Here is a 57,671-nt window from a genome sequence, read left to right as displayed (position 1 = left end):
TTTGTTGCATCCAAAGGTAGAAGGCAGATTTTAGATTTCAGCAAATTCAAATTTGGAATATTTGAATGAATTTTGGTTTCTGTTGGAAGTGGATATATATCCTTGAATTTGGTTTTGTTTTGGTATTCGGAGGCTAACGATTCATTATGGGTAAGTGGAATATTTTTAATTTCCTTATTCGATTCATTAAATGAATTTCCATTTTGTTTATTTTGAATCTCTACTATTGATTTTTTCTTGACTTGACTTAATTGCTGTGTTTTGATTTCTACATTGGATGATTCGTTTAAATTATGGGCATCTGTAATTTGGTTATGCTCTTGTGATGGTGTAATGTGGTGAATGGATTTTGCAGGATTAGATTTGGATAGACTTGAGAATAAATGTGGCAATAAGAAAGCACTTCCCAAGGCTCCAAGAAATAGAAAGTACCAAAGGATAAACCTTCTGTTTTTCTTGACCGGCATATGTACATCCAGAGACTTTTGCATGGATAGCCAGCCTTCATCTTCGAGTTGTTTATATTTTGAATGATTTTTCATAATAGTTTTCGATTAAGGTTTGTAACTGCTTTCGGGCAGAAGAAATATGCCATTTTGAGGTGCCTACACTGATGTTGAGTTTTTTAGAAATTTCGAGATGAGAATATCCATTTGCAAAAAGCATGAAGGCATTGGCGGAAGCAGGTGGCAGAGTTTCGATCAATTCCAAAATTTCAGTGTGGAACATTTTTTCCAGTGTGTAGTCATGACTTTGTTGTTCACTGTCTGTGATCGACTCCAGACTATGCAGTTCATCTTTTTTAGTCAGCTCACGCATGCACACATGGTAGATCAGTTTTCTGATCCAGGACTCCAGTGTGCCTTCAAATCTATAAAGCTGAATTTTCTGAAAGACTCTGAGAAAACCAATGTTGAGAATTTCTTTAGCCCGGTCATCATCCTGTGTGTAATACCTGCACATGTTGTACATGCTTGTGAAATAAGTTCTGTACAGGATTTCCTGAGACTTGCGATCATTGTTGATGCATCCTGATACTAAAACTTTTTCATTGGGTTCTGAATTCATTTTGCAGATCGGTCAAATGTTAATTCCCAGCCTAAATATAAGTCTTTTGTAATTCAATTTATATTCATCCTTTTCAGCGCCTATCCATAAATTTCTTTGTGTAAAGAAAGCTTGCTGAGTTTGCATACCAAAGTCAACATGGAAATCTGTATATTTCGATATTTTATACCTCCATCCAAGCGCTGGATGAATCATTAATCCACCATGTCCTGACCAATCACCGCTTTGATTGTTCGGGATGTATGCGAAGCCATAACCTGAACGAAGGTTTACATATAAATGGGGTAATTTAACTGTGGGTGAATATTGAATTTCTATTCCAAGTGGAATGATTTGGTGGGGTGCAATTAAATTATATTTTTCCAGACCCGAAGTAATTCCAACTGACCAGTTTCGGGTCAATACATACCCTGTCGAAAAATGTAAAACAGTCCCAATGAAATTATCATTCACATTTTGATTAAAATTGATTCCAAAATTTAGTTTACAATAATATCCTTTTCTGCTGAATTGCATGACCCCTGGATTGGTTTCCTTGTGGACAATTCTTTTTATTAAATTTCTTGGGATGGGTATTTTTGCGGCATTTGCCAAAATTATCTCTACCGTATCTTTACTCCAGGAGCTGATTTCACCAATTAATATCGAACCATCCACATAATATATTTTGCTGTATGAAGTTAGGGTCTGTGCCTTTGTATTCAAGGTTAACAGCAAATAAAAAGTGAAATAGAGTAACCGGTACATCTTTTTTAGTTTCTTAGTTGAATTAAGGTGACGTCAATTTTGTCAAGATATGATTTTACAATTGCATCTGTATCCGGTGACCATTTATCTATATTCCAGGAGTAGTTTATTCCTTCTTTCACTATTTCCAAATAATATCCACCCTGATCGGCGCAATCAGGACATCCAATGACTGGCTCTTTGATATTAAAAAGACTTGTCGGAAAATCCTTGAATAAATCGCGAGCCAGATTTTCCTTTATTTCTGGGAGTGGATGATGGGAGAAATTTATCTTCTTATTATTAAAATAGTCTTCAACATCCGGTAAAAGTGTATGGTCGGTGAGCTTATAAAAAGTACAGCAATCACCTATACATTCTCCGAAATATCTACCAAAAATGAACAATTGTTCTTCGGGTTCAATTTTACAACATCCTGCCAACCAGATGGAATTGCTTATAAATATCCAGGCAATTAATTTATTTAAACGGAGCATTGCAATTTTATTTTAATGGATAGAAAGAATGGTACTTAGCAAGAGTGGGTTTTCGGGGAAGGAAATATCGTATTGAAAAATTCCCTTACTACTGACCAGAATGAGTGTCTTTTCTTCAGGATTGATGATGAGATCGTAAGGACTGCTGTGATTTATTTGTTTTATTAAAATGATGTCTTGCCATTTTTCAACATTGAATATTTTCAAGGCCTCATCACAGACAAATAAGTATTTTTCGTATACTGATAGGCCAAGAGGTCTTACCAATGGATAGGTCTTCAAAAGTTTAGGCACATAAATATTGCTCACATCAATAATGTCCAATTGATTCGAATAACCTCCGCACTCTGTTCCCCCATGAAGGGTCACATAAGCAAGATTTTCCTGAACGACTACCGGATCGCAGGACCGCCAATGTTCCAGACTTCCTGCTAATTTAGGTGAGGCCGGATTTGTCAATTCAAAAATGAACATTCCATTGGCTGACCCAATAAATAATTTATCTTGGTATGGATAGATGGTTTCAATATTCCAGCCAATTTGATTTTTATTGAGTAGAGTAGGGCAGGGAGCTTGAATATTAAAGCTATACAATTGTGACTGATCAACTGTATAAAGAAAATCGGACCAAATGGTAAATCTGGCCATTGAACCACCAATTCCAATTGCAGCATTTCCTCCGTTGCTTCCGTTTGCGGTTTTGTCTGCACTGAAAAAAACATCACCTTCAAAAAAGTTGATTCTATTGAAGTTAGTTGCATTGCAATCTAGGGTGATTGTTTCCTGCGTTGGCGTATAATCTACCAAAAGTCCTCTTGCAGGATCATTAAATATGGGCGCAAAGACATTTTCCAATCTGCACACCAGGATTGGATTTTGTGGAGATTGAATATTTATTGCAAGTAAATCTATATAGCTGTCTGCATATAGAATATTTTCCCTGACAGCCAGGTCAACATTTCCCGGAATTGAAATAAAATTAATTTTTGCAGGATGGGATGGATTTGAATTATCGAAAATATGTATTCCTACTTTTGGCTCATTTATTAAGAGGATTTGATCATAAACGTATATTTTTCCGGGTGTTTCCAGTTCTCTGCTTGCATTGAGTTCAAGTCCTTCGATAATTTGCTTATGGGTTTTGTATACAGGGTCATATCGGTAGAACGTGCGTGTTTGCTGACAATCGTCGTTAAAACAGGAAGACAGACCCAGGATTAATCCCAGGAAAAGTGCGAAAGGCAGAATTTTGAAGATTTTCATAACTGATGACTGATTTAATTGTTTGAATTTACAGATACACAGAACAGATCCCTGGGTTGGGTCAGCTGGTATTTAAATTGTTGACAGGATAGGCTAAACCTGTGAAATGGTATGATTTAATAGCTTAATTAAAAGCGTTGATTTTTTACCGTTTAATAAAGGACTGAGCTATTTTTGCGGACCAAATACATAAAATATGAATCCATTTGCAAGACACGACAAATTTGAGAATAGACATATTGGCACCATAGGGGCTGATCTGGTGGACATGCTTAAGACTATTGGCGTCCAAAGTCTGGATCAGCTTATTGAGCAAACGGTACCGGATGGTATCCGACTGAAGGATCCAATGAAGATCCCTCAAGCCCTATCAGAGTTTGATTATTTAAGTACGCTCAAGCAAATTGGACAAAAAAATAAGTTAAACCGAAGTTTTATTGGGCAGGGATATTTTGGAACCATCACCCCATCAGTAATTTCTAGAAATGTATTTCAGAATCCGGGTTGGTATACGCAATATACCCCTTATCAGGCTGAAATTGCACAAGGAAGATTGGAGGCTTTACTTAACTACCAAACAATGGTTTCTGACCTTTGCGGATTGCCGATTGCCAGTGCCTCATTACTTGATGAAGGAACCGCTGCCGGAGAAGCAATGTCCATGTTTTATCATGCAAAAGAGAAAAGGAACAAGGAAGAATCTCCCAACGTATTTTTTGTAGATCAGCGCGTTTACGACCAGACCCTGGATGTCTTGCAAGCAAGAGCCTGGCCAAAGAACATTAAGATAGTGGTGGGTAATGTTGAGAAAGAAGAAATTCCTGCCAACTGTTTTGGTGTTTTGATTCAGTATCCGGATAAAACCGGAGCTGTCACTGATTACAGTGGATTTATTGCAAAAGCCAAATCAAAGGGTTGTTTGGTAGCCATGGCTACTGATTTGTTGGCATTGTGTATGTTAAAGTCACCGGGCGAGTTGGGAGCTGATGTGGCACTGGGAAACAGTCAGCGTTTTGGTGTGCCTTTTGGTTTTGGAGGGCCCCATGCAGCTTTTTTCGCCACCACAGAAGAATTCAAGAGAGATATGCCGGGCAGAATTATTGGGGTGTCTATTGATGATCATGGTAATCGTGCCCTCAGAATGGCATTGCAAACCAGAGAGCAACACATTCGCAGAGAGAAAGCGACTTCCAATATTTGTACTGCTCAGGCATTGTTGGCAATCATGGCTTCCATGTATGGAGTTTATCATGGACCCGACGGATTGTATGCCATAGCCCGCAGAACTCATGACATGGCAACCAGCCTGGGAAATTCGCTTACCTCAATGGGCTACAAATTATTAAATGAGTACTTTTTTGACACCCTCGCCATTAAAGCTGATCAATCCAGCACAGCACAGATAAAAGAAATTGCAGAAGCTCACCAGATGAATTTTTGGTACACCTCTGAAGGAGTTCAGATAAGTCTTGATGAAACGGTGACAGAAGAAGAACTCAATTTAATTACTACCATATTTGCGAAGGCCTCGGGAAAGAATCAGGCTGCAATGATCTTGCCTACCTCAGGTTTAAAAATTCCATCTACCATCATCAGGACTTCAGAGTACCTGACGCATCAGATTTTTAGCATCAACCAGACCGAGTCTGCCATGATGAGATACATTAAAAGACTTGAAAATAAAGATCTCTCGCTGGTTCATTCGATGATTTCGCTTGGTTCCTGTACGATGAAGCTGAATGCAGCAACAGAGTTAATACCGGTTTCGTGGCCGGAGTTCAGCGACATTCATCCTTTCGTGCCCGCCAATCAGGCAGAAGGATATCTGACGATGATTCATGAACTGGAAGAATATCTTTGTCAGGTAACCGGATTCACAGCTTGTTCGCTCCAACCAAATTCCGGCGCACAAGGAGAATTTGCAGGACTTTTGACTATTAAAGCCTATCATGAATCCAGAGGTGACCATAAAAGAAATATTGCACTGATACCTTCTTCAGCCCATGGAACAAATCCGGCATCAGCGGTCGTAGCAGGAATGGAAGTGGTGGTGACCGCTTGTGATGAAAATGGAAATATCATTGTGGAGGATATCAAGGCCAAAGCCAGTCAATACAAAGACAATCTGGCCTGTCTCATGGTAACTTACCCATCCACGCATGGAGTTTTTGAGACTTCTATCAGGGAAATATGTGAAATCATTCATCAGCAAGGTGGACTTGTGTACATGGACGGTGCCAACATGAATGCGCAGGTAGGATTAACCAGTCCCAGCGCCATTGGTGCAGATGTTTGCCATTTGAATTTGCATAAGACCTTTGCCATTCCTCATGGTGGAGGTGGTCCGGGAATGGGCCCAATCTGTGTAAACGACAAACTAAAACCTTTCCTGCCAAGCCATAAATATTTTACTGTAAATGGAGATAAACATGCTGTTCCTGCAGTGTCAGCGGCTCCTTATGGGAGCGCCAGCATCCTGTTAATATCTTATGCCTATATCAGAATGTTGGGTCCTGATGGAATGACAAAAGCCACTAAGCATGCCATCTTGAATGCAAATTACATTGCTTCTAGGTTGTCAGGAAGATACAAGGTACTCTACAAAGGTGAAAATGGCAGAGTAGCGCATGAACTCATTGTTGATTTACGTCCTTATAAGGATGTAGGTGTGAGTGCAGAAGACGTAGCAAAGAGGTTTATGGATTATGGATTTCATGCTCCAACTTTATCCTTCCCGGTAGCAGGAACCATTATGATTGAACCAACAGAATCAGAGAATAAAGAAGAGTTGGATAGATTCTGTGAAGCTTTGCTTGCCATACATGATGAAATTGATGAGATTGCAAGGGGAGAATACCCGACTGAAAATAATGTATTGCACAACGCGCCGCATACTGCTGCCATCATTACAGCGGATGAGTGGAACAAGCCTTATTCCAGACAAAAAGCCGCCTATCCATTGCCTTACCTGCATGGAGGGTTGAAATTCTGGCCGACGGTGGGCAGGGTGAACAATGCACATGGAGACAGAAATCTAATTTGTACATGTCCTCCGATAGAGGAGTATATGAGTTAAACTGGATACATTTAATTTAATAAATGGACAATTGAGTATGTTGACTGCCGAATATTGTTGTAGTGTTTTTCTGCAGGTAATAGAAGCATACCATACTTCTAATGATGTAGACGAGGCATTTCCGTTTCAGGATGTCGAGCATGATATTCATCATTTCCTAAAACTTAAATCCTGGATAGACACTGTTCAATGGCATTTGGAAGACATCATTCGAAAACCTGATTTGCCACCGGATGAATTCATTCACACCAAAAGGAGGATAGATTTGTCTAATCAGGAAAGAACTGATTTAGTAGAAAAAATTGATGATTGGTTTTCAAACCAGTTTGCTCACGTGACTTTAGTAGAAAATCCCAGAATTAATACAGAAACTCCTGCATGGGTGATTGATAGATTGTCCATTTTGATGCTGAAAATTTACCATATGCAGGAGCAAACCCTGAGGACGGACGTTGATGAGAAACATACAGCTGTTTGCAAGAATAAATTAGAAATTCTCCTGGAACAAAAGGCCGATTTGTGTTTTAGTTTGAATGCCTTGATTCAGGAAATAGGGGAAGGGAAAACTCGTATGAAAACCTACAGGCAAATGAAAATGTACAACGATCCTGCGACCAATCCGGAGTTATATAACAAGAAGTAATCATCATGAAGGTATTGATGATCAGGTTTTCAGCAATGGGCGATGTAGCCCTTTTGAATCCTGTCATTCGATCTGCCTTACTTCACAATGATGAACTTGAAATACATGTTGTTACTAAAAAAAATAACTCCCCTTTCTTTAATAATTTAGATAAAGTAAAGGTCCTGCCTGTTGATTTTAAGAAAGGATTTATTGGTTTTATTGAGTTGATTCAATTCAGCTTTTCACTTGCTCAAGTTCAGTATGATTTGGTGGTCGATCTTCATGATAATTTAAGAAGTAGAATTATTTTTGGTCTACTTAGATTATGTGGTAAAAAAACCGTCAGGTTCGATAAAGCCCGTAAACAAAAATTGCAATTATTAGGGAACATTGGAACCCACGCAACACCGATAAAGCATACCGTAGAAAGGTATGCCGAAGCAATGCTGGAGGCGGGAATACAGGTGGATAAGACTTTGAAAAAATTAAAAGAATTTCATTTTGTCAGGAATGAAATTACAAAGAAAAAAGTATTAAACTATTTCAATACACATGACGCTAATGATGATGTAAAAGTTGGTTTCGCACCATTTGCGCAACATGCATTAAAAACATTAGGAAACGCTAAATCAGAAGAATTAATTGGTCTCCTCACAGAACATTTTAAGGATAAAGCCAAAGTATTTTTGTTTGGTGCAGGCAAGACGGAGCTGGCGCAAATGCACCAATGGAAATTAAAGTTTGGGGAGCGGCTAATTTTAGTACAGGAACATTTCACACTGGAGGAACAACTGGAATTATTCAATCATTTGGATGTGCTGGTGTGCATGGATTCTGTAAATTTTCATTTGGCAAACCTTTCCAACATAAAGAGCATAATTTCTGTCTGGGGACCGACGCATCCATTTCTTGGATTCGGACCATTGGACGAAACGCGCAACAAGATTCTACAGATTTCTACAACCGAATTAACCTGCCGGCCTTGTTCGGTTTTTGGTCAAAATCCTTGCCACAGAAAGGACCATGCTTGTATGCAAAATGTTTCTGCAGGTTCGGTATTTATTGAAGTATTGAATGTTATTACAGGAACTCAATTATTTAACAAAGCGTCGAGTTGAGGCTATAAATACCCAGAAAACAATATAAAAGTCCTCAAACACCCATTGCAATGGGGACGCAGACACCTCCTTCTAAAAAATTAACCGCAACAATAGAACATTTTACATTGAATTTATTAATTTTCTAGCTTATCTTTCTGTCCAGTTTAACGAGGAAGTCTAATACTCCTGCTTTTTAAATGTAAATTATGAAAGTAAAAGTTTTAACTGTTTTACTACTACTGATATTTCTATGGAATTATAATTATGTTGAAGCACAATCAGGTTTTGCGAAAACCTATGTGATAAAGTTTAATAATAGATCAGATACTAATTATTATCCAAATTTTATTAAAGCAATTGAAATTCATAATAGCTTTATTTATTCATTTTTATATTCCTCAGATACAACAAATAAAAAAGTGTATGGTACAGGATTTGGAATATTTAAATTAGAAGGTGAAATGTTGGAATATAATTCCATCCCCTATAGAGATTCATTTAATTACTTTTTTCCAGAAGAAATGATTACTTATGATTATGAGACTTTTTTTACATCCATTAATATTAAGCCTGGTCTTGATGGTATATTAAAGTATAATCATAAGACAAAAGAAGTGATATCTTATCCTATTGTGAATTCATTATGTGCATCATGTTTTGAACTATTTGGTGGCATGGCTAAAGATCTTTGGGGAAATTTAATTTTATCACATGATGTAACTTCACCCAATGCAATAGATTCTTTCTATACTAAAGTCCAAATTACAAAGATGGATACCTCAGGAAGGATTATATGGACTAAAATATATGGGGGTCCATCTACGGAGTATAAAAGAAATTCTTGTAAATCCGTTTTTATAGACAAAGATGGGGATTATTGTGTAGGAATTTCTTGGGATAATAAAGTCGGATTCTATCAGACCCTGTTCTATAAATTGGATAGCTCTGGTAATATAGTCAATCAGTATGTATCAAAAGTTCCACTTACAACCGCTGATGTCCATGATATTTCCCAATCAAGTGATGGATCTTTTTATCTCGCTACAAATTATAATAAGAATGAAGGGAGAAATGAATGGTATAGTACAGAAGCAACAGCGGTTACTTTATTAAATAGAGATTTATCTTTTAAAAAATCTTTTGCTGCTGGGGAAAAAGGGTTCACGCATTTAAATTTCGAAAAAATATTGCCTACCCATAATCCCGATGAAATAATCTTAATGTATAATGGTTTTAGTAATTTTAATTACTTAAAATACGATAGTGTCAAATCAAAAGTAGATACAATTTATTCATCAGTTCAAAAAGTAACTTTGCATAAAGTAAATTATAAAGGAGACAGTATATGGACACGAAGGTATTCAGTAAGAGAAGGATCAATTTATCATTGGACAGACGCAGAACAAAGTAATGCTTATGATTTTAAGGCTATTCCTGATGGATCCGGATATATCATTGGTGGATATTCTTATCGTAATAACGCTTATGAAAAGCTAGCAGAACCATATTATGTTCCACTACTCATCCGAGTAGATAATGATGGATGTATTATTCCTGGTTGTAACTTAACAAAAACCAAAGATAATAAATTGGAATCAGAAACTAGTTTCCGAGTATGGCCAAATCCATTTAAGGATCGATTGGTTATTCAACATGACGTGACTGAGGTATTAAGTTATAAGCTTTATAATATTGAAGGCAAGTTAATGGATGAATTCAATTTATCAGAATTTGGTGAGAATTTAATTTTAAAAACATCCTCTTTACCGCCTGGAATTTACAACTTAATAGGTATGAATGTTAAAGGTAATTTTCATCATGAAAAAATATTGAAGGAATAAATTTAATATCAAATAACACCTCTGGCTTAGTGTTAATGAATCTTTTAAAAGAAAAACTGGAATTATCAAAGTATTGACTAAAGTATAAATAAGCTCTCAACTTCATCACTTACGACTGTGAATACACTTGCTGAATTCATTACATATCCTTTTTATTAAAAATTCTAATTGAAAAGTAAAGTGGTACCAGTGTCCAGCACAGCATGGTAATCAAGGTATATAGGGTCCTCTGATAACCTATGAAGTAGATCGCCCATTAACTGTTAAAGATGCGGATAATACGGTCATTACCATGTCTTATGATATATCAGATGGATCGCTTCATACAGTTACAACTATACCACAAAATGCGAGTACTAATATTGTTAAAGAAAGTTATACTGACTTAGACAAACAAGTCGTTAAGCAAAAAGATAATGGTAAGACTACAACTTTCGACTTTGATGCTGCAGGTCAACTCCTCAGTGTATTAGATGAAGATGGTAATACCACATCCAGTGAGTATGATCTAGCAGGTAGAAGAACACAATGGATCCATCCTGACGCTGGAACCAATACTTATACATATGATAATCTTGGTCAATTAATGACTATGGTGACTCCGAATCTTGCCATTAATAGTGATGAAATTATCTATAAATCAGATGCTTTAGGTAGGATTAAATCGGTCACATATCCTGATTATGCAAATTCTACTCCAAATATCAATAATGTCAAATATGAATATTATCCTGCTACAACTGGAGGCATTGATAATAATAGAGGCAGATTGATGTTGGTCCAAGATGCAACAGGATTAAGAAAATATGAATATGGATCTCAAGGAGAAATAGTTAAAGACATCAGAACAATAATAGCTCCGGGCCAGGATAATAAAACCTACGTTCACCGATTCCATTATGATACTTGGAATCGTATTGATACCCTCATTTATCCTAATAAAGACACCTTACTTTACAAGTATGATTTAGGTGGTAATTTGAACTTTATGAAAGCTGGAGTACAGGTTTATATAGATAGTATTGGTTACGATGAATTCGAACAAAAAGTATTTTGTAAATATGGCAATAGCACATCACAAACCTATGCCTATACTACAACATTGCGAAGACTATTTAATTTGGTTTCCAAGGATCACTCTGGTAACAATATGTACAACTTGAGTTATACATTTGATAAGATTGGAAATGTAGATTCTATTCACAATTCAGCAGGTATCATCAATGAAATGGGTGGAAGTTATTATCACAAATACACGTATGATAACTTTAACCGCATCTCCACAGCACACGGTAGTTGGACCGGTGATACAAGCAATACATTAGGTAACAAGGCATCAAACTATACGCTTGAGATGGCCTATGAGAATATGCATAGAATTACAACTAAACAACAGGATCATACGCGTGATGCATCTAATGTAGGCGAAAACACCTACGATAATTTATTCAAATACGAAGATGTGAATCATCCGAATGCAGTAACTTCCATAGAAAACCAAACGAATAGCGAAGTCGAAGAATTTAATTATGATAACAATGGAAATGTATTGCTACATGAATTCGATAATGGAGATACTAAGAATATGTTATGGGATGAAGCAAATATGCTCAAAGCAATAAAAATATCTAACGCCGCAAGCTTCCAACACTACATCTACGATGCTAATGGTGAAAGAACATTAAAAGGCTTAGGTAATTATGCTGTAGTGAATCTAAATGGACAAAGCCAGACCAATGCTACTTTAGGTAATTATTCAGAATATGTCAGTGGCTACATGGTTATGGGACCACATTACATGGTCACGAATCATTATTATTCAGGTACTGAAAGAATAGCTTGTAAATTAGTTGGATCAGTAGATAGCAGTGTTGACAACAGTCTAGAGTTATCAGGATCAGAAAAAGCAGGACTTCCTGATAGACAAGCAGAAGATCTGGAATTAATCAGAACTGAATTTGGATTCGACACCTTAATTATTGAAGATACTGATCCAGAAGAAGACGACTGCGAAGGAAATAATGATTGTCCTAATGTACTTTATTTCTTCCACCCAGATCACATTGGATCCAGCACATTTTTAACTGATGAAGCTGGAAATCCTTATCAATTTATCCTATATTTGCCTTTCGGTGAAAGTATGGCTGAACAGAAAGCTGGAGGCTATTCTACGAAGTATAGGTTCACGGGTAAGGAAGTTGATGAAGAAACTGGGTTGTATTATTTTGGGGCAAGATATTATGATCCTAGAATTTCTTTGTGGTATGGGGTCGATCCACTTGCAGAAGATGCTCCTGACTGGAACTCGTATCGGTATGGATTTAATAATCCAATTCGAATGATAGATCCAGATGGTTTATTCGAAACAGAGGCTGAAGCGAAAGCTTATGCTAAAGAGCATAAAATCAAAACGGGCTTTTTTAGAAATAACAAAATTGTGTCTAATAAAGATGGCAGTTTTTCTATTGATAACAAGAAAGCAGGTACATCAACTTTTCAAGATAGAACATTAGCAAATGAAGCACATCCTGATGGTGTGTATGAAGCTCCCATGGTCGCTGCGAATGATGTAATGTCTATGAATACAAAAGGAGGAGGATTTAGTTTTGATCCTCTTACTCAAATTGAAACATTACGCGATGGTTCTGAAAGAAAAAATGAAGTGCAAGGAGGTGAAGGAGCTCCTGTTGGACCTGGTGGAGCATTAAAAGGTTACAACTATATTAAAACTATTGGTAAGAAATATAATGTTTTTGAAAAAGTTGTAAAAGCTAAAGACCTATCTGGACAAGCAAGAGCAGTGTTTACTCAGATTAAGAACATGTCAGGGAAAACAATTAGATATTTTAAAGATGCCTTTAAAATTGATGGAAGGCATTATGAACGAGCGAATAAATATCCTTATAAAAGTAGGTCTAGAAAACTTGATTGATATGACTAAAAAACAATTACTAAAATTTATTGAATCAAGAGTTCTGTCAAGTCATTTTAAAAATGTATTGATTGCGGAGGTTAACGAATATATTCTAAGTGTAACTTCCAAACATAGCTCAATTAATATAAATGGAGACGGTGAAATAAATTCTTTATTTACTAAAGATAATTTAGTGTCGCTATTTAGAAATTACTTAGATTCAATAATATTTGAATGGGAGTTGGAATACATTTTGAATTTTATTCAATTTAATTTTGAATTTGAGAATGAAGAGGTAGAAGAGATTATTTTTAGTTTCTCAGATCCCTATTTAAATTTTGAAATAAATGAAAATAATATAAGCAATGCTATAAAGTCAATGGAAGTACAATTTAGTAAACCAAAATTTGTAGGTAAAACTAAAGGTAGTATTCTACGATCAAAATATAGACATATATAGTTCTTTAGTTTGGACATTACCAAAACATCATGATAAGTTTATATTTTTGTAAAATGAACTCCTACGTGTCGTAATTTTTAACCGTGTGTCAGATAATATCTTTCTCCTGCTAGCCTAAGCTAAGAAGTGAAATTTATTAAAAAACTTGAAAGACTTAAGTTCTTTAACCCCCATTTGATTGTGGATTACGGGCAAGCCCGTAAGTGGCATGTAATAAACAACAATAATGTACCAATTTCTTCCATCCAGATCACATTGGATCCAGCACATTTTTAACAGATGAGGCTGGAAATCCTTATCAATTCTTGCTATATTTGCCTTTCGGTGAAAGTATGGCCGAACAGAAAGCTGGGGGCTATTCCTCAAAGTATAGGTTCACAGGTAAGGAAGTAGATGTGGAAACCGGACTCTATTATTTTGGGGCGAGGTATTATGATCCTAGGATATCGATGTGGTATGGGGTAGATCCACTGGCAGAGAAATATTTTGAATATGGAGCATACGTTTATACTGCGAATAATCCAATAAAATATATAGATCCAGATGGTAGAGGTTGGTATGAAGATGAATGTGGAACACCTACATTCAATAAGGATTTAAATAGTAAAGAGGATTTTATAAAATCTGGACTCAAAGGAAGTTTTATAGGTAATTCTGCATTAAGCATGGACGACAATGGGAATCAAACCAGCTTTAATAAAGATGGGACAAAAACTACTTCAGTTCAATTAGATGAAGTTTCGGTTTCTGCAGAAAAACCTAAGTACGGATATTATGGTGGAATATGGGGTCAGTTAAATGCAGATAAAAGTGCAGGTGCAGCATTTGCAGATGCAGGTTCCGAGTTTATGTCTGAGGCATTTTCCAATATGGCAACTTTGGGTGCTGGTGGGCTTGGTGTTAAAAGCGCAGAAGCATTTACTATTCTTGGTTCTAAAAGTAGTTCATATTCTGTAGTTAAGAACGCACTCTTAAAAGTATTTGCAAAATTAGGAATTGATGGTCCATTGCCTAAAATGAAGGATGGTAGATGGGGAAGTCCACAAAGAGGCGATCAAAATAAAGGTTACCGTTTAGATGATCGAGGTACTCCAAGTAGTAAGAATCCTAACGAGCAGGGTCCACATATAAATTACTGGGACTATACTTCTGGAAAAAGAAAAACTGGTAAAGGTATAAAAGATGCAGTTCCGCTTAAGTAGAATAAATTTTTATCAATGAAATACAATAAGTTTGAAGAATTCGATTGGCACGACTGCCCATTGTATTCAATAAGGTTTGACGACAATTTAGAACTTAACATTGATTATATCTTAAAATGGGCAATTCAAAGTAACTCTACATATAAATATTTAATAGCTCCAGCAAATTTGATATTTTATGATGTGCTGAACATGGAAATTTCCATAAAATCATCTTTTTTAAATGGTTTTGAAATTGATAGGATAGTAAATGAAGGAAATTGCTGGGTCATTGAATTACAAGAAGGATATTTAAAGTTTAACTCAAGTGGCTTTAATCAAGTATTGATTAAAGATCCAATATGGAAAGAGAATCAATACTTAAGCGAAGAAGAAAGAATTGTTATTAAATAAAAGTTTTTAATCATTGAAACAAGCTTTTCTTGCTCTTTACAATTCATTAGAATTAAGCATATCAAGAAATTAAACGATGAAAATGAATTTTAGTTAAGCGTATGTCATTTTATTCTTAATAGCAATAATATTGGCTTTTAGTTCATTTTGAAAATGATTAATATCGGAAGGATCATACCGTTGAGTTCGGATATGTTGCTTATCAAAGAAGGAATCGCTAGGGGCAGTTTTATTCTGGAGCATTAAGATTTCTTTTTTTTAGGGCAGAGGCGTATCCAAGTTCAAAGAATACATTTGGATTCCTGCCAGTTAGGTCAGCTATAATAAGATCTGCTTTTTCTATTTGGTTGAATATTCTATCGATTACCTTTCCTTCATACAACTGTTCATCAACCCTTTCACAATAACAATCAACTTCTGGTTTTAAACAGACTTCTTTGATTCCAAATTTATATGTATCATCAAAATCACTATGGAAGGGCATAATGACAAATACAAAAGGTTTAGCCATTATTTAACTTACTTTAAAATTGCCCGCAATTTATTTTTTGCCAGAAAAGCATCAAGCAAATTAAAGACAGTCTCTTTGTCTTTATCCGGAAGCTGATTGATGTCATTGAATCGTTGGAGCATAGCCGGATCTTTTAACAGATTAGTATCATTGCTTTCTCCAAGAAGGAATCCAACAGAGGTATCTAACTCGTCTGCAAGGTTCTTAACAACATCAATAGAAGGCTTTACTTCATCGCGCTCATACTTACCGATGATGGAATGATTCGTGTTGAGAAGCTTAGCCAAGTCATTTTGAGAAAGATCTTTAGCTTCTCTACACTCCCTTAATTTTTTTCCAAAACTGCTCATTATTAGTCATTTATAGCTCAAAACGGCCATTTTATTAGTAATAATACAAAGATACTGTTCAAATGTGAATAAAAAAAGTCATAAATAGTTTTGTGAATCAAGTCAGATCTTATACATTTGGGTCAGAAATGACCAAGAAAGAAAATTAAAATATTTTTTCCAATGGAGATCCAAGACATAAAGACCCAGATTTCGATAGGTCTAATCCTAGACCATTACGGTATGGAGGCAGATAAGAACCAAATGTAAAATCCGGTCAAGCTGACCCACCTTTCCGGCTCAAGTTGACCCACCTCCAGAAGGTCTAAAGAAATGATGTCATAAAGGTATAAAAAAATGGAATTAAGATTTTTTACGCAATGAATCTCCTTTGAGTTCAATTCTGTGATGTTTGGCAGTAAGCCGGTCTAAAATTGCATCTGCCATGGTAGGGTCGTTTAAATAATCATACCAATTTTTGATAGGTAGTTGCGAGGCAATAATCGTAGAACTCTTACCATAGCGATCTTCCAGTATTTGAAGCAATGCCAGCCTCAAATTATTGTCAAAAGGCACTAGGCCAAAATCATCCAAAATGATTAATTCTATTTTTTGAAGGTAGTTAAGGAGTTTGTTGAATGTTCCGTCAAGCTTGCTTATGCTGATGCGTTCATAAAATCGATTCATATTAAAGTAACTTACTTTATATCCCATGCTGCAAGCCTGGTGACCTATGGCACAGGCCAGATAGCTCTTTCCTGCCCCAGTAGCTCCTGAGATGAGAATGTTTTCTGATTTTTTGATAAAGGAACAATCTGAGAGTTTGGAGATGGTTTCTTTTGTCAGGTTCCTTTGTGTTGAACAGATGATTTGTTCCAGAGTTGACTCATATCGAAGTTTACTGATTCTTACTAAAAACTTCATTTTAGCATCCTTGCGATGGTAGACTTCAGATTCTGTCAATTGTGCCATCATCAGATGTGCCTCAGGCTGTTGATGGGCCGGAAGATCTGTGATAGATTTGTAAGTTGTTGCCATGCCGGATAGTTTTAAAGCTTTGAGCTGGTTTAATGTTTGTTCTGTATTCATGATTTAAATATTTTTAAGCGTAAGTGGACGAACCTCGTAAATTTTCATGGTCTGATATTATTGTGATATTTGTGTATTCCTGATTTGTATCCTGTTTGTCCATATTGTTTTTTAGCACTCGTTCCAATATTCCATAATTTATTTTAGCTGCATTTTTTATTAGAGCGCACGCATTTTCTAATCTTTCGGGAGTATAGGCATTTGCAAGTCTTAACACTCCAATACAACTTCTGTAGCTTTGTTCAATAAAAGTTCTGCTTTTTAAAATATGCTCTACTATATCGGATGTATAAGGACCTATTTGTTTAGCTTGCTTGATAAAATATTCTGAATCCCATCCTTTGTATTGTTCCATATACTGATGGTTGGCCGGCATGTGGTCTTTAAGAGTTGTATACCCATTTTGTTTAAAACTTCTCTTATGAATAGCCACACGTTGTAATTCATCATATATTTCCACTATAGAAGTAGTGAATAGAATTTTTAATCTCTTGCCGATCAAGGTATAGGGGACACTATATTGATGGAAGTCCTGTCCCAGTATAACATGATAATTTCGTTGTACTTTGCCAAAAGTAATTTGCTGATAAACATAAGGTTCTCCAGGTAATTCTTGCAACAATACCTTTTCTTGAGATTCAAACATTTCAAGTCTTGAATATTCTTTGCCTTGAAAACGCTGTGTATTGTGTCTGATTAATTGTTCCCGCACATGGCACTGTAATTCTTCTTTGCTTTTAAATATTTGATCTCTTAAAGGAGCATATATTCTCTGGTAAGCCAACTTAACAGCATTTTCTACACTTGCTTTGTCTCTTGGCTTACGAACTCTACTCGCAACCATATTGGTGTTATAATGAATCGCTAATAGCTCCATGGCTTGTGTAAACTCTGGGTCGTAACGATTTGCCTTAACCACAGCTGATTTTAAGTTATCGCACTTGATACTCAATGGAACACCACCAAAATAAGTCAAGGCATTACATATTCCACGGGTAAATTCTGGTTGCTTTTGAGATCTCAAGACCTCAACATAAGTCATTCCACTAAAAGGAAGTACACAAACTAAAACCTGACAGTATTTGATTTCTCCGGTTTCCGGATCAACATAACTAAGCAAATCTCCAGCGAAGTCAACCATCATTTGCTCACCAGGAGCATGGTGAATTTTGTATATCGCCATATTTCTTTTCTGATGTTGGAGAAGGTGCCAGCAAAATTGACTGTGGCTCAACCCATCAGGATGGTCAACACGATACTCATGCCACAAGAGAGTTTTGGTCACTCCTGTTCGCCTAAGTTCTTCAATATAGTAATCCATCTTATTCAAAACCAATTGTATTCGGCCTACCGGAAGCTGTGCGTTTTGAGACTGCGGGTTATAGATTAATTCAATAAAATCCTCATCAGACAGCTCTAATGCAGCTTTATGATCAATTCCTATGGATTCGATTAATCTCAAGTATTCCCGGATTGTATTTCGAGACATACCCGTTTGATTGGCGATCTTGCGGATGCTAAAGCCCGCATTCTTTAATTGGAAGATTGTTCTGATTTGATGCATTTGCTTTGGTTTTGCTGACATGATATTTGGCTTTAATAAACCAAATACCACATTATATACATCAATTCCTATAAGACCTTAGGGTGGGTCACTTTGCTCCGGATTTAGTGGGTCACTTTGCTCCGGATTTAGTGGGTCACTTTACTCCGGATTTGGTGGGTCACCTTGCTCCGGATTTAGTGGGTCACTTTGCTCCGGATTATACACCAAAGAATGAGATGTCCATTCCATGATGACAAGACACCGAGCATGCAGATCTATACGAAGACGAATACAGCGTATTGTTTTAGTAGTAATTGTAGGACGCATGGGAAGAGTCTGGATGTGATAGACTTTATTATGTATAAGGAATCTATCACCAAACACGAAGCAATAGAAAAGGCCAAAACAATGATTAATGGTCAATTGATAATGGTTGATGAACAAGTAAAGCCGAGTGAAGAATTTATCCGGACTGATGTGCTAACAAAGATATTTATCTACTTCAAAAATGGATTAAACAGCAGCGTCCCTGCACTGGAATACCTAAAAAGCAGAAACTTGGATCCGAATCAAATCGAAGTAGGCTATAATGCAGGACAGTTCCATTATACGAATCGAGATAACAAAGAATTGATTAAGAGTTTAGTCAAGGTTGGATTATTGACTGAAGATGCATCGAGAGGCAACTATCAGATATTTGCAAAGAATTGCATTGTGTTTGCACTGAAGAATTCACAAAATCAGGTTGCAGGATTATACTTCCGCAGTACAATAAACGATAAGGAAAGTAAACACTATTATTTAAAGATAGAAGCGGATTATATCCGCACTACCCTCATCAAAATACAAAGGGACTGATTATTACAGAAGCGATCATTGATGCTGCCACTCTGTTACAAAATGCTGCAATCACACAACAGTATAGTATTGTGGCTGCATATGGGACGAATGGATTGACGGAAGAACATCAGGAAGCGATTAGAAATCTTAAAGAACTGGAGGAAGTAATTTTCTTTTTTGATGGAGACGAAAGCGGAAAGGTGGCAGTAAATAAATATGCGATTGTAATTAAAGAAATGCTTGCTAATATTAAGATCAGTATAGTAAATACTCCAGACGGCGAAGATGTAAATAGCTTATTAGTTAGTCATTCCAAATTAGAGGTATTGCAACATTTAATAGAGCAACGAAAACCAATCAATTGCGAAGGTAAAGTTCAAGAGCTTTTATTTTCAACTGAAGAAATTTCAATTGAAAAAAATCTGATGACTTGCGACTGACGACTGATGACTATGCCAAAAGTGAAAATCTAAATACCGAGAACCCAAACAATATAAGCTATGAATCAGTAGGAATGCGATATGAGATCAAAGGCAGTATCAAACCACTACTCGATAGCCTAAAAATAAGCTTACAAATTATAAATATTAAAGAAGGAATCGACTACAGATCAAAGTTAGATCTATATGAATACAAACAAATCCAAACCACGGCAGAAGCTGCTGCGGAGGTATTGCATGTGACAAAAGAGAAGATTCAAAGAGACCTTATGATACTCACTAAATTACTAGAACATTATAGAAATACAACGACACCAAAGAATGGTACAGAAAGAATAAAAACACAGGTCAATGAGATTAATACTAAAGCCTGTATCGAATTCCTAAAGCAAACAAATTGTTTAACAAACATCAACAAACTTATAGGTCAATGCGGTGTAATTGGTGAAGAGAACACCCGAATATTATTGTTTGTAATTGCTACGAGTTATAAGATGAAAGAGACGTTGCATGCTTTAATTCAAGGAAGCTCCGGAAGCGGCAAAACCAGACTATTAAAAATCATAGGAAATCTTATTCCACAAGAAGATGTGAAGCGATTCACACGAGTGACAGAAAGCAGCTTTTATAATTATGGAGAATATGATTTGGTGAATAGATTCTTATGCTTCGAAGATATCGACGGATTGAAAGAAGAAGCGTTACTAGCATTAAGAGAACTGATGAGCAATGATATATTAATCAGCAGTACGAGTCAGAAATTTGATGATGGAAATATCCGCAGTACAGAACGAACGGTAAGAGGACCTATAGCGAGTATAGCCTGCACGACACGAGGTGATTATTACGAAGATAATATTAGCAGGAGCTTTGTAATCGCCGTTGACGAGAGCCGAGAACAAACACAGAGAATCATCAACTATCAAAACCAAAAATATGCCGGACAAATCAACGAGCGCGAAGAAGAAAAAACAAATTTATTCTTACAAAACTGCATACGATTATTAAAGCCCTACAAAATTATCAATCCCTACGCAAACAAAATCCATCTTCCAGATGATGCCCATAAGATCAGACGACTCAATGAAATGTATCAGAGTATTGTCAAGCAAATAACGATCATCAATCAATATCAACGCAAACAAGACAACCAAGGAAGATTGATCACAGAGAAAGAAGATTTGCAAATAGCCTGTGAAATATTATTCGAAAGTATAATTCTTAAAGTAGATGAACTGGATGGAAGCTTGAGACAGTTTTTTGAAAAGCTCAAATCTTTTGTAAAGGAGAAAAACAAGGGCTCTGTCAATGGAGAAATAAGTTATGAGTTTAACAGATTCGAAATCATGAATGCCACAGGTATCAAGAAGACACAGCAACATTTTTATATCAATAAATTGGTGCAACTGGAATATTTGAAACAAAGAGGCTTTGCCAATCGAGGATTTACGTATCAGATAGCGTACTGGGACAATATGCAAGGCATAAGGACGAGGATCAAAGACAGTCTTAATACACAATTACAAAATCTTTAAATATAGAGAACACCCTCTGGTGTTCGGTATCGACCGAACGCCAGACCGAACACCAGGGTATCGATAAACAGGGCGTTTTATGTCAAAAAGGGCTGGTGTTCGGTGTTCGCAAAAAGGAACAAGGGGGTATAAAAAAATATGAATTGGCTTAAGGTAAAATATTATCAAGAACAGATAGAAAAATACAAAAATCATCTGAATACTCTGGGATATAATGCACATGGTGTAAGAATCAAATGCAATCAATTGGCAGAATTCTTCGAACAACAACAGATACGAGGGATAGAACAAGTTGAAGAAATCACAGAGGAAAACATAAGGACATATTACAACTACATATGTAATAGGCCCAATAAGCGAAATGGATCTATACTTAATCCAAAAACCATTCATGAATACATGAGTGTTGTAGAATCCTATTTTAATATGCGGCTTCAATATGGAGAGATAGAAATAAATCCAGTAAGCACCATTAAAATACCCTATCCCAAACATAAGACAGATCGAGCGATATTGAGTCAGTCGGAAATTATAGAATTATATACCCATACCGAAAGTTTATTAGAGCGGGCGATATTAAGTTTAGCTTATGGGTGTGGACTAAGAGTATCCGAAATGGTACAATGTAATATGGATGACATCAAGATCAAAGAGGGTGTTCTAATAGTACCTAGAGGTAAGAATAATAAACGCAGAGTAATGCCATTATCGCCAGGAGTTATCAAGGATCTCGATGATTATTTAAATGAAGTTAGAATCTATGAGAACACGAAAGAGAGTCAAAGTTTTATACTCAATCAGAGAGGTAGAAGAATGCAAAAAGACACCTATAATAGGATTCTAAAAATGATCATCCACAGAACAGCAAATGAGCGAATTAAAAACAAAACAATCAGCATACACAATCTTAGGCACAGCATAGCAAGTCATTTATTAGAAGGAGGAATGCCATTACAACAAGTGAGACAGTTTTTAGGACATGATCAGATGGAGACTACAGAAATATATACGCATATCCAACAAAGGCAAATCAAAAAATGATCGACGATATATGATAAAAATACTAGAATATTTAAATGAACATTACAGCGCATCATCAACAAAAGGCTATGAGAATATGATTAATAAATATAGGGCGTATATGCAAAGTAAAGCTCAAAGAGCGAACTATCATGACATAATGGGATATGTGAGTTATCTAAGAAAGAGTAATCTTCATCCAAAGAGTTTGCGAAATCACCTTTTTGCTATAAAAATATACTATCGGTACTTAGTAGAAATGGAAGTCAGAAAAGATCATCCATGTGAGAAGTTATATCTACGAGATCAAATCAACCGAAGCATAGAGATAGAGAATTTATACACTACAGAACAATTAGAAAACTTATTAAAAGAACATCGATCCAATGATAAAAAGAATCAAACCAGAGATGAGATCATCATTGGATTATTAATCTATCAGGCATTAACGGTGAGGGAACTGGTGAATCTAAAAATCACCGATATAAATCTCATAGAAGCCAATGTACATATAGGCGGAAGCAAAAAGAATAATGCAAGGACATTGGCTTTAAAAGCAAATCAAATATTGTTGATCAGTGATTATATCAGAGAACATCAGGAACAAATATATTTATTCGAAAATAAAAAAGGACAAGCATCATCACCAGGACAAATCAATCGCATCATCAATTACAAAAAAAATAAAAGAGAAAAACTACTTCCCATAAAAATACGTCAAAGCGTTATCGCCAATTATCTGAAACAGAATAATGATATCCGAGTAGTTCAGGTATTTGCAGGACATAAGCGAAGTGGCAGTACGGAAGAATATAAGCAAAGTGGATTAGAGGAATTGAAAGTTAGTATTAGCAAAATACATCCCCTTCAATAGGCGGGAAGGTGTTACAATAGGCAAAAATATAATATCAAACCATTATCTTTGTAAATTGAAAATAATATGACAAAAAAACCAAGCATTCCAGATAGAATAGTTGAAAGTAAGATCTTACTGATAAGAGGGAAAAAAGTAATGATCGATAAAGACATTGCAGAATTATATGGAGTAACAACAAAGAGGTTGAATGAACAAGTAAAGAGAAATCATACACGCTTCCCTGAAGATTTTATGTTTCAATTAACAGGTATTGAGAAATCAGAGGTAGTCGCAAATTGCGACCACCTCAATAATTTAAAATATTCTCCAAATTTACCTTATGCATTTACAGAATACGGTGTTGTAATGCTTGCAAGTGTCCTCAACAGTGAACGAGCTATTGAAGTAAACATACAAATCGTAAGAGTTTTTACAAGATTAAGAGAAATGGTTCTGACTCACAAGGATATCCTATTAAAATTAGAGCAATTAGAAAAGCAAGTTGTAAATAACAGTGGTGATATTCAAATTATATTTACTGCATTAAATGAGCTACTAGAACAACCGAATCCACCAAGAAAACAAATCGGCTTTAAACCAGATGACGTATAAAAAACATCTCGTCTTCGCAAAGAAGCAGAACTGTCTGCAAAAAGAAGAACCACGATTAAAAAGCAGGTTAAGCGGCGTGGCGGTGGGACAGTCTTCGGCATATATCGCGCCATACTCTCCTTGCGTCGAGTAACAGACACTCCTGATTACAGGAGCGTCTTTGTCACGCTATATGCAGTCAGACTGAGCACCGCCACACGGCTGCTTTCCTGTCTCTTGTACACTATTCAATTCTTCATAGAGTACAAGATCCATCGCAGCCTGAATCGTTTCGGGCGGCCTGCTGGCCGCTGGGCTCGTATCGTCAATATAATAAGATTTTATAGTTTTAAAGGCATTGTATTGACGATCCGCACGGAAGCCGCCTGTAGTCTCAGCACTGTCCATCGCACAAGATCCATGCAATGCTGAGGCTACATTCTTAAGCTTCCTGTTCGCCCTGCGGCACCGCCAGTCCAGCCGCCGTACCCATAATAAAATGCAGTACATAAATATCAAAGAGTAGTTAAAACCTCAAATAGCTTAATGATCTCTTGAGCAAAGCTAGCTGCCAACCCACAGCTTTGTAAAGGTCAAGCCCTTCGGGTTTTGGAAGAAAATTTTTGCTCACACACAAAATCAACACACTAAAATTTTTCTTCCGAAAACCTTGACAAAGCAAGACCTCGCGCCGCTTTAGATTGCTTAAGAGATCATTAAGCTTGAAATGTATCCTTCTCAAAAAAAACGTAGAACCACAATAAAAAGAGCTAAACTTTTTTTTCAATTGAAAAGGCCGTCAGGAATTGAAAAATCAAAAGTAATTGCGAAATCCCTACTGATTCTTTACTATATACTTTGGTAATCGGGGAAGGAATCGAACCCGGAAAGTATCTCAACTAATCAACTTCAATTAATAGTTCAATTGAAAGAAAAAAGGTCATATATTTGTAGAAGGGATGTAAAGACATCCTAGAGGTTAGAAAAAAAGTGTACAGATGTGGTATGGGGTCGATCCAATGACAGAGAAACATCCTGACTATAATCCTTTTGCCTATACAGCTAATAACCCTATAAGATTTATTGATCCTGATGGAAGAGATTGGTATGAAGATGAGAATTGTAATAGGAGGTTCGATGAGAAGCTGACAAAGGATAACCAAAAAGACTTTTTGAAAGATGGTCAACGATATCTTGGTGCAACTCATTCTGAAAAAACAAGTGATGGTAGAGGGACGAATAATTATAGGAAAGATGGTAGTGTATTGTTTGGTTCGCAACAAGATGCAGTTCGCCACATGACTTCAATTACTGAAAACACAGGTAAGGAACAATTTGGATTTATTTCAAGCGACAAAGTATTAGTAACTCCTGACAAGGTTAACGATGGAGGTGATTCACGACCATGGAAGGCAGGTTATAAAATTGGTGATGGTGAATTCAAAGATCCAATAACTAGACTAGACCAAAAATTTGATGCTACTGTACACACCCACCCAAGAGATAACTACTATCCTAACTCTGGTAATGCTCCATCTGGGGATGATATGAAAACTCTCAGGGATCATTATCCTAGTAAACTAGGCTTTACAATTGGACTCGGTAATCGAAAAATTTATAAATATTATATAGATGGAAATGGAAATGATAGAGCACAAAACACTGGAATAACAATTGATAATTTCAAAAAATTTCCTAAAAGATGAAAATTGAAACAATATTATTTATAACTTTTGGATTATGGATTTTATTTGGGTGTAATTCTAACAAGCTAGACGATTCAAATTCTGAATATTATGAGATAAATACTGAATTAAAGAAAGAAATTGTATTATACATTAAAAGAAGCAATTTGGATTGTCATTGTAGTGTAATGGTTGATTATTATAATACCTATAATGGATTTGCAATATTCAATTTTAACAATACAAGAAACAAAAGATTAATTTTTTCGAAAATAGTACCTAAGACAAAAATAGGGTGTAATACTATATATTTTTTTACTGGAGTGGAGAAATACTTTATTACATCTGCCAAAGATGAAAAAGCTTGGCCGAAAAATGCTGGGATTTGCAATAATGATGACTTAATGATAATTGATTCTTTGGGTAATTTTATTTCCTATAGAAATGATTTTATTTTTCCCAGATGTGATACCCCAGTTGTTCGATTCGTAACTAACAAGCAGTAAATAACACAAAAGATTTTGGAAATTTAAGTAAGTAATAAATCAATACTCAAATCATCAAAAGCCTTTTGGAGGTTAATTAAGGAGTGATGATTGACATCATCATTCCTCTCTTGGTCAGAATCGTGAATGTGTTTAGATAGTACTAGAGCATCAAGTTTAATAGATTTTCCATTATATCTTAATCTCCAAAAGGACAAATATGCTTCCACTTCGACAGCATCAACTCCTTCATCATTATTTGCTTTGCGTATGTAAATACTGAATGGCCGATTATTGGAAATTTCATTAGGTTGAAGTTCTTCAATGAAACCATTTCTTAAGAGGACATCATGATAAGAAACTGCGATTGGATGATCCATAAATTATTTACTTTAGAATAGCCCTTAATTTATTATTAGCGAGGAAAGCGTCTAACAGGGTAAAGACGGTTTCCTTGTCTTTGTCTGGAAGCTGATTAATCTCATTGAATCGTTGGAGCATGGCAGGATCTTTAAGGAGATTGGTGTCATTACTTTCTCCAAGTAAGAATCCTACAGAAGTATCGAGTTCATCAACGAGGTTCTTGACGACATCAATAGAAGGTTTGACTTCATCACGCTCATACTTGCCAATGATAGAATGATTGGTGTTTAGAAGCTTGGCCAGATCATTTTGTGATAGTCCCTTAGCTTCTCTACATTCCCTTAATTTTTTTCCAAAACTGCTCATAATTAGTCATTTATGACGTAAAAACACCAATATTATGGTGATGTTACAAAGATACTGTTCAAATGTGAATAAAAAAAGTCATAAATAGTTTTGTGAATCAAGTCAGATCTTATACATTTGGGTCAGAAATGACCAAGAAAGAAAATTAAAATATTTTTTCCAATGGAGATCCAAGACATAAAGACCCAGATTTCGATAGGTCTAATCCTAGACCATTACGGTATGGAGGCAGATAAGAACCAAAGAATGAGATGTCCATTCCATGATGACAAGACACCGAGCATGCAGATCTATACGAAGACGAATACAGCGTATTGTTTTAGTAGTAATTGTAGGACGCATGGGAAGAGTCTGGATGTGATAGACTTTATTATGTATAAGGAATCTATCACCAAACACGAAGCAATAGAAAAGGCCAAAACAATGATTAATGGTCAATTGATAATGGTTGATGAACAAGTAAAGCCGAGTGAAGAATTTATCCGGACTGATGTGCTAACAAAGATATTTATCTACTTCAAAAATGGATTAAACAGCAGCGTCCCTGCACTGGAATACCTAAAAAGCAGAAACTTGGATCCGAATCAAATCGAAGTAGGCTATAATGCAGGACAGTTCCATTATACGAATCGAGATAACAAAGAATTGATTAAGAGTTTAGTCAAGGTTGGATTATTGACTGAAGATGCATCGAGAGGCAACTATCAGATATTTGCAAAGAATTGCATTGTGTTTGCACTGAAGAATTCACAAAATCAGGTTGCAGGATTATACTTCCGCAGTACAATAAACGATAAGGAAAGTAAACACTATTATTTAAAAGATAGAAGCGGATTATATCCGCACTACCCTCATCAAAATACAAAGGGACTGATTATTACAGAAGCGATCATTGATGCTGCCACTCTGTTACAAAATGCTGCAATCACACAACAGTATAGTATTGTGGCTGCATATGGGACGAATGGATTGACGGAAGAACATCAGGAAGCGATTAGAAATCTTAAAGAACTGGAGGAAGTAATTTTCTTTTTTTGATGGAGACGAAAGCGGAAAGGTGGCAGTAAATAAATATGCGATTGTAATTAAAGAAATGCTTGCTAATATTAAGATCAGTATAGTAAATACTCCAGACGGCGAAGATGTAAATAGCTTATTAGTTAGTCATTCCAAATTAGAGGTATTGCAACATTTAATAGAGCAACGAAAACCAATCAATTGCGAAGGTAAAGTTCAAGAGCTTTTATTTTCAACTGAAGAAATTTCAATTGAAAAAAATCTGATGACTTGCGACTGACGACTGATGACTATGCCAAAAGTGAAAATCTAAATACCGAGAACCCAAACAATATAAGCTATGAATCAGTAGGAATGCGATATGAGATCAAAGGCAGTATCAAACCACTACTCGATAGCCTAAAAATAAGCTTACAAATTATAAATATTAAAGAAGGAATCGACTACAGATCAAAGTTAGATCTATATGAATACAAACAAATCCAAACCACGGCAGAAGCTGCTGCGGAGGTATTGCATGTGACAAAAGAGAAGATTCAAAGAGACCTTATGATACTCACTAAATTACTAGAACATTATAGAAATACAACGACACCAAAGAATGGTACAGAAAGAATAAAAACACAGGTCAATGAGATTAATACTAAAGCCTGTATCGAATTCCTAAAGCAAACAAATTGTTTAACAAACATCAACAAACTTATAGGTCAATGCGGTGTAATTGGTGAAGAGAACACCCGAATATTATTGTTTGTAATTGCTACGAGTTATAAGATGAAAGAGACGTTGCATGCTTTAATTCAAGGAAGCTCCGGAAGCGGCAAAACCAGACTATTAAAAATCATAGGAAATCTTATTCCACAAGAAGATGTGAAGCGATTCACACGAGTGACAGAAAGCAGCTTTTATAATTATGGAGAATATGATTTGGTGAATAGATTCTTATGCTTCGAAGATATCGACGGATTGAAAGAAGAAGCGTTACTAGCATTAAGAGAACTGATGAGCAATGATATATTAATCAGCAGTACGAGTCAGAAATTTGATGATGGAAATATCCGCAGTACAGAACGAACGGTAAGAGGACCTATAGCGAGTATAGCCTGCACGACACGAGGTGATTATTACGAAGATAATATTAGCAGGAGCTTTGTAATCGCCGTTGACGAGAGCCGAGAACAAACACAGAGAATCATCAACTATCAAAACCAAAAATATGCCGGACAAATCAACGAGCGCGAAGAAGAAAAAACAAATTTATTCTTACAAAACTGCATACGATTATTAAAGCCCTACAAAATTATCAATCCCTACGCAAACAAAATCCATCTTCCAGATGATGCCCATAAGATCAGACGACTCAATGAAATGTATCAGAGTATTGTCAAGCAAATAACGATCATCAATCAATATCAACGCAAACAAGACAACCAAGGAAGATTGATCACAGAGAAAGAAGATTTGCAAATAGCCTGTGAAATATTATTCGAAAGTATAATTCTTAAAGTAGATGAACTGGATGGAAGCTTGAGACAGTTTTTTGAAAAGCTCAAATCTTTTGTAAAGGAGAAAAACAAGGGCTCTGTCAATGGAGAAATAAGTTATGAGTTTAACAGATTCGAAATCATGAATGCCACAGGTATCAAGAAGACACAGCAACATTTTTATATCAATAAATTGGTGCAACTGGAATATTTGAAACAAAGAGGCTTTGCCAATCGAGGATTTACGTATCAGATAGCGTACTGGGACAATATGCAAGGCATAAGGACGAGGATCAAAGACAGTCTTAATACACAATTACAAAATCTTTAAATATAGAGAACACCCTCTGGTGTTCGGTATCGACCGAACGCCAGACCGAACACCAGGGTATCGATAAACAGGGCGTTTTATGTCAAAAAAGGGCTGGTGTTCGGTGTTCGCAAAAAAGGAACAAGGGGGTATAAAAAAATATGAATTGGCTTAAGGTAAAATATTATCAAGAACAGATAGAAAAATACAAAAATCATCTGAATACTCTGGGATATAATGCACATGGTGTAAGAATCAAATGCAATCAATTGGCAGAATTCTTCGAACAACAACAGATACGAGGGATAGAACAAGTTGAAGAAATCACAGAGGAAAACATAAGGACATATTACAACTACATATGTAATAGGCCCAATAAGCGAAATGGATCTATACTTAATCCAAAAACCATTCATGAATACATGAGTGTTGTAGAATCCTATTTTAATATGCGGCTTCAATATGGAGAGATAGAAATAAATCCAGTAAGCACCATTAAAATACCCTATCCCAAACATAAGACAGATCGAGCGATATTGAGTCAGTCGGAAATTATAGAATTATATACCCATACCGAAAGTTTATTAGAGCGGGCGATATTAAGTTTAGCTTATGGGTGTGGACTAAGAGTATCCGAAATGGTACAATGTAATATGGATGACATCAAGATCAAAGAGGGTGTTCTAATAGTACCTAGAGGTAAGAATAATAAACGCAGAGTAATGCCATTATCGCCAGGAGTTATCAAGGATCTCGATGATTATTTAAATGAAGTTAGAATCTATGAGAACACGAAAGAGAGTCAAAGTTTTATACTCAATCAGAGAGGTAGAAGAATGCAAAAAGACACCTATAATAGGATTCTAAAAATGATCATCCACAGAACAGCAAATGAGCGAATTAAAAACAAAACAATCAGCATACACAATCTTAGGCACAGCATAGCAAGTCATTTATTAGAAGGAGGAATGCCATTACAACAAGTGAGACAGTTTTTAGGACATGATCAGATGGAGACTACAGAAATATATACGCATATCCAACAAAGGCAAATCAAAAAAATGATCGACGATATATGATAAAAATACTAGAATATTTAAATGAACATTACAGCGCATCATCAACAAAAGGCTATGAGAATATGATTAATAAATATAGGGCGTATATGCAAAGTAAAGCTCAAAGAGCGAACTATCATGACATAATGGGATATGTGAGTTATCTAAGAAAGAGTAATCTTCATCCAAAGAGTTTGCGAAATCACCTTTTTGCTATAAAAATATACTATCGGTACTTAGTAGAAATGGAAGTCAGAAAAGATCATCCATGTGAGAAGTTATATCTACGAGATCAAATCAACCGAAGCATAGAGATAGAGAATTTATACACTACAGAACAATTAGAAAACTTATTAAAAGAACATCGATCCAATGATAAAAAGAATCAAACCAGAGATGAGATCATCATTGGATTATTAATCTATCAGGCATTAACGGTGAGGGAACTGGTGAATCTAAAAATCACCGATATAAATCTCATAGAAGCCAATGTACATATAGGCGGAAGCAAAAAGAATAATGCAAGGACATTGGCTTTAAAAGCAAATCAAATATTGTTGATCAGTGATTATATCAGAGAACATCAGGAACAAATATATTTATTCGAAAATAAAAAAGGACAAGCATCATCACCAGGACAAATCAATCGCATCATCAATTACAAAAAAAATGTACGGAAGAATATAAGCAAAGTGGATTAGAGGAATTGAAAGTTAGTATTAGCAAAATACATCCCCTTCAATAGGCGGGAAGGTGTTACAATAGGCAAAAATATAATATCAAACCATTATCTTTGTAAATTGAAAATAATATGACAAAAAACCAAGCATTCCAGATAGAATAGTTGAAAGTAAGATCTTACTGATAAGAGGGAAAAAAGTAATGATCGATAAAGACATTGCAGAATTATATGGAGTAACAACAAAGAGGTTGAATGAACAAGTAAAGAGAAATCATACACGCTTCCCTGAAGATTTTATGTTTCAATTAACAGGTATTGAGAAATCAGAGGTAGTCGCAAATTGCGACCACCTCAATAATTTAAAATATTCTCCAAATTTACCTTATGCATTTACAGAATACGGTGTTGTAATGCTTGCAAGTGTCCTCAACAGTGAACGAGCTATTGAAGTAAACATACAAATCGTAAGAGTTTTTACAAGATTAAGAGAAATGGTTCTGACTCACAAGGATATCCTATTAAAATTAGAGCAATTAGAAAAGCAAGTTGTAAATAACAGTGGTGATATTCAAATTATATTTACTGCATTAAATGAGCTACTAGAACAACCGAATCCACCAAGAAAACAAATCGGCTTTAAACCAGATGACGTATAAAAAACATCTCGTCTTCGCAAAGAAGCAGAACTGTCTGCAAAAAGAAGAACCACGATTAAAAAGCAGGTTAAGCGGCGTGGCGGTGGGACAGTCTTCGGCATATATCGCGCCATACTCTCCTTGCGTCGAGTAACAGACACTCCTGATTACAGGAGCGTCTTTGTCACGCTATATGCAGTCAGACTGAGCACCGCCACACGGCTGCTTTCCTGTCTCTTGTACACTATTCAATTCTTCATAGAGTACAAGATCCATCGCAGCCTGAATCGTTTCGGGCGGCCTGCTGGCCGCTGGGCTCGTATCGTCAATATAATAAGATTTTATAGTTTTAAAGGCATTGTATTGACGATCCGCACGGAAAGCCGCCTGTAGTCTCAGCACTGTCCATCGCACAAGATCCATGCAATGCTGAGGCTACATTCTTAAGCTTCCTGTTCGCCCTGCGGCACCGCCAGTCCAGCCGCCGTACCCATAATAAAATGCAGTACATAAATATCAAAGAGTAGTTAAAACCTCAAATAGCTTAATGATCTCTTGAGCAAAGCTAGCTGCCAACCCACAGCTTTGTAAAGGTCAAGCCCTTCGGGTTTTGGAAGAAAATTTTTGCTCACACACAAAATCAACACACTAAAATTTTTCTTCCGAAAACCTTGACAAAGCAAGACCTCGCGCCGCTTTAGATTGCTTAAGAGATCATTAAGCTTGAAATGTATCCTTCTCAAAAAAAACGTAGAACCACAATAAAAAGAGCTAAACTTTTTTTTTCAATTGAAAAGGCCGTCAGGAATTGAAAAATCAAAAGTAATTGCGAAATCCCTACTGATTCTTTACTATATACTTTGGTAATCGGGGAAGGAATCGAACCCGGAAAGTATCTCAACTAATCAACTTCAATTAATAGTTCAATTGAAAGAAAAAAGGTCATATATTTGTAGAAGGGATGTAAAGACATCCTAGAGGTTAGAAAAAAAGTGTACAGATGTGGTATGGTGTCGATCCATTGGCAAGCGATTTTCCTGATTGGAATCCTTATAACTATACATTAAATAATCCAGTTAGATTAATAGATCCTGATGGAAGAGGTCCAACAGACTTTATTTATTTATGGATGAAAAATGCACCATTTGGATATCCAATAAGTGGGCATTCAGCCGTATTAATTGGTAATGATAAGACTGGTTATAAATTTTATAATATGACTGGTAATTCATTGCCAAATGGAAATGCAGAAATTGTGAAGCAAGATTTTGTTAGCGTACAGAAATTTAATGATGATATAAATAATGGAAATGGACAATCCTACGAATTAGGATTCAGAATTAAAACTTCTGAGCAACAGGATCAAGCTATGATTCAAGAAGCTGAAAAAGGCGGTAATCAACCCTATGATTTATCGAATGGTAATAATTGTGCAGATTATGTCCGCTGTATAGGTGATGCAGGAAATATCAATAATGGATCAGACAAAAAGACTTTTGGTATTACTTGGCCAAATAAAGAATTCAAAGAGTTGATTGAAAAGAATCCGAATGGTTCAGCTTTATTGTTTGGGCCCCAATCGAATGACATTCTTAAAGATTTGAATTTGAATATAGATGCTGCAAAGTTAAAAACGGAATATATTCCTGCCTCAACTTATAAATATACTGTTACGGATGATCCGATTAGATAGAATTTTGGTATTAGTCTTTTTATTAGGCTTTGAATGTAACCCTTTGAAGATTGATAAGATTTATTCTAGTTCAATAGATGAATCTAAAAGAAGTGGACTTTTTAAGTATTCATATTTGGATACATCTAATCTAATAAATAATGCTTGGATTGAACAGAGAGCTAAATTCCATGCAGGATTGAATTCTAAGGTTGAAATCTTAGATGGATATGGTTTACACTTAACTTTTGGAATAAAGTTAAATTATACTGATAGATTGAAGGTTTTTGATGATAAGAGAAATGAAGAATTAATTAGCTATCAAACAATTGTAGGTCAAGAAGAAAATAGGATTTATAAATTAGAGTATTTGCCTAAAGAATTAATTTTATTGCCAATACTGAATGGGGATACTCTAAGAAAAGTTCATTTGACGAAACTTACTAAATGATTTTGTATTTCAGCTTAAGTGTAGGCTCTCTCGAATTAATTTATACTGTCATTATTTACTATACGCCATACTTATTTTGTAATCGCGGATATAAGCATCTAATACATTAAAGAGCTCCTTTAACATTAGATGAATATTTAGTTAAGAATCTTTCGGTTGTAAAATCCAGCAATGTTGTCTTTCAAAATGGTTACACATTCTAGAGGAGTAAAGAAATAGTTTGTTGTCTGGAAATAACGCTTGGGCTTCTTCCCTTAATATGTCATCTATTAGCGTATCAGTTGATTTATTGCTATGAGATAATTGCAAGTCAAGTCTTAAAGCTGAGCGATCCGCAATATCAACTACACCCTTTAATATAAACGCTGAATGATTTTTTATATCAAAACCTGGATCTTTCATCGCAACTTTTAGTTCTGGGAATAGATTGTCTTCTAAATCTTTTGGAATGCATTCTGTGAATTGATCTAGCCTAGACACATGAATTGAATATTCTCCTTGAATTCCCTTCCATTTAATAGTTTTAGTCATAAAATATGAAGTTTAAATTATTCCGAATAAGCCTGTTTGGTTTTAGTATCCTGGAGGAAAGCATCAAGGAGGGCGAAGACAGTGTTTCTGTCGTCCTTGGTTAGCTTCTTTATATCTGTGATGCGTTTTAGTATATTCTTCTCTAATAATTGGTCAGTGTTACCTACCAGGTTGTATGTCGTCAAAGTAATTTGAACTTATCGCGAAATTGTGTTTCAATTTAATTCAAAGCTAATTCTTTTTGTTTATAGTTATTAATTTTAGTAGGAAATAATTTTATATATTCAATTTTTCTATCTTTAATACATTGTAATTTAATTCTTTCTCTTTCTTTTAAAATGAGGTCACCAAGGTCAAAATACACATCTGCAGGAGTTAAATTATTTAATGATTCATGGTATCTTTTATTGTTATAAGTTTCTACAAATTATTCTAAAGCTCTTTCCAATTCCTCAGGGAAGTCATAATTATCAAGGTTTACGACGTTTTTCATTGTCCAATGATTTCGTTCAATTTTTCCATGAGTTTGAGGATGAAATGGCCGTCCATGGATTTGGTCCATGTCATAAATATTTTTCAAATAATCTTTTAAATCTGAAGCTATGTAACAGGATCCATTATCTAAAAATAATTTAGGTCTTTGTTTAGTGACAATTTTAGCTTTGATGATTGCCCTATCAACGGTCCTTTTTACATCCTCCACTTTCATACCTTTACACAGTTCCCAATGGACAATATATCTGCTGTAATCATCTAAAACAGTACTTAAGTAATACCACACCCCAGCCTAAGATTTTAAAGTATGTAAAGTCTGTTTTCCAAATCTGATTTACGAATGCTGTCTTTTTATTAAATTCATCTGCTGCTGCTATAAAAAAATGTGCAGGAGCTGGGATCAATCCTCTTTCTTTTAAAATTCTATAAACGCTTGATTCTGAGATAAATATTTGTTGTTCATCCGTAAGTTTATGAGCAAGTTCCCTGGATGATAAATGAGGAAACTCCAATGCAAGTATGACGACAAGATTTTTTTTGCTCATGAGGTATGCTGTTCCATTGCCTTCTGCTAGTACGTTTACTTGGAGCTAAACCATCCGCCCCATGATCAGAATATGCTTTATACCAGTTATAAAAAGTACTTTTATTAAGCCCAATCTCTCGTAGAGTTTTGTTGACACCAAATTGTGAGCCAACTACAATATTGATTAACTCTTGTTTTTCAGAATCCGTAAATCTCTTATACTTATTGAATTTTACAGTTAATCCAGCACGGACAAGCTTTTTTTTACAATATCATATCGAAGCACCATATCAAAAACCATCTCTTTTAAACCCAAAATTTCCTTCTAAGCTCTAATACTTCATCAATTGTGGCTTCCCTAGTCGTATCACCAGATAATCGCTTCTTTCCTGCTTCCAAGAACTCTTTATTCCATTTGTAAAATTGCGGTTCATGTATTGAATACTATCGACATAACTCTGCTACTGATATCTAGGCTCTCAATGCTTTCATCACAATACCAATCTTTTGTTCAGAGCTTTATATCCTTCTAGTTCGTCTGAGAATCTCCTTAATGAATTTTTCTGAGGTTTGTTTCTTCTTTGTTTTCATAATTTGTAAATTTAATTGATATTGGAAATACTAACTAGTTTTTAGTTATATTCGGTCCACTTTATGCTGACGATTACCATTTCCGAGTATGGCCAAATCCATTTAAGGATCGATTGGTTATTCAACATGAAGTGACTGAAGTAGTAAGTTATAAGCTTTATAATATTGAAGGCAAGTTAATGGATGAATTCAATTTATCAGAATTTGGTGAGAATTTAATTTTAAAAACTTCATCTTTACCACCTGGAATTTACAACTTAATAGGTATGAATGTTAAAGGTAATATTCATAATGAAAAAATATTAAAGGAATAAATTTGATATCAAAAACCACCTCTGGCTTAGTGTTAATGAATCTTTTAAAAGAAAAACTGGAATTATCAAAGTATTGATTAAACTAAAAATAAGCTCTCAACTTCATCACTTACGACTGTGAATACACTTGCTGAATTCATTACATATCCTTTTTATTAAAAATTCTAATTGAAAAGTAAAGTGGTACCAGTATCCAGCACAGCATGGTAATCAAGGTATATAAGGTGCCCTGATAACTGCCAAAAAAATCTTTGTATAAGGCCCCGGTATAACCAAGGAGTGCACTGACATCCATTTTTAGCATAATTGAGATTCTCGATAAATCAATGGGATTGAGGGCTGATAGAAGCAAAGTCAGTTTCTCCAGAGGATAATCACTAAAACTAAAAATAATACTCAATATTAACCCGTCATAGATCAGGGATAAATAGAACCAAACCATAAGAACCACTCCAATTCCCTTTGATTTTTCTCTGGTCCATACTGAAATAAGTAATGCAATGGAAACGCAGCTTACAGATAAGGCTGAAGTTATAAAGATAATATATCCGCCAAGCCAATCAGTTGAATACAGCAGCATGGGCAATCCCATTCCAAATAGGATGCTTAGGCATAAGGCAGTTGCAATACCAATAAATTCTGCAATGATTAATCTGCTTCGACTTAGCGGTTGGGCTAAGAGTAATTCTATATATTCATAGGAGTTGTAATAGTGTGTAGTTGTAAAGATCATGCTTATCAATGGAATCACGATAATGATAATGTTCATGAGACTTAATGTGGCCTTACTGCTGTTTTCTTCAAGACTGAACAGCGACCAGGAAACGAGGAATAGAAACAAAGTGAGACCAATTACTACTTTATTTTTGATAATGTCTAATAGAATATTTTTGCTCAGCTTAAGCATGGGTATTTTCAGATTTTATTTTATTGCAATGAACTTTGAGAAATGTACAAATTCTCTAACAGCATTTTGGCAATGGCCCTGCTCAATTTATTTTCACCGGTATTGGTACGAATTTTTTCCACTGCCAATTGAAATTTTATTTTTCCTTCCTGCAGATAAAGGACATCCGTGGTGAGATCTTCCAGATCACTTAAAATATGAGAGGTGAGTAAAATAAATTTTCCATTTCTGTGCTCTAATGAAATTTTATCTTTTAGAATTTCGGAAGAAATTGGGTCAAGTCCGGCAGTAGGTTCATCCAGAATATAAATAGATGGACTAAAAAGAAAAGCAAGAGCGGCACTTACTTTTTGTCTGGTTCCTCCCGAGAGACTTCTCATGGTTTTATGGGCTATACGATCGATGTGGTATGCTTCATAAAGTTCGTAATCGAGTTTATTATGGTATTCCTCCCGTAATTCTATCAATAGCCTAAAAAGTTCATTTACTTTAAGATGATCCGGAAATCGCCCGATCTGCGGCATGTAGCCAATAGCGGATCTATAATCATAGTTGTCCAGAATGGATTTTCCATTCAGTAAAATATTTCCAGTTTCAGGATGGACCAGTCCAAGAATGCATTTTATCAAAGTTGTTTTACCCGAACCATTTGGGCCAATCAGTGAAACCACCTGCCCTGCATTCCATTCACAGTTAATGTCTTCAAGGGCCTTAAATCTTTGGTAACTTTTATGTAATTTTTGGATGCTTATCATAGGATCACGGGATTCATGGATGGTTTGTTGTCAACAAGGTCTGCCGGAGTTAAAACAGGAATGACTTTTTCAGCCCGGTCAAGAATTGAAATTAAAAAGCTTCTTAAGAGGATTAGTGTACTTGGATTTTGCTCCACCAGTACTGAATATAAATTGAGTGGGTGATAGGGTATATCACCTATCCCGTCTTTGGCAAGGTCGTAGCCTTCATATTTATCCCAATAATTTTGAGTGAAGGAATTGAGGACCATGGTGCCATTGCTGGCTACATCAAAGGTATTTTTGAAGAAGTTGTTTTCATTGATTTCATTTTCATTGCAGCTGGCCTGAATTTTTAAAGCCCAGCCATTGCTAAAAAATTTATTTTTTGATACGATAATTCTGCTGGTTCCTTCCATGTATATCCCTACGGTATTGTCAGTAAATGTATTGTATTCTATTTTACTATCTGATATTTCTTTCAGTAAAATCCCAAAGGCGGAACTACCCCAGTTTTTTTCAAAATTGTTGTGATACATGAGCACATGATGTGAATACATCACTGCAACTCCTGCACCATTTTTGTAGAAGTTGTTATGGATATACATGTCCTGATGTGAAAACATGAAATGAAGCGCGTATCTTATGTTTTCGAAACTATGGTTCCGTTCAATCAGAGATGCGGTTACAAATTCAAAATATATTCCATCCCGGTGACCACTCACTTCATTATCTGAGATATGCATATCGGTTGATTTCCAGACATGAATTCCGTTTCCGGTATTTTGTTCATTGGTTGGATTTCCTTTGATCACATTTTTAATGATCATACCATGATCTGAATTGGAAAAATGAATTCCAAAAAATGAGTTTATAATTTTATTGTTTAATAAATAAATATAAGAACAATCAATGCATTTGATGGAGGCAAAATCGCCCATGCTGGAGGATCCACTGTTTTGAAAGACGAATCCAGCGACCGTCACATCCACGGCACTGATCGTGAGAATTTCCACCTGATTCCCACCATCAAGTATCGGTTGATGAAGTCCAATGAGTGCAATACTTTTGTCGATTACCAGATTACCTTCCTGATAAAAACCTTTATCGACAAAAAGAGTATCTCCACAAGGTGTTTTTTGAATGCCTTCTCGAATACTTTTTATTGCGTGTTGTTCACCAACCCAAACAGCGTTTGCCCGTAATGAATTTACGACAAACGCTGTGAGTACTAAAATCAGAAATATGTGGTGCTTTTTACTTTGCAATCGACTGATATATATCGGCCCACTTGAGAATTTTAACATCTTGACTCTTGGATAAACTATCAGGAATAAATTTTGAATCCACAGCCGCTAAATTAAAATTCATAGGGCTTTGGAACTTCTCACCGTGAAGATAAAAAGCTTCTTCTGCATTCAAGAATTCATTTTCGGTGTCGAATTTGATGACTAATTTATCATGAATGTCCTCATTTTTTACAGTAGCTGATTTTAACATAAGTATCATACAACCAACATCATCGAATTTGTATACCTTTCCTTTTTTGGTAACCAATTCAGCAGCGTATCCCGGTTGAATGATTCCCATTTTACAAGTATAACAGATGTCAGTGCCATATTTTATAGGCTCAGAGCTCACGGAACATGAAGTAATAATAAATAATAAAGGAATAAAAAGTACAGCAGATTTCGGATTCAATCGGTGATACCTGAACGTATCGTAAATCCAAATTACTACCATGATGCTGACCGCTATGATTATCAACCAAGCACCAATGTCAGGCAATGAATAGGCATCAAAATTAAGCAAGCGCTTATGGCCTAAAATTGGTGGTTGGTAAGACAGTCCAGGCACTTTAATAGCAGCTGCCGGATCCAGGTTATGACCGTATTCGTAACCCCACCTGTAAAAATCATACAGTGTAAAAATTCCACCAAATACGGTGAGTACAAGATACCAGAAAAGTATTTCCCTTTTACCATAAAGTGCCACCATCAAACCCAGCAAAATATAAAATACGATGATGTATGCGATAAACTGAAACTCAGGAAACATGTCAACGCCTATGTGGCGCATACCAATGTAGTGATTCAGTCCATTGATAATATCGATTTGGCCTTTGATATCGTTGTGCCATATTTTCATGGTAAGCCCTTCCGGATATTGTGGTGCAAATAAATCGATACGCCACAAAGGCACAAACAAGCACCCAATTAGCGAGATAGAAGCTATGGCAATTATGATTCTTGATGGATTGTTCAGTTTATGCATGACATTTATTTAGATTCAGAGCTGTGTTGTTGATGGGATGTTGCGCTCGAAATGGGTTTTACTTTGCTGGTGGCAGCAAGACTGCATCAATAATATGAATAATTCCATTACTGGCAGGTACACTTGCTATTACATTAGCGGTACCATTTACCATCATCTTGTCACCTTTGAAGCTTACAGTGATGTTATCGCCATTGGCCATTCCGATAGTTTGACCATCCTGAAGCATCTCAGCTTTGTATCCACCTACTGCGACATGGTATTCTAAAATATTTTGTAAGGCCATTTTTTGATCTGGTTTCATGAGACCTTCCACAGTGCCTGCAGGTAATTTTGCAAATGCATCATTTGTAGGTGCAAACACAGTAAACGGACCGGCATTTGAAATATCATCCACATACTCTGCTTGCTTCAAAGCAGCAACGAGTGTAGTGTGATCTGGTGAACCTACTGCAACTTTTACAATGTCTTTCTGTGATACATCATCCTGAACTGCTTCCTGACCACCGGACGGTACAGCGGCCGCCTCTACAGACCTGGTTGTCTCGGTTTTTGGGTTTGTATTACAAGAGATAAAAATGGAAGTGGTTAATATTGCGAGCAGACAAAAATATTTTTTCATTGGAGTAATTTTTAATGTTTGAAGAGTAATTTGAATTTCCGAAATGGTGGGTCGGGATCTCACCATTTCGGATTTTCATTTTTTAATTTATTGAACTTTTTCTTCTCTTTTAACACCCGTGCTAAAAGAAATTGGAACATTTGATCCGGCAGGACTCACTCTGATGTATCCTTGCATTTCCTGATGCAGTGCAGAACAAAAGTCAGTACAGTACATTGGAAATATTCCTATTCTTTCAGGTTTCCAAAGCAGCGTCTGAGTTTCTCCCGGCATGATCAGTAATTCTGCATTGTTTGCTCCTTTTACGGCAAATCCATGCGGAACATCCCAATCCTGCTCCAAGTTGGTAACATGAAAGTAAACGGCATCACCCAGTTTAACACCTTCAATATTGTCGGGCGTGAAGTGTGATCGAATGGAAGTCATGTACACATGGACTTCATTTCCTTTGCGTTCAACTTTTGCATTTTTTTCACCCAAGGCTGCATATGGATTTTTATTGTCTTCCAACTTATAAATTTTGGTACTGTTCTTCTTCAACAGTTCAGCCGGGATGGCTTCCGCATAGTGGGGCTCACCAATGGTTGGAAAGTCTAGTAACAGTTTCATTTTGTCACCATCAATGGAAAATAATTGTGCGCTTTGTGTAAGTTCCGGTCCTGTAGGTAAGTATCGGTCCTTTGTAATTTTATTATAAGCGATCACATATTTACCCCAAGGTTTTTTTGTAGGACCACCAGGTACGCATAAGTGACCAACTGAATAGTAGGTTGCCACTCTATCCAACACCTGCAAATCACTTAAGCGCCATTTTACAATTTCTGAAGAAACGAAGAAGGAAGTATATGCATTTCCTTTATCATCAAATTCGGTATGCAATGGACCTAGTCCGGGCTTTTTTACTTCACCATGCAACACTGCATCATAATTTAATACAGGTATTCCTTCATAATCACCATCATATTTTTTTTGAGCAATCGCATCCTGAATTTTGGTAAATGAAAATACAGGAATGATGGCAGCGAGCTTGCCACTTCCGACAATATATTCACCTGTAGGGTCAGTATCGCAACCATGAGGAGATTTCGGACATGGCATCAAATACACCATATCAGGAAGATCTTTCGGATCTAAGACAATCACCTCATTTTCGATGGTACTGGTCGCCATATGCTTGGATTCATCATAAATATTATGAGCGTATTTGACTGACCTCTTTTGTCCCTTTCCGGCTTTCACGTATTCTTCTGCTTTCTTCCAGTTAACTGCCATTACAAAATCTTTATCTTTCAGGGAAGCATTTACCTCCAGTAAAGTATTGGCTCTTTCAGAGTTGTAACAAGAGAAAAAGAACCAACCATGAGATTTTCCTTTACCAGCTCTTGCTAGGTCAAAATTCACCCCCGGCAATAAGATCTGAAAAGCAATTTTCATATTTCCGGATTCCTTATCAGCAGAAATGAAACTAACGGTTCCACGGAAATTTTCTTTATATGTGTTAATGGGCACATCCAGTTTGTCTCCCATTGGTACACTAAAACGGGTACCTGCTACCACATACTCCGTGTTTTCGGTAATAAAAGGAGAAGAGTGGTTACCACCGCTGTTTGGAATCTCGATAATTTCGGCTGTTCGGAATGTTTTGAGATCTATACGGGCAATTCTGGGGGTATTGTTCCCATTACCAAAAGCCCATTTCCCATCATGGATTCCATCGGTGGTAGAAAGCGCAATATGGTGCAAATCATCCCAGGGCACAAAACCATGTGAAGTATTGAGCATGGCTTTGGATTCTTCGCTGTATCCGTACCCTTTTTCAGGATCCACCGAAAAAACCGGAATTACCCTAAAGAGACGTCCGGAAGGAAGTCCATATACGGACATTTGACCACTGAAACCACCGGAGACAATGTTGTAAAATTCGTCATATTGTCCGGGCGGTACATAAGCTTTAACCGCAGCATCTCCCTGGACTGCTGTTTGCATTCCTTTAGGTTTGCAAGCTGTTTGAATCATCACGACTCCCAGAGCCAAAAAGAGTGCAGTTTTAAAAATTTGTTTTCGCATGTCGATAAATTTTTGAAGTATAATTGATTGAAAATTATTGAAGGCCTTTTTCCTTTTAATGCGTTGTAGAAATTGAATTATTTATTTTTCGCCATCATTGCTTCTCATAAATGAGAGAAGATTTAAAGCATCCGGCTGGCTTACATTCTGATTTGGCATTCTCACCAGACATTGTTCCAAAAGCTTCTGTGCTTCGGGATCTTTTTCCAACATCATGTCCACATTTGTGATCATATTAATGATCCAGGCCGGCTTTCTTTTCTTTGTCACACCCTGCCATCCCGGGCCCACCAATTTTTCATCTGTAAGCTTATGACAGGCACTGCATTTTAAATCATAGATATTTTTACCATTGGTAACTTCCGCTTGATCTAAAGGGGTCTTCATAGGGATGTCCTCATCTTTGATTTCTGTGCCATGAGTTTCAGGTTGATTTTTGGTAAGCTTCTCCACGTCAATGGGCTTAACATCTTTCTTCACACCTCCACTGCACGAAGAATAAACAGAAGTAATTAAAAAGGCCAAGGCCAAAACTTTAAAAATGTTTGTTAATTTCATAATTTGATTTTTGTTGCTAAGATAAAAAATAAAAGATATCTATGTCTTTTATTGCAAAAGTATTGAGGGCATTGTTGTAGCCCAATGACAAATACCAGCGTTCAAAATGATAATTATCATGGGTGTTCCTTTTAAGTTGAATAAATTTGCCCGATTTTCTAAAAATCGTTTAATGTCTTTGTGGAATTAGGATAGAGGTCATTTTAAGTCAACTACTTTTAATTCTTTTAAACTAAGACCATAAGACGTTGTTCGATTGTTGTTCATCTTTTAAATACAGCTTTTGATATTTACAAGAACTTTCAGTTACAGCATCAAGGTTTTGATTTTTCTGGCCTTACATTTTGAGGAAGGTAGAAATTTCAGGGTGAAGGACATTTCGGAAGGATTGGATGTTCCGGATTCATTTTTAGCTAAAATATTGCAGAAGCTGGCAAAGAACAAATTGATTCAATCACACAAAGGTCCAAACGGGGGTTTTGCATTCAATCCTTCAACCTTAAAAACGCCATTGGTTGAAATTATCGAATTAACCGATTCTAAGGATTACTTAAACACTTGTGTGTTAAATTTTCATGCCTGCAATGCACGCAATCCATGCCCCATGCATCACATGGTAGGCAGTATAAATGCGGAAATCAGAAAATTATTAGAAAAAACGTGTTTTGAAGAATTGCTGTTGAATGACAGAAATCTGTTACTCAATCAAATAAAGGATAAAAATTATAAACCTTCTGTTTTGATCAGTTAACTGAAACCTGAGGATAAATTTCTTCTACTACCTGAAGAATGGTTCTAAATGCTACAAAGCTTCCAGCGTATTTTTCTATGTGTTTTTTTTGTAATTCAGGAGCACACAGCATCATGTACTTGTTTAAATGTTCCATTGATGGGCAATCATATTGCAGTGCATAGGTATGTCCATCTTCTTCATTCAAGTCAAGCTTAGACAATCGGCACTTAACGAAAAAACCGGTATTGAGGACTTCAGGAATATGATGATGTTTCATCCAGTGAAGCCATTCGTCTGTTTTGTCCTTATCTATTTTTACGGTCACATTATAAATAATCATATATTTTTTATTTGTTTAATTGATAGGAATCTGTAAAAATACATGGAATTGCCTTTTGACTGTTAACTGAATGAACTTGCTAATTTGTTTATACCTTTGCACTCCTAATTCAAACTTACATGGGCGCCACCAGAATCAATTCTGCGCTAATTTCGGTATACAACAAAGACGGCCTGGAGCCATTGGTCAGATTAATCCATGATCTGGGAATTGTCATTTATTCTACAGGAGGAACCCAGGAATACATTGAGGCATTGGGGATACCGGTTGTAAGTGTAGAAACCATTACCGGATATCCTTCCATTCTTGGAGGAAGAGTCAAAACCCTTCATCCAAAGGTTTTTGGCGGTATTTTGGCCATTAGAAATGAAGATCATTTAAGCCAGTTGGCACATTTTCAGATTCCGGTTATTGATCTGGTAGTAGTGGATTTATATCCATTTGAAGAGACGGTTAGGAATACTACTGATGAACAGGAGATTATTGAAAAAATTGATATTGGAGGTATTTCATTGATACGTGCTGCAGCCAAGAATTACAAAGATGTGGTCATTATAGCTTCAAAAGAACAATACCAACATCTACAAGACATTCTAATGAGTAATGCACTTAGCCGAATAGAAGAAAGAAAACTTTTGGCTACAAAGGCTTTTGGAGTTACCAGTCATTATGATACCCAAATAAGAAATTATTTTGAAGGGACGGATCAAAGCCGCAGTTTACGCTATGGCGAAAACCCCCATCAAAAAGCTTGGTTTTCGGGAGATCTGAATCTGGAATTTTTGCAGGGGAAGGAATTGTCTTACAACAATATTCTGGATGTGGATGCAGCAATGTTGCTGATGGAAGATTTTAAGGATGAAAATCCTTGTTTTGCAGTATTAAAACACAATAACGTTTGTGGTATTTCAGTTCGCAACACACTACTGGATGCCTGGAAAGATGCCTTAGCAGGAGATCCAGTCTCTGCATTCGGGGGCGTACTGATCTGCAACAAAACATTGGATCTGGATACGGCTAAAGAAATAGATTTGTTATTCTATGAAGTGCTCATTGCACCCGATTACGAAAAGCCTGCATTGGATTTATTAAAAGGACGAAAAAATAGAATTTTACTCAGTATAAAGAGCTGGCCGAATCAAAAAATTCTCACCAAGTCAGCACTTGGAGGAAAACTTTATCAGGAAAGAGATACACGCTCATTGGTTGTTTCTGATTTGAGACCTGTGACCAAAATAATTCCTACTTCAACGCAAATGGATGATTTAATTTTTGCAGCCCGATGTACAAAGCATTTAAAATCAAATGCGATAAGCCTGGTGAAATCTGCTCAATTAATCGGAATGGGATGTGGTCAGACCTCAAGAGTGGATGCTACCGTTCAAGCGATCGAGAAAGCTAAAAGGATGGGTTTTGAAACAGAAGGGGCAGTTATGGCGTCAGAAGCTTTTTTCCCATTCCCTGATTGTGTGGAACTTGCGGCCGCTGCCGGGATAAAAGCAATAGTCCAACCCGGTGGTTCTGTAAACGATCAAAAAAGTATTGATCGTGCGGATGAATTAGGAGTATCGATGGTTCTCAGTGGAATCAGACAATTTAAGCATTAAATAATTGAGCTTGACCCTCGCTATAGACATCGGTAACACCAGAGTGAAGTGTGGCCTATTTCTCGGTAAAAACCTGGAAGAATTTCGAGTTTTTGAGAGGGGAGAGGAGGGGCTTTTTTTTAATTGGATAACTGAAATCAAATACGAAAAATCAATCCTGGCCACCGTTAGGAAAAACACGGACCCATTCCTTTTAAAAATTCAATCTTTAATGCAACCTGTCCGGTTCGATGGATTGAGTAAGTTACCCATTCATTTGTCATACCAAACACCTGAGACTTTAGGGCAGGATCGCATTGCAGCACTTTGCGGTGCTTATTTTTTACATCCTGAGAACAATATACTTTTGGTGAACGCTGGAAGTTGCGTTACAATTGATCTGTTGGAAGCCAATGGAACTTTTCTTGGAGGTAATATTGCTCCGGGGATGAAGATGAGGTGGAAGGCAATGCATGAATTTACCGGAAGGCTGCCTTTGGTGGAATTTGCAGAAGTGGGAGATCAAGTTTTAGGCAATGATACCACCTCAGCCCTTAGACTTGGTGTCATAAAGGGAATATTGCATGAAATACGGGGATATTTTACTGAGCTTCATTCAAAATACAGTTTTCTAAAATGCGTTATGACAGGTGGCGACGCACCACAGTTGATTCGTCATTCCAAAATGGAAATTATAGAAGAGCCCTACCTTGTTTTGCACGGTCTCAATCAAATTTTAATTGCAAATGAAAAAACTACTTAGTTTATTAATAAACCTCCTTTTCCTTGCAGGAGTTTTTGGTCAGAATATTGAATTTTCGCCATTGTCCCGTTATGGTTTCGGTGAATTGAATAAAAACCGGGCACCTTTGTCCCTACATTGTGGGGGTGCGGGAGTTGCCTACTACAATACAGAGGAGTTTAATCCAAATAACCCTGCATCACTTGGATTCCTCAAACTTACCGATGCCGAAATAGGATTTCATGCCAAGTATAAAGAGATTACTGACAAGGCGGATAATTTGGCGGATGATTGGTCCGGAAACATCAGTTATATCCATATTGGAGTTCCATTAAGAAATACCATCAATGAGGTTTTAGAGCGTAAGCAGTATAAACATAATTATGGAGTTAGTTTAGACCTCAGTCCATTTTCAACTACCGGTTATCATTACGTGGTTCAGGACAGCGCAAATGACATAGGATCCACCACCAGAATCCTGGATAGTTATGGAGGACTCAGCCGATTTTCTGTTGGATTCGGGTATCGTTATAAAAATTGGGGCTTTGGTTTAGCGGCCGGTTATATTTTTGGAAATGTGAAATATTATCAATCCCTCACCTTTAATGATTTTACCGGAGTAGCCAATAATTTTTTGGACGATCAGTTTCATGCCTCCGGATTCACCACAGACCTGGGTGTTATTTACACCAAAAATCTCAATCAGAAACAGATTGATAAGGACAAATCTATAAAAGCCAGGAGTTTGAATTTTGGGCTGCATCTGACTTCTCCATCTCAATTAAACATGTCCAAAACTTCCTTGTACATTACTCGTTTGAACACTTCAAATTCAATTGTTGACACGCTATTGTATGAAAAGGATAAATCAAGCAATGCTGATTTACCATTAAAATTAGAAGTGGGTGTTTATTACAATCACAAACAGAAATATGGATGGTTGTGTGACCTGAGTTATGAAAATTGGACTTCTTCTAAATTATTTGAAGGTGCAAAAGGAACACTGACCAATTTAGTAGGAATCTCTGCCGGAGGTTGGTGGAGACCCGGAACCACAGGATACGGTAATATTTTAAAAAGGAGCCAATACCGTTACGGTGCCTATCACGAGTCGGGGTATATTTCCATAAATGGAGAAGGGTTGAGCAGGACGGCATTTACACTGGGTCTTGCAATGCCATTTAGTTTTCAAAGACAGACTGCTGTAATTAATTTGGGGGTAGAAGCTGGATTTGTCCAGGCAAAAGATTTATTTTCTGAGCAGTATATTAAATTTAATATAGGTTTCAGATTAAATGACAATGAATGGTTTTTGAAACGCAGATATAATTAGTCATTTCGATTGAAGAAATTTTTCGGATCAGCAATATTGTAGTGACTTGTTTGTCATTGTGTAAAGAAAAATATTTTCGAAAGGATTTGATTCAAATCAGATGGAAGAAAAAATATTTTTCTCATAATAAATTTAGATTACTGCATCAGATTGACCAAGCTTGTGATTTTGATCAGCAGTGGAGATAAATGGAATGGTGTTCTTAATTATTTTTTATTTGGCCATTTCCTTAATTGTTTTTCAAAGATAAAATCCTGCAAGCTTTCTTGCAGGATCAAAAAAGGTAAATCTGATTCTAATATTTTAATTGGGTGGTAAACGCACCAACACTCGTGCAGAACAAAGAACCTAGCTAATGTCTGATCAAAATGAAAAGGATTGAGGACTTTTCAAAAAGGAAAAATTCCCAAACCCTCATAACAAAGACGAACAGCATAAAAATACTTTCCTGAAGGAATCTTGCATTATCCTTCCAGTTTAAATTTAATTGGAAGTGTAAAACTAACCGATAAAACTTTTCCATTGTGTTTACCTGGTTTCCAGTTAGGCATTGATCTTACCACCCTTGCAGCTTCTTCATCACACCCTCCTCCTATACCGCGCGCGATGGTAACTTTTGTGATGTTGCCACTCTTGGTCACCACAAACTGAACTACCACAGTACCCTGGATGTCGTTTTCGCGGGCTATTGCAGGATAATTTAGATTGGATTGAATGTACTTCATCATGGCTGCAGCACCATCCGGAAATTCAGGCATTTGTTCTACAAATTTGGCAGGCTCCTCTTCTTTCTTTTCTTCTTCCATCACCGGAGGAGGAGGTGCTTCTACAAGTGAAGCGTCCACACCACCTTCTTCTCCTTTACGATTTTCTGTGGAGATGTCTTTGTCTTTAATTTCTTCTATCGTTGGTGGCGGCGGTTCTTCTTCTTTGACTTCTTCATCTTTCATAACTTTTGGAGGAATGAATTTGATTTGGTCCTTAATAGGCGGAGGATCTATTTTAGGCGGTGGTGGTGGTGGCGGGTTTTTGGGATCAATAGGAGGTGGGTCGGAAAGGAAAATTTCCTTAGAGGATAAGTCTTTCTTTTCGGTAGGCATCAATTCCCTCAATGCCTTCAAGATCATAGGTGTAGAGACCAGCAAAATAGCCAGAACAGATCCAATGAGGATGGCCCTGTTCATATTTTTATCATAAAGCCTTCTCAAAAAGTACGCACCGTAAGTCTTGTTGCGGTTCTCAAAGACGATGTCGTCCATGTCGTATTTAATAACTTGATTGCTTACCATGATTTTTGTTTTTTATGTCCTTATTATGGATAACGTTCATTTAATAAAATCATTCACTTGATTGACCAAATTTAATGTGATCTGTTAATCAAAAGGATCATTTGGGAGGAGAATGGCACCTACTTTGACTTCATTCATAGTCTTTGCATTCAAGATTACACCATGTTCATGATTTATAAATGAGGAGGTGGTTTAATCATCACAAATGATTCATCTTTCTTACCCCATTGAGTCTCTAACTTGTTTAGGTGGCGCTGGATTATTTTTCTCAATCCGGTGAAACAAACAGTAATCTACACTGTCGAGTGTCTGTTGGGTGTTGAATCAATTCAAAAGGGAGAGTTGTACCATTAGACTTTGTAATAGTCGACAATCATCAAGCTCATGGTATAGAAAAAAATATTTTTCTGATTAAATTTAGAGTACTGAATCAGATTCAACTAAATTTTTAATTTGGACTAATATTGGATTCCATCCTTCTCCATTGTTGTAAGACTCTTGATATCTTTTTTCTCCCTCGGCAACTTTGGAATAGTCTCCCTGAGTTACCGTTAAAGTAGTATGATGGTCTTCTTGAATCAAACTGTAAGTCACGGTTAAATAATTTTCAGGAAGGTCCGGTATTTCGTTATTGTTTGGATCAATAACTGTATAGGCCAAAAATTTTCCCGGATCAATGGCAATGATATTTCCTTTTACAAATACGATTGATTGTCCATTGTATTCCCCTTTCCACAGCAGCGAACTGCCCACTTTCCAATCCGACACTGTCTCACATCCGAACATATATTTTTTAGTTTTATCGGGATTCACTAAAGCATCCCACACTTTGGAAGGAGTGGCAATGATTTGAATGGTGTTCTTAATAATTTTTTCCTCAGCCATATCAGTGTCTATTTTTTATCCCATTTTATGCATTAGGGTTTCGTTATGAAAGGCAAAAGACCAATAAAGAAAAGCGCTCCCGCAAGATTTTTTGACTAGCCATAGTGGAATCCTATGGTGCTGGAGAAAAATCGAGGAAGTGCTTGTATTTGAAGGTATTTTGACTTGGAATAGAAATCCTAATGCATATAATGGGTTTATGAAAAAAAATCCTGCAAGTTTTCTTGCAGGATTAAAAAGTTAAATCCGATTTTATATTTTAATTGCGCGGTATACACGCCAACATCCGTACAATACAAACAGACCTGCTAATAGCTGATCCCAAGGAAAAAGATCCAGGACTTTTCGATAAAAAAGGAAAATTCCCAAACCTACATACGATATGCCTAAGAGCAATAGAAATCCTTTCCTTAAGGAATCCGGCATTACCCTTCCAGTTTAAATTTAATTGGAAGCGTAAAATTTACCGGCACCGCTCTACCATTGTGTTTGCCGGGTTTCCAGTTAGGCATTGATCTTACTACCCTTGCAGCTTCTTCATCACAACCTCCACCAATACCGCGTGCGATGGTGACTTTTGTGATGTCACCACTCTTGGTCACCACAAACTGAACTACCACCGTACCCTGAATGTCGTTTTCACGGGCTATTGCAGGATATTTTAGGTTGGATTGAATGTACTTCATCATGGCCGCAGCACCGTCCGGAAATTCTGGCATTTGTTCTACAAATTTGAAAGGCTCTTCTTCTTTCTTTTCCTCTTCCATCACTGGAGGAGGAGGAGCTTCAACAAGTGATGCGTCCACACCGCCTTCTTCCCCTTTACGATTTTCAGTAGAGATGTCTTTGTCTTTAATTTCTTCAATCGTTGGTGGTGGTGGTTCTTCTTCCTTGACTTCTTCATCTTTCATAACTTTTGGAGGAATGAATTTGATTTGGTCTTTAATAGGCGGAGGATCCACTTTTGGAGGAGGAGGAGGAGGAGGCTTGTTGGGGTCAATTGGAGGTGGCTCGGCAAGAGTTATCTCCCTCATGGATAAGTCTTCCTTTTCGGTAGGCATCATTTCCCTCACTGCCTTCAGGATCATTGGCATCGAAATCAGCAAGAGTGCCAGAATGCTTCCAATGATGATGGCCCTGGTCATATTTTTATCATAAAGCCTTCTCAAAAAGTACGCACCGTAAGTCTTGTTACGGTTCTCAAAGACGATGTCGTCCATGGCGTATTTGAGAATTTGATTGTCTGCCATGTTTATTGTTTTTTAGTCACTTATTAGAATAACAATCATTTATTAAAATTATTTCCTTGATTGACCAACTTTTAGAGCAACCAGTGAATCAATAGGATCATTTGGTTGAAGTATGGCGTATCTGGTAACGCCATTTATGGTCATCTCATCCAATACATCCACTGTATTTTTCACCTTACTCTTAGGAAGTGGTTTAATCATCACAAACAAGTCGTCTTTTTTACCCCATTGTGCCTGAACTTCGCTTTGTCGGCGTTGGATTACTTTTCTCAACCCGGTAGAACTGTAGTCAACACTATCAAGTGTTAACTGGGTATTGGCATCAATTTCATCGGGAGAGATGTACCAATAAACCTTGTCGTTGTCGCCGAGCATTAGGCTCACCGTTTTTGACATTTTTATAGGTGGTTCATCTTTTTTATCAATCTTATCTTCTTTGGCTGGTTTATTTACCTCCATAGTTTTTGGCTTATTGAAGGTGGTAGCCAACATAAAGAATGTGATGAGCAAGAATCCAAGATCCACCATCGCAGTGAGGTCCACTCTGGTGGACATTTTTTTAGACCTTACTTTTTTGTGACCTTTCTTACCCCCGCCCTGGGGGATATTCATTTCAGCCATTTTTATTTAGTATTTATGCTCTTACAAAAATTATTCTTTTCCTGCACGCGCTGAGGTAACGATGTTGAACTTGTTCACCTTACGGTTTTGAAGTGCTTCTATCAGTTTATCAAACGACTTGTACTCTGTAGCTTTATCTGCCTTGATGGCAATTCTGAGATTGTTGTTTTCCTGTCTGGAAAACAAAATCAAGTCTTCTATCTGTGCACCACCTGTTGTGTCAATTTTTAATCCAGGTTGAATGGTGTTGGCTCTTTCATTAGGTTCTTTATCCAAAAACCCAGGTAGCAATCTGATGTCCATTCCCCATAATTCGAGAGTCCGGAAAGCATCTTTTTGCTTAGGGGTAAATTCAATCTGGTAGGCAGCAGCCAAGCGATCCAACAATTTCAATCTGGTATTTTGATCATCCAGACCGAAGAAAATTCTACCATCAGTAGCGATGTTAAACATCATGATGTCCTTGTCAGGAATTGGCACCTGAGCAGTGGATGGCGGAATTTCTATTTGTACCACTTCCTGCGCTCTGAATTTAGTTGTCAGGATAAAAAAAGTAAGTAGTAGGAAGGCCACATCGCACATGGCAGTCATGTCAATGGTGGTGCTTTTCCGAGGAATTTTAACTTTAGGCATGGTTATGCTTCAGTTTAGATTAAGAGTTTTTGGAAGCAAAGTTTTGAGCAATGCTGAAACCTGCTTCATCAATACCATAAGTAAGTCCGTCTATTCTGGTGGTGAAGTAATTGTAAGAAATTACAGCGATTGCAGAAGATGAAATACCCAGTGCAGTATTAATCAAGGCTTCAGAAATACCTGTAGAAAGAGCTACCGCATCAGGAGCACCTGCTGTCGCAATTGCAGAGAAGGCTCTGATCATTCCAAATACTGTTCCAAGTAGACCCAAAAGGGTTGCAACAGAAGAGATGGTTGCCAAAATTACCAGGTTCTTTTCCAGCATGGGTAATTCAAGAGAAGTGGCTTCTTCAATTTCTTTTTGGATGGCCAAAACTTTTTGCTCCTTGTCCAGACCTTGGTTGGATGACATTTCTTTGTACTTGTGAAGAGCTTCGCGAATAACATTTGCAACAGAACCTTTTTGTTTGTCACATTCAGCTATGGCAGCGTCCACCTGATTTCCATCTAACAATGATTTAATCTTTCTGACAAAACTTGGTATAGAACCTTTTCCGCTCGCAACGCTCAATGTATACATCCGTTCGATGATCACACAAACAACGATGATGAAAACGGCCATAAGTATGGGTACCAGAATTCCTCCCTTGTACATCATTCCCAAATAATCACCCGGATGAGGATGTTTGGTCGGGTCTCCTCCTTCAAAATGGCTTGGGTCGCCAAGAATAAATTTAAATATAAAAATACCCAAAACAAGTGCTATCGGAATAATAGCTGCGGCAAACATGCCACTGAACTTACCTGGGGTTGCAGTACTGGTTTTTTGATTGCTCATAATCTGAAAATTAACCGTTTAATGAAATTTTTGATTTAAGAATGATTTTAAATAATAAAAGCCAACAGGATACAAAAAGGACACAGGCCTACAAATCTACCTTGTTGGCGTTTCGAGGCGTAATAATAAAACGTTTTGTTAAGAAAAAGGTGGATTCAATGTGAATAAAATTTTAATAATTTACTGTATTGAAAAATTTAATTTTTTAATTATTGTTAATCATACCTATATATATGTGACGGATTAATAATTTGTTGGAAAGCCAAAAAATGACCTTAAACAGTATTCTGTCCTGCCCTGATCAAGTTTAATTTCTATTAAAAAGACATTCCACTCATTCAAAGATTTGATAGGGCTGATTTAAATAGATTCCCGGTAAGTTATCCGGCCAATTAAAAAAAATTTAAAATAAATATTCGTTTTTTCTATAATATATAATAAATATGTATATTTGCCCTGAATTAATGCCACCCAAGGGCAATAGCAGTTCTTTAGATCATAGCGAGTATTAGCGTTTAATTGGTTTAAACAAACGCTTTTGCTATGTATTCTATAAAACAGATTCACACACTTCTACTCCAGTTTACTATCTGGGTTTCTTTCTTTTCACCTGTTTTTGCAGGAATAGTTTTTGACGGTAGTCCCGGAACTTCGGCTCCGCCAAATACTCTTGGAGGAATACCAGTTTACTCATTCAATCCTGATTCAAGGCCATTAGGTGCTGCTGAAACCTCAGTTTTGCCAGGATTTGATTGCAAGAGTCCACTGCTTTTTTCTTCATCGTTGTTTCATGTTAGGGTCAGCCAAGGCTGGGCTACATGGAGTCATGGATATTTAGGCGATGTGTACTATACAAATGCCAATACAGTAACGCTTACCTTGCCACCTGATACAAGAGCCTTCTATCTTTATATAGAAGGGAATGATTTTGGTGCAGCCACCATTACCGCAACAGCAAACGATGGGACCTCTTCAGGACCTATAGCAGTTGTAGGGAATGCAGGTGCGACTTATTATGGCTTTTATACAACCGGGGCACAATGTCTTTTAACAACCATTACGGTAAATGCCTCACCTGTAGCTGGAGGATTTGCAATTGGAGAATTTGGTATCAGTTTGAATCCAAACAATGATGTTCTTTCCTGTAAGAACGTAAATGTATCCCTGGATCAGAATTGTGAAGTGACCATTACACCAGAAATGTTGTTGACTGGTGGAACATGTCCTGATTTTAAAATTATTGAATTAAGTCATTACAATCACCCAATTCCAAATCCGGTGGATTCGCATTATTTGGGTAAGACCATCATTGGTAAGGTGACCGATACATTAAACGGCAATTCTTGCTGGTCCTATATAACGATAGAAGATAAACTGGCCCCTGAGATTATCTGCAGGGATCAGGACATGAGTTGTATTCAATTCAATTTGAATGCAGCCAATCCTGCAGTGATCGAAGATTGCAGCAGATACACGGTGACCTTACTGGATGAGTTGACGACGAAACTGGATTGCAATCCGGAATACATAAAAGAAGTAAGAAGGACCTGGATATCTACGGATACCTATGGAAATATCAGCGACACCTGTGTACAGGTGATCAGAGTAGAAAGACCGGACATCGATCTTATAGATTTTCCGGATCAGATAGTAGATCTGGAGTGCAGCAGAATCTCGAGATTTGACGCAAACGGGAATCCTCATCCGAGCATTACAGGGATACCTACCTTGGAAGGTTATAGGATATGGCCGAATATAGACTTCATCTGCAACATGTATGTAGATTATGAAGACCAGGATCTTGGCGACATCGGATGTGTGCATAAGATCATGCGTACCTGGCGAGCCAGAGAATGGTGGTGCAATCAGGAGTTCATGGTTCTGGGCATACAATTTATCCAGATCAGAGACACTGAAGGTCCGATCATTACGCATCGCCCATACGATTTTGATGCGACCACAGGACACAGAGATTGTGAAGCAGATGTATTGTTGCCTGCGATAGATGCTTATGACAGATGTCATGATAAATTGCGAGTTGACATCAGTTATCCTGGAGGATCGTTGATAGGAAAAAATGGCGGAAAAGTAATCCTTCCAGTAGGACGAGATACGGTGATATACAGAATCTATGACGGTTGCTATAATGTAACGACCGATACATTGATAGTGACAGTAAAAGACGATACAGAACCTGTGGCGATATGCGACAGGAGAACAGTGGTGGCGTTGAATGATGCAGGAATCAATTGGGTGCCTGCAGAAGTATTTGACGATGGAAGTTTTGATGAGTGTCACTTACATCATTTTGAAGTGAGGAGAATGGATGCAGATGCATGTGGAATAGTAGGGGAAGACGATTGGGGTCCGGAAGTTGGCTTTTGTTGTGAAGATGTGGGAAGAACAATCATGGTAGCCTTCAAAGCAATAGACGCAAGCGGAAACGAAAGTGTGTGCATGGTGAGCGTGGAGGTACAGGATAAAGATGTTCCATTGATCAGTTGTCCACCGGATATCTTGGTGGATTGCAGATTTGACATAGACCTGAATAATTTGGGGACCTCATTTGGCAAAGTAGTGGACAATGAAGCGGATCGTGAGAAAATAGTAATAGATCCGATTTACTGGCATATTATAAACGGACATCCTCAGGATGGAATCGCTTATGACAATTGTAGCCCAAGAGTGAGTGAGCGGATAGATACGAGTGGAATGAATCAGTGTGGAATGGGTCTGATCATCAGAGAATTTACGGTAACGGACGGACAGGGCAACAGTGCAAGCTGTGTGCAGAGCATAGAAATACAGAATCATCATCCGATGACCTATCTGTCGATTACCTGGCCTGCGGATCTGGATACAAATGGAATTTGCAATCCGGATTTGTTGATCCCTGAACGATTGAGTGCACCGTATAATTTTCCAACGTATGTAGATGATGAATGCAGCCTGATAGGTTTAAGCTATCATGATCATGTATTTTCACAGACAGTACCGGGGGATCCATGCTTTAAAATTTTCAGGGTATGGAAACTGATTGACTGGTGTCAGCGTGATGAGTTCAACAACATTGTAATATTCAGCGATACACAGATCATCAAGGTGAGCAATCTGGTAGATCCGATCATTACCAAATTGTGTCGTGATACGACGATCTGCAGTTACGATGTACAATGCAGACCGATCCCGATCAGCCTGAGCATAGAAGCGATCGATGATTGTACGGATGTATCGGAATTGTTGTTCCGCTACAAAGTAGATTTAAACAGTGATGGAACGATCGATATAGAAAGAGCTACGATAGGAGACAATACAGCAAGCGGTACATGGCCATTAGGCAGACACATCATTAAATGGGAAGTGGAAGACCGATGTGGCAACACCGCAAAATGTCAGTCCGTAGTGAACTTGTTGAATTGCAAATCACCGACGGCATATTGTCACCGTGATTTATCCATTGGATTGACAGGGATGGATACGGATGGAAACGGTACTCCGGATACGAAGATGGCGGTGGTATGGGCCAGCGACCTGAATGTAAACTCAGGCCACAGCTGCGGTTATCCGGTGACCTTTAGTTTCAGTGCGGATACGAATGATAAATCCAGAACGTATACCTGCGACAGCATAGGACCGAGAAATGTGGAACTGTGGGTAACGGATATCAATGGA

Annotated in this window: 58 protein-coding genes and 4 pseudogenes (2 of these 62 only partly in view); 31 read left to right on the top strand and 31 right to left on the bottom strand. The window is 36.8% G+C overall.

What is annotated here, in order from left to right:
* The 5 genes in view from IPJ53_16315 to IPJ53_16295 are tightly spaced (at most 47 nt apart) and all read right to left on the bottom strand, a layout consistent with a single transcriptional unit that may run on beyond the window.
* Window positions 1-542, bottom strand: the beginning of a protein-coding gene (locus IPJ53_16315; protein MBK7800665.1) for a hypothetical protein. The gene continues 745 nt to the left of window position 1, outside the view; only the first 542 of its 1,287 coding nucleotides appear in the window; it begins with the start codon at window positions 540-542; its stop codon lies off the left edge, out of view.
* Window positions 520-1,068 carry a sigma-70 family RNA polymerase sigma factor gene (locus IPJ53_16310; protein ID MBK7800664.1) on the bottom strand — a complete coding sequence of 183 codons (549 nt, stop codon included), beginning with the start codon at window positions 1,066-1,068 and terminating at the stop codon, window positions 520-522. Before IPJ53_16310 ends, IPJ53_16315 begins: the two co-directional genes overlap by 23 nt.
* Before the next feature lie 12 nt (window positions 1,069-1,080).
* Window positions 1,081-1,773 (bottom strand): hypothetical protein, encoded by a 693-nt coding sequence (locus IPJ53_16305; protein ID MBK7800663.1) that lies wholly within the window; start codon window positions 1,771-1,773, stop codon window positions 1,081-1,083.
* Window positions 1,774-1,820: 47 nt separating this feature from the next.
* Window positions 1,821-2,291: a hypothetical protein gene (locus IPJ53_16300; protein MBK7800662.1), complete on the bottom strand. Its 471-nt coding sequence runs from the start codon at window positions 2,289-2,291 to the stop codon at window positions 1,821-1,823.
* Window positions 2,292-2,303: 12 nt separating this feature from the next.
* Window positions 2,304-3,554 (bottom strand): hypothetical protein, encoded by a 1,251-nt coding sequence (locus tag IPJ53_16295; GenBank protein MBK7800661.1) that lies wholly within the window; start codon window positions 3,552-3,554, stop codon window positions 2,304-2,306.
* A gap of 196 nt (window positions 3,555-3,750) precedes the next feature.
* On the opposite strand from IPJ53_16295, the gene gcvP reads away from it, so the two are divergent.
* The 8 genes from gcvP to IPJ53_16255 all read left to right on the top strand — a co-directional run bounded on the left by gcvP (window position 3,751) and on the right by IPJ53_16255 (window position 15,165).
* Window positions 3,751-6,630 (top strand): aminomethyl-transferring glycine dehydrogenase, encoded by a 2,880-nt coding sequence (gene gcvP / locus IPJ53_16290; protein MBK7800660.1) that lies wholly within the window; start codon window positions 3,751-3,753, stop codon window positions 6,628-6,630.
* Between the two features lie 37 nt (window positions 6,631-6,667).
* Window positions 6,668-7,273, top strand: coding sequence for a DUF4254 domain-containing protein (locus IPJ53_16285; protein ID MBK7800659.1), 606 nt, complete (start codon window positions 6,668-6,670; stop codon window positions 7,271-7,273).
* Window positions 7,274-7,278: 5 nt separating this feature from the next.
* The gene (locus tag IPJ53_16280) at window positions 7,279-8,373 is read left to right on the top strand and encodes a glycosyltransferase family 9 protein (protein MBK7800658.1); all 1,095 of its coding nucleotides are present in this window, start codon (window positions 7,279-7,281) and stop codon (window positions 8,371-8,373) included.
* 188 nt (window positions 8,374-8,561) lie between these two features.
* A complete protein-coding gene (locus tag IPJ53_16275) occupies window positions 8,562-10,196 on the top strand; it encodes a T9SS type A sorting domain-containing protein (GenBank protein ID MBK7800657.1) in 1,635 nt (544 codons plus the stop codon).
* 292 nt (window positions 10,197-10,488) lie between these two features.
* On the top strand, window positions 10,489-13,128 hold the full coding sequence (locus tag IPJ53_16270) for a hypothetical protein (GenBank protein ID MBK7800656.1): 2,640 nt from the start codon (window positions 10,489-10,491) through the stop codon (window positions 13,126-13,128).
* Window position 13,129: 1 nt separating this feature from the next.
* Window positions 13,130-13,570: a hypothetical protein gene (locus tag IPJ53_16265; protein MBK7800655.1), complete on the top strand. Its 441-nt coding sequence runs from the start codon at window positions 13,130-13,132 to the stop codon at window positions 13,568-13,570.
* Window positions 13,571-13,902: 332 nt separating this feature from the next.
* Window positions 13,903-14,772 carry an RHS repeat-associated core domain-containing protein gene (locus IPJ53_16260; protein MBK7800654.1) on the top strand — a complete coding sequence of 290 codons (870 nt, stop codon included), beginning with the start codon at window positions 13,903-13,905 and terminating at the stop codon, window positions 14,770-14,772.
* 15 nt (window positions 14,773-14,787) lie between these two features.
* Window positions 14,788-15,165 (top strand): hypothetical protein, encoded by a 378-nt coding sequence (locus IPJ53_16255; protein MBK7800653.1) that lies wholly within the window; start codon window positions 14,788-14,790, stop codon window positions 15,163-15,165.
* A gap of 229 nt (window positions 15,166-15,394) precedes the next feature.
* On the opposite strand, the gene IPJ53_16250 is transcribed toward IPJ53_16255, so the two are convergent.
* The 4 genes from IPJ53_16250 to IPJ53_16235 all read right to left on the bottom strand — a co-directional run bounded on the left by IPJ53_16250 (window position 15,395) and on the right by IPJ53_16235 (window position 18,679).
* Window positions 15,395-15,676: a hypothetical protein gene (locus IPJ53_16250; protein ID MBK7800652.1), complete on the bottom strand. Its 282-nt coding sequence runs from the start codon at window positions 15,674-15,676 to the stop codon at window positions 15,395-15,397.
* 8 nt (window positions 15,677-15,684) lie between these two features.
* On the bottom strand, window positions 15,685-16,026 hold the full coding sequence (locus IPJ53_16245) for a helix-turn-helix transcriptional regulator (protein ID MBK7800651.1): 342 nt from the start codon (window positions 16,024-16,026) through the stop codon (window positions 15,685-15,687).
* A gap of 342 nt (window positions 16,027-16,368) precedes the next feature.
* Window positions 16,369-17,094 carry an ATP-binding protein gene (locus tag IPJ53_16240; protein MBK7800650.1) on the bottom strand — a complete coding sequence of 242 codons (726 nt, stop codon included), beginning with the start codon at window positions 17,092-17,094 and terminating at the stop codon, window positions 16,369-16,371.
* A 13-nt stretch (window positions 17,095-17,107) separates the two neighbouring features.
* The gene (locus IPJ53_16235) at window positions 17,108-18,679 is read right to left on the bottom strand and encodes an IS21 family transposase (GenBank protein MBK7800649.1); all 1,572 of its coding nucleotides are present in this window, start codon (window positions 18,677-18,679) and stop codon (window positions 17,108-17,110) included.
* A 62-nt stretch (window positions 18,680-18,741) separates the two neighbouring features.
* Here IPJ53_16235 and IPJ53_16230 point away from each other — a divergent pair, with 62 nt between their 5' ends.
* The 7 genes and pseudogenes from IPJ53_16230 (at window position 18,742) to IPJ53_16200 (ending at window position 23,943) form a co-directional block, all read left to right on the top strand.
* Window positions 18,742-18,891: a hypothetical protein gene (locus tag IPJ53_16230; protein ID MBK7800648.1), complete on the top strand. Its 150-nt coding sequence runs from the start codon at window positions 18,742-18,744 to the stop codon at window positions 18,889-18,891.
* Window positions 18,872-19,060, top strand: a pseudogene (locus IPJ53_16225) (hypothetical protein). The gene IPJ53_16230 and the pseudogene IPJ53_16225 overlap by 20 nt, the downstream one beginning before the upstream one ends.
* Window positions 19,061-19,129: 69 nt before the next feature.
* Window positions 19,130-19,920, top strand: a pseudogene (locus IPJ53_16220) (toprim domain-containing protein).
* Window positions 19,911-21,455, top strand: a complete 1,545-nt coding sequence (locus IPJ53_16215) for a hypothetical protein (GenBank protein ID MBK7800647.1) — start codon at window positions 19,911-19,913, stop codon at window positions 21,453-21,455. The pseudogene IPJ53_16220 and the gene IPJ53_16215 overlap by 10 nt, the downstream one beginning before the upstream one ends.
* Before the next feature lie 138 nt (window positions 21,456-21,593).
* Window positions 21,594-22,496: a tyrosine-type recombinase/integrase gene (locus IPJ53_16210; protein ID MBK7800646.1), complete on the top strand. Its 903-nt coding sequence runs from the start codon at window positions 21,594-21,596 to the stop codon at window positions 22,494-22,496.
* A 10-nt stretch (window positions 22,497-22,506) separates the two neighbouring features.
* Entirely contained in the window at window positions 22,507-23,349 is an 843-nt protein-coding gene (locus tag IPJ53_16205; protein ID MBK7800645.1) for a tyrosine-type recombinase/integrase, read from the top strand.
* Window positions 23,350-23,415: 66 nt separating this feature from the next.
* Window positions 23,416-23,943 (top strand): ORF6N domain-containing protein, encoded by a 528-nt coding sequence (locus tag IPJ53_16200; protein ID MBK7800644.1) that lies wholly within the window; start codon window positions 23,416-23,418, stop codon window positions 23,941-23,943.
* Window positions 23,944-24,111: 168 nt separating this feature from the next.
* Here the strand turns inward: IPJ53_16200 and IPJ53_16195 are convergent, their stop codons facing one another.
* Window positions 24,112-24,330 (bottom strand): hypothetical protein, encoded by a 219-nt coding sequence (locus IPJ53_16195; protein ID MBK7800643.1) that lies wholly within the window; start codon window positions 24,328-24,330, stop codon window positions 24,112-24,114.
* Between the two features lie 590 nt (window positions 24,331-24,920).
* Between IPJ53_16195 and IPJ53_16190 the strand changes: the two genes are divergently transcribed.
* Both IPJ53_16190 and IPJ53_16185 read left to right on the top strand, forming a co-directional pair.
* Window positions 24,921-25,628: a hypothetical protein gene (locus tag IPJ53_16190; protein ID MBK7800642.1), complete on the top strand. Its 708-nt coding sequence runs from the start codon at window positions 24,921-24,923 to the stop codon at window positions 25,626-25,628.
* On the top strand, window positions 25,625-26,113 hold the full coding sequence (locus tag IPJ53_16185; GenBank protein MBK7800641.1) for a hypothetical protein: 489 nt from the start codon (window positions 25,625-25,627) through the stop codon (window positions 26,111-26,113). The genes IPJ53_16190 and IPJ53_16185 overlap by 4 nt, the downstream gene beginning before the upstream one ends.
* A 23-nt stretch (window positions 26,114-26,136) precedes the next feature.
* On the opposite strand, the gene IPJ53_16180 is transcribed toward IPJ53_16185, so the two are convergent.
* Entirely contained in the window at window positions 26,137-26,472 is a 336-nt protein-coding gene (locus tag IPJ53_16180) for a hypothetical protein (protein ID MBK7800640.1), read from the bottom strand.
* 7 nt (window positions 26,473-26,479) lie between these two features.
* On the bottom strand, window positions 26,480-26,821 hold the full coding sequence (locus IPJ53_16175; protein ID MBK7800639.1) for a helix-turn-helix transcriptional regulator: 342 nt from the start codon (window positions 26,819-26,821) through the stop codon (window positions 26,480-26,482).
* Window positions 26,822-26,983: 162 nt separating this feature from the next.
* Between IPJ53_16175 and IPJ53_16170 the strand changes: the two are divergent.
* The 6 genes and pseudogenes from IPJ53_16170 to IPJ53_16145 all read left to right on the top strand — a co-directional run bounded on the left by IPJ53_16170 (window position 26,984) and on the right by IPJ53_16145 (window position 32,028).
* Window positions 26,984-27,256, top strand: a pseudogene (locus tag IPJ53_16170) (DNA primase).
* 69 nt (window positions 27,257-27,325) lie between these two features.
* A pseudogene (locus tag IPJ53_16165) lies at window positions 27,326-28,118 on the top strand (toprim domain-containing protein).
* Window positions 28,109-29,653: a hypothetical protein gene (locus tag IPJ53_16160; protein MBK7800638.1), complete on the top strand. Its 1,545-nt coding sequence runs from the start codon at window positions 28,109-28,111 to the stop codon at window positions 29,651-29,653. Before IPJ53_16165 ends, IPJ53_16160 begins: the two are co-directional and overlap by 10 nt.
* Window positions 29,654-29,793: 140 nt before the next feature.
* The gene (locus tag IPJ53_16155) at window positions 29,794-30,711 is read left to right on the top strand and encodes a tyrosine-type recombinase/integrase (GenBank protein MBK7800637.1); all 918 of its coding nucleotides are present in this window, start codon (window positions 29,794-29,796) and stop codon (window positions 30,709-30,711) included.
* Window positions 30,708-31,391, top strand: a complete 684-nt coding sequence (locus tag IPJ53_16150; GenBank protein MBK7800636.1) for a tyrosine-type recombinase/integrase — start codon at window positions 30,708-30,710, stop codon at window positions 31,389-31,391. Before IPJ53_16155 ends, IPJ53_16150 begins: the two co-directional genes overlap by 4 nt.
* Window positions 31,392-31,518: 127 nt before the next feature.
* A complete protein-coding gene (locus tag IPJ53_16145; protein ID MBK7800635.1) occupies window positions 31,519-32,028 on the top strand; it encodes an ORF6N domain-containing protein in 510 nt (169 codons plus the stop codon).
* A gap of 168 nt (window positions 32,029-32,196) precedes the next feature.
* Here the strand turns inward: IPJ53_16145 and IPJ53_16140 are convergent, their stop codons facing one another.
* Entirely contained in the window at window positions 32,197-32,430 is a 234-nt protein-coding gene (locus IPJ53_16140) for a hypothetical protein (GenBank protein MBK7800634.1), read from the bottom strand.
* Between the two features lie 577 nt (window positions 32,431-33,007).
* Between IPJ53_16140 and IPJ53_16135 the strand changes: the two genes are divergently transcribed.
* Together IPJ53_16135 and IPJ53_16130 are read left to right on the top strand one after the other, a co-directional pair.
* Window positions 33,008-33,700 carry a hypothetical protein gene (locus IPJ53_16135; GenBank protein ID MBK7800633.1) on the top strand — a complete coding sequence of 231 codons (693 nt, stop codon included), beginning with the start codon at window positions 33,008-33,010 and terminating at the stop codon, window positions 33,698-33,700.
* On the top strand, window positions 33,684-34,130 hold the full coding sequence (locus tag IPJ53_16130) for a hypothetical protein (protein MBK7800632.1): 447 nt from the start codon (window positions 33,684-33,686) through the stop codon (window positions 34,128-34,130). The genes IPJ53_16135 and IPJ53_16130 overlap by 17 nt, the downstream gene beginning before the upstream one ends.
* A 141-nt stretch (window positions 34,131-34,271) precedes the next feature.
* On the opposite strand, the gene IPJ53_16125 is transcribed toward IPJ53_16130, so the two are convergent.
* The 4 genes from IPJ53_16125 to IPJ53_16110 all read right to left on the bottom strand — a co-directional run bounded on the left by IPJ53_16125 (window position 34,272) and on the right by IPJ53_16110 (window position 35,867).
* On the bottom strand, window positions 34,272-34,661 hold the full coding sequence (locus tag IPJ53_16125) for a hypothetical protein (protein ID MBK7800631.1): 390 nt from the start codon (window positions 34,659-34,661) through the stop codon (window positions 34,272-34,274).
* A gap of 427 nt (window positions 34,662-35,088) precedes the next feature.
* Window positions 35,089-35,442, bottom strand: a complete 354-nt coding sequence (locus IPJ53_16120) for a transposase family protein (GenBank protein ID MBK7800630.1) — start codon at window positions 35,440-35,442, stop codon at window positions 35,089-35,091.
* Window positions 35,411-35,701 (bottom strand): helix-turn-helix domain-containing protein, encoded by a 291-nt coding sequence (locus IPJ53_16115; protein MBK7800629.1) that lies wholly within the window; start codon window positions 35,699-35,701, stop codon window positions 35,411-35,413. The genes IPJ53_16120 and IPJ53_16115 overlap by 32 nt, the downstream gene beginning before the upstream one ends.
* On the bottom strand, window positions 35,628-35,867 hold the full coding sequence (locus tag IPJ53_16110; protein ID MBK7800628.1) for a helix-turn-helix domain-containing protein: 240 nt from the start codon (window positions 35,865-35,867) through the stop codon (window positions 35,628-35,630). Before IPJ53_16110 ends, IPJ53_16115 begins: the two co-directional genes overlap by 74 nt.
* A gap of 519 nt (window positions 35,868-36,386) precedes the next feature.
* Between IPJ53_16110 and IPJ53_16105 the strand changes: the two genes are divergently transcribed.
* A complete protein-coding gene (locus tag IPJ53_16105) occupies window positions 36,387-36,587 on the top strand; it encodes a hypothetical protein (protein MBK7800627.1) in 201 nt (66 codons plus the stop codon).
* A 139-nt stretch (window positions 36,588-36,726) separates the two neighbouring features.
* Here IPJ53_16105 and IPJ53_16100 read toward each other — a convergent pair whose 3' ends face one another.
* The 7 genes from IPJ53_16100 to IPJ53_16070 form a co-directional block, all read right to left on the bottom strand.
* Window positions 36,727-37,494, bottom strand: coding sequence for an ABC transporter permease subunit (locus IPJ53_16100; protein MBK7800626.1), 768 nt, complete (start codon window positions 37,492-37,494; stop codon window positions 36,727-36,729).
* Between the two features lie 20 nt (window positions 37,495-37,514).
* Complete coding sequence (locus IPJ53_16095; protein MBK7800625.1) at window positions 37,515-38,249, bottom strand: ABC transporter ATP-binding protein; 735 nt, start codon at window positions 38,247-38,249, stop codon at window positions 37,515-37,517.
* A complete protein-coding gene (nosD, locus tag IPJ53_16090) occupies window positions 38,246-39,535 on the bottom strand; it encodes a nitrous oxide reductase family maturation protein NosD (GenBank protein ID MBK7800624.1) in 1,290 nt (429 codons plus the stop codon). Before nosD ends, IPJ53_16095 begins: the two co-directional genes overlap by 4 nt.
* Window positions 39,486-40,502 carry a hypothetical protein gene (locus IPJ53_16085; protein MBK7800623.1) on the bottom strand — a complete coding sequence of 339 codons (1,017 nt, stop codon included), beginning with the start codon at window positions 40,500-40,502 and terminating at the stop codon, window positions 39,486-39,488. The genes nosD and IPJ53_16085 overlap by 50 nt, the downstream gene beginning before the upstream one ends.
* 58 nt (window positions 40,503-40,560) lie before the next feature.
* Entirely contained in the window at window positions 40,561-41,124 is a 564-nt protein-coding gene (locus IPJ53_16080; GenBank protein MBK7800622.1) for a fasciclin domain-containing protein, read from the bottom strand.
* A gap of 87 nt (window positions 41,125-41,211) precedes the next feature.
* A complete protein-coding gene (nosZ, locus tag IPJ53_16075; protein MBK7800621.1) occupies window positions 41,212-43,191 on the bottom strand; it encodes a Sec-dependent nitrous-oxide reductase in 1,980 nt (659 codons plus the stop codon).
* 81 nt (window positions 43,192-43,272) lie between these two features.
* Window positions 43,273-43,749, bottom strand: coding sequence for a cytochrome c (locus IPJ53_16070; protein ID MBK7800620.1), 477 nt, complete (start codon window positions 43,747-43,749; stop codon window positions 43,273-43,275).
* Window positions 43,750-44,032: 283 nt separating this feature from the next.
* On the opposite strand from IPJ53_16070, the gene IPJ53_16065 reads away from it, so the two are divergent.
* A complete protein-coding gene (locus tag IPJ53_16065) occupies window positions 44,033-44,500 on the top strand; it encodes an Rrf2 family transcriptional regulator (protein ID MBK7800619.1) in 468 nt (155 codons plus the stop codon).
* Here IPJ53_16065 and IPJ53_16060 read toward each other — a convergent pair.
* Window positions 44,493-44,822: a DUF4286 family protein gene (locus tag IPJ53_16060; protein MBK7800618.1), complete on the bottom strand. Its 330-nt coding sequence runs from the start codon at window positions 44,820-44,822 to the stop codon at window positions 44,493-44,495. The genes IPJ53_16065 and IPJ53_16060 overlap by 8 nt on opposite strands.
* A 119-nt stretch (window positions 44,823-44,941) precedes the next feature.
* On the opposite strand from IPJ53_16060, the gene purH reads away from it, so the two are divergent.
* Genes purH through IPJ53_16045 form a run of 3 tightly spaced genes read left to right on the top strand, consistent with a single transcriptional unit; the run spans window position 44,942 to window position 48,483 of the window.
* Window positions 44,942-46,429, top strand: a complete 1,488-nt coding sequence (gene purH / locus IPJ53_16055) for a bifunctional phosphoribosylaminoimidazolecarboxamide formyltransferase/IMP cyclohydrolase (protein ID MBK7800617.1) — start codon at window positions 44,942-44,944, stop codon at window positions 46,427-46,429.
* A 10-nt stretch (window positions 46,430-46,439) separates the two neighbouring features.
* Window positions 46,440-47,171, top strand: coding sequence for a type III pantothenate kinase (locus IPJ53_16050; protein MBK7800616.1), 732 nt, complete (start codon window positions 46,440-46,442; stop codon window positions 47,169-47,171).
* Window positions 47,155-48,483: a hypothetical protein gene (locus IPJ53_16045; GenBank protein MBK7800615.1), complete on the top strand. Its 1,329-nt coding sequence runs from the start codon at window positions 47,155-47,157 to the stop codon at window positions 48,481-48,483. Before IPJ53_16050 ends, IPJ53_16045 begins: the two co-directional genes overlap by 17 nt.
* Window positions 48,484-48,947: 464 nt before the next feature.
* Here IPJ53_16045 and IPJ53_16040 read toward each other — a convergent pair whose 3' ends face one another.
* The 6 genes from IPJ53_16040 to IPJ53_16015 form a co-directional block, all read right to left on the bottom strand.
* Window positions 48,948-49,772 (bottom strand): energy transducer TonB, encoded by an 825-nt coding sequence (locus tag IPJ53_16040; GenBank protein MBK7800614.1) that lies wholly within the window; start codon window positions 49,770-49,772, stop codon window positions 48,948-48,950.
* A gap of 417 nt (window positions 49,773-50,189) precedes the next feature.
* Window positions 50,190-50,657 carry an SRPBCC domain-containing protein gene (locus IPJ53_16035; GenBank protein MBK7800613.1) on the bottom strand — a complete coding sequence of 156 codons (468 nt, stop codon included), beginning with the start codon at window positions 50,655-50,657 and terminating at the stop codon, window positions 50,190-50,192.
* 425 nt (window positions 50,658-51,082) lie between these two features.
* Window positions 51,083-51,907 (bottom strand): energy transducer TonB, encoded by an 825-nt coding sequence (locus tag IPJ53_16030; GenBank protein MBK7800612.1) that lies wholly within the window; start codon window positions 51,905-51,907, stop codon window positions 51,083-51,085.
* 48 nt (window positions 51,908-51,955) lie between these two features.
* Window positions 51,956-52,528, bottom strand: a complete 573-nt coding sequence (locus IPJ53_16025; GenBank protein MBK7800611.1) for a biopolymer transporter ExbD — start codon at window positions 52,526-52,528, stop codon at window positions 51,956-51,958.
* A 30-nt stretch (window positions 52,529-52,558) separates the two neighbouring features.
* Window positions 52,559-53,161, bottom strand: coding sequence for a biopolymer transporter ExbD (locus IPJ53_16020; GenBank protein MBK7800610.1), 603 nt, complete (start codon window positions 53,159-53,161; stop codon window positions 52,559-52,561).
* A 19-nt stretch (window positions 53,162-53,180) separates the two neighbouring features.
* The gene (locus IPJ53_16015) at window positions 53,181-53,999 is read right to left on the bottom strand and encodes a MotA/TolQ/ExbB proton channel family protein (protein ID MBK7800609.1); all 819 of its coding nucleotides are present in this window, start codon (window positions 53,997-53,999) and stop codon (window positions 53,181-53,183) included.
* A 543-nt stretch (window positions 54,000-54,542) separates the two neighbouring features.
* Here IPJ53_16015 and IPJ53_16010 point away from each other — a divergent pair.
* Window positions 54,543-57,671, top strand: partial view of a T9SS type A sorting domain-containing protein gene (locus IPJ53_16010; GenBank protein ID MBK7800608.1) — the 5' portion only. It continues 1,296 nt past the right edge of the window; 3,129 of the gene's 4,425 nt are visible here — the first part of the coding sequence; it begins with the start codon at window positions 54,543-54,545; the stop codon falls past the right edge of the window.

The organism is Candidatus Vicinibacter affinis, from assembly GCA_016714365.1.
GTDB lineage: Bacteria > Bacteroidota > Bacteroidia > Chitinophagales > Saprospiraceae > Vicinibacter > Vicinibacter affinis.
The sequence above is the reverse complement of the archived record's forward strand: the minus strand, read 5'-3'. Positions and strand labels throughout refer to the sequence as shown.

What these genes read in the sequence shown, in the direction of transcription:
- IPJ53_16280 (MBK7800658.1), top strand. Translation starts at nt 7,279, where the DNA reads ATGAAGGTATTGATGATCAGGTTTTCAGCAATGGGCGATGTAGCCCTT.
- nosD (MBK7800624.1), bottom strand. Translation starts at nt 39,535, where the DNA reads ATGTTAAAATTCTCAAGTGGGCCGATATATATCAGTCGATTGCAAAGT.
- IPJ53_16285 (MBK7800659.1), top strand. Translation starts at nt 6,668, where the DNA reads ATGTTGACTGCCGAATATTGTTGTAGTGTTTTTCTGCAGGTAATAGAA.
- IPJ53_16125 (MBK7800631.1), bottom strand. Translation starts at nt 34,661, where the DNA reads ATGACTAAAACTATTAAATGGAAGGGAATTCAAGGAGAATATTCAATT.
- IPJ53_16275 (MBK7800657.1), top strand. Translation starts at nt 8,562, where the DNA reads ATGAAAGTAAAAGTTTTAACTGTTTTACTACTACTGATATTTCTATGG.
- IPJ53_16240 (MBK7800650.1), bottom strand. Translation starts at nt 17,094, where the DNA reads ATGAATACAGAACAAACATTAAACCAGCTCAAAGCTTTAAAACTATCC.
- IPJ53_16040 (MBK7800614.1), bottom strand. Translation starts at nt 49,772, where the DNA reads ATGGTAAGCAATCAAGTTATTAAATACGACATGGACGACATCGTCTTT.
- IPJ53_16080 (MBK7800622.1), bottom strand. Translation starts at nt 41,124, where the DNA reads ATGAAAAAATATTTTTGTCTGCTCGCAATATTAACCACTTCCATTTTT.
- IPJ53_16260 (MBK7800654.1), top strand. Translation starts at nt 13,903, where the DNA reads ATGGCCGAACAGAAAGCTGGGGGCTATTCCTCAAAGTATAGGTTCACA.
- IPJ53_16060 (MBK7800618.1), bottom strand. Translation starts at nt 44,822, where the DNA reads ATGATTATTTATAATGTGACCGTAAAAATAGATAAGGACAAAACAGAC.
- gcvP (MBK7800660.1), top strand. Translation starts at nt 3,751, where the DNA reads ATGAATCCATTTGCAAGACACGACAAATTTGAGAATAGACATATTGGC.
- IPJ53_16085 (MBK7800623.1), bottom strand. Translation starts at nt 40,502, where the DNA reads ATGCATAAACTGAACAATCCATCAAGAATCATAATTGCCATAGCTTCT.
- IPJ53_16135 (MBK7800633.1), top strand. Translation starts at nt 33,008, where the DNA reads ATGTGGTATGGTGTCGATCCATTGGCAAGCGATTTTCCTGATTGGAAT.
- IPJ53_16140 (MBK7800634.1), bottom strand. Translation starts at nt 32,430, where the DNA reads ATGGATCTTGTGCGATGGACAGTGCTGAGACTACAGGCGGCTTTCCGT.
- IPJ53_16130 (MBK7800632.1), top strand. Translation starts at nt 33,684, where the DNA reads ATGATCCGATTAGATAGAATTTTGGTATTAGTCTTTTTATTAGGCTTT.
- nosZ (MBK7800621.1), bottom strand. Translation starts at nt 43,191, where the DNA reads ATGCGAAAACAAATTTTTAAAACTGCACTCTTTTTGGCTCTGGGAGTC.
- IPJ53_16115 (MBK7800629.1), bottom strand. Translation starts at nt 35,701, where the DNA reads ATGAGCAAAAAAAATCTTGTCGTCATACTTGCATTGGAGTTTCCTCAT.
- purH (MBK7800617.1), top strand. Translation starts at nt 44,942, where the DNA reads ATGGGCGCCACCAGAATCAATTCTGCGCTAATTTCGGTATACAACAAA.
- IPJ53_16020 (MBK7800610.1), bottom strand. Translation starts at nt 53,161, where the DNA reads ATGCCTAAAGTTAAAATTCCTCGGAAAAGCACCACCATTGACATGACT.
- IPJ53_16045 (MBK7800615.1), top strand. Translation starts at nt 47,155, where the DNA reads ATGAAAAAACTACTTAGTTTATTAATAAACCTCCTTTTCCTTGCAGGA.
- IPJ53_16270 (MBK7800656.1), top strand. Translation starts at nt 10,489, where the DNA reads ATGTCTTATGATATATCAGATGGATCGCTTCATACAGTTACAACTATA.
- IPJ53_16250 (MBK7800652.1), bottom strand. Translation starts at nt 15,676, where the DNA reads ATGGCTAAACCTTTTGTATTTGTCATTATGCCCTTCCATAGTGATTTT.
- IPJ53_16025 (MBK7800611.1), bottom strand. Translation starts at nt 52,528, where the DNA reads ATGGCTGAAATGAATATCCCCCAGGGCGGGGGTAAGAAAGGTCACAAA.
- IPJ53_16095 (MBK7800625.1), bottom strand. Translation starts at nt 38,249, where the DNA reads ATGATAAGCATCCAAAAATTACATAAAAGTTACCAAAGATTTAAGGCC.
- IPJ53_16180 (MBK7800640.1), bottom strand. Translation starts at nt 26,472, where the DNA reads ATGGATCATCCAATCGCAGTTTCTTATCATGATGTCCTCTTAAGAAAT.
- IPJ53_16205 (MBK7800645.1), top strand. Translation starts at nt 22,507, where the DNA reads ATGATAAAAATACTAGAATATTTAAATGAACATTACAGCGCATCATCA.
- IPJ53_16030 (MBK7800612.1), bottom strand. Translation starts at nt 51,907, where the DNA reads ATGGCAGACAATCAAATTCTCAAATACGCCATGGACGACATCGTCTTT.
- IPJ53_16175 (MBK7800639.1), bottom strand. Translation starts at nt 26,821, where the DNA reads ATGAGCAGTTTTGGAAAAAAATTAAGGGAATGTAGAGAAGCTAAGGGA.
- IPJ53_16015 (MBK7800609.1), bottom strand. Translation starts at nt 53,999, where the DNA reads ATGAGCAATCAAAAAACCAGTACTGCAACCCCAGGTAAGTTCAGTGGC.
- IPJ53_16235 (MBK7800649.1), bottom strand. Translation starts at nt 18,679, where the DNA reads ATGTCAGCAAAACCAAAGCAAATGCATCAAATCAGAACAATCTTCCAA.
- IPJ53_16190 (MBK7800642.1), top strand. Translation starts at nt 24,921, where the DNA reads ATGTGGTATGGGGTCGATCCAATGACAGAGAAACATCCTGACTATAAT.
- IPJ53_16100 (MBK7800626.1), bottom strand. Translation starts at nt 37,494, where the DNA reads ATGCTTAAGCTGAGCAAAAATATTCTATTAGACATTATCAAAAATAAA.
- IPJ53_16155 (MBK7800637.1), top strand. Translation starts at nt 29,794, where the DNA reads ATGAATTGGCTTAAGGTAAAATATTATCAAGAACAGATAGAAAAATAC.
- IPJ53_16185 (MBK7800641.1), top strand. Translation starts at nt 25,625, where the DNA reads ATGAAAATTGAAACAATATTATTTATAACTTTTGGATTATGGATTTTA.
- IPJ53_16070 (MBK7800620.1), bottom strand. Translation starts at nt 43,749, where the DNA reads ATGAAATTAACAAACATTTTTAAAGTTTTGGCCTTGGCCTTTTTAATT.
- IPJ53_16300 (MBK7800662.1), bottom strand. Translation starts at nt 2,291, where the DNA reads ATGCTCCGTTTAAATAAATTAATTGCCTGGATATTTATAAGCAATTCC.
- IPJ53_16195 (MBK7800643.1), bottom strand. Translation starts at nt 24,330, where the DNA reads ATGGACAGTGCTGAGACTACAGGCGGCTTCCGTGCGGATCGTCAATAC.
- IPJ53_16310 (MBK7800664.1), bottom strand. Translation starts at nt 1,068, where the DNA reads ATGAATTCAGAACCCAATGAAAAAGTTTTAGTATCAGGATGCATCAAC.
- IPJ53_16035 (MBK7800613.1), bottom strand. Translation starts at nt 50,657, where the DNA reads ATGGCTGAGGAAAAAATTATTAAGAACACCATTCAAATCATTGCCACT.
- IPJ53_16255 (MBK7800653.1), top strand. Translation starts at nt 14,788, where the DNA reads ATGAAATACAATAAGTTTGAAGAATTCGATTGGCACGACTGCCCATTG.
- IPJ53_16210 (MBK7800646.1), top strand. Translation starts at nt 21,594, where the DNA reads ATGAATTGGCTTAAGGTAAAATATTATCAAGAACAGATAGAAAAATAC.
- IPJ53_16295 (MBK7800661.1), bottom strand. Translation starts at nt 3,554, where the DNA reads ATGAAAATCTTCAAAATTCTGCCTTTCGCACTTTTCCTGGGATTAATC.
- IPJ53_16200 (MBK7800644.1), top strand. Translation starts at nt 23,416, where the DNA reads ATGACAAAAAAACCAAGCATTCCAGATAGAATAGTTGAAAGTAAGATC.
- IPJ53_16245 (MBK7800651.1), bottom strand. Translation starts at nt 16,026, where the DNA reads ATGAGCAGTTTTGGAAAAAAATTAAGGGAGTGTAGAGAAGCTAAAGAT.
- IPJ53_16150 (MBK7800636.1), top strand. Translation starts at nt 30,708, where the DNA reads ATGATAAAAATACTAGAATATTTAAATGAACATTACAGCGCATCATCA.
- IPJ53_16265 (MBK7800655.1), top strand. Translation starts at nt 13,130, where the DNA reads ATGACTAAAAAACAATTACTAAAATTTATTGAATCAAGAGTTCTGTCA.